General features: G+C 65.2%; 46 protein-coding genes and 1 pseudogene. 33 read left to right on the top strand and 14 right to left on the bottom strand.

Annotated elements, in window-relative coordinates:
• Window positions 1–496: 496 nt before the first annotated feature.
• Together LPW26_RS17250 and LPW26_RS17245 are read right to left on the bottom strand one after the other, a co-directional pair.
• Window positions 497–661 (bottom strand): hypothetical protein, encoded by a 165-nt coding sequence (locus LPW26_RS17250; RefSeq protein ID WP_238736714.1) that lies wholly within the window; start codon window positions 659–661, stop codon window positions 497–499.
• 73 nt (window positions 662–734) lie between these two features.
• Complete coding sequence (locus LPW26_RS17245) at window positions 735–1,376, bottom strand: DUF4142 domain-containing protein (protein WP_238736713.1); 642 nt, start codon at window positions 1,374–1,376, stop codon at window positions 735–737.
• Between the two features lie 166 nt (window positions 1,377–1,542).
• Here LPW26_RS17245 and LPW26_RS17240 point away from each other — a divergent pair.
• From LPW26_RS17240 to LPW26_RS17230, 3 genes and pseudogenes are all read left to right on the top strand, one after another.
• Window positions 1,543–1,740, top strand: a pseudogene (locus tag LPW26_RS17240) (glutathione-dependent formaldehyde dehydrogenase); the annotation flags it as partial.
• A 121-nt stretch (window positions 1,741–1,861) separates the two neighbouring features.
• Window positions 1,862–2,722, top strand: coding sequence for an SDR family oxidoreductase (locus tag LPW26_RS17235; protein WP_238736712.1), 861 nt, complete (start codon window positions 1,862–1,864; stop codon window positions 2,720–2,722).
• 324 nt (window positions 2,723–3,046) lie between these two features.
• Window positions 3,047–3,517, top strand: a complete 471-nt coding sequence (locus LPW26_RS17230) for a hypothetical protein (RefSeq protein ID WP_238736711.1) — start codon at window positions 3,047–3,049, stop codon at window positions 3,515–3,517.
• 12 nt (window positions 3,518–3,529) lie between these two features.
• On the opposite strand, the gene LPW26_RS17225 is transcribed toward LPW26_RS17230, so the two are convergent.
• Window positions 3,530–5,164 carry an MFS transporter gene (locus LPW26_RS17225; RefSeq protein ID WP_238736710.1) on the bottom strand — a complete coding sequence of 545 codons (1,635 nt, stop codon included), beginning with the start codon at window positions 5,162–5,164 and terminating at the stop codon, window positions 3,530–3,532.
• Between the two features lie 247 nt (window positions 5,165–5,411).
• On the opposite strand from LPW26_RS17225, the gene LPW26_RS17220 reads away from it, so the two are divergent.
• The 6 genes from LPW26_RS17220 to LPW26_RS17195 are packed head-to-tail and all read left to right on the top strand — an operon-like array spanning window position 5,412 to window position 11,074.
• Entirely contained in the window at window positions 5,412–6,062 is a 651-nt protein-coding gene (locus LPW26_RS17220) for a hydrolase (protein ID WP_238736709.1), read from the top strand.
• A gap of 25 nt (window positions 6,063–6,087) precedes the next feature.
• Window positions 6,088–6,369: a XapX domain-containing protein gene (locus tag LPW26_RS17215; protein ID WP_238736708.1), complete on the top strand. Its 282-nt coding sequence runs from the start codon at window positions 6,088–6,090 to the stop codon at window positions 6,367–6,369.
• Complete coding sequence (locus LPW26_RS17210) at window positions 6,366–8,246, top strand: amidohydrolase (RefSeq protein WP_238736707.1); 1,881 nt, start codon at window positions 6,366–6,368, stop codon at window positions 8,244–8,246. The genes LPW26_RS17215 and LPW26_RS17210 overlap by 4 nt, the downstream gene beginning before the upstream one ends.
• Before the next feature lie 10 nt (window positions 8,247–8,256).
• Window positions 8,257–8,673 carry a DoxX family protein gene (locus tag LPW26_RS17205; RefSeq protein ID WP_238736706.1) on the top strand — a complete coding sequence of 139 codons (417 nt, stop codon included), beginning with the start codon at window positions 8,257–8,259 and terminating at the stop codon, window positions 8,671–8,673.
• 19 nt (window positions 8,674–8,692) lie between these two features.
• Window positions 8,693–9,601 (top strand): VOC family protein, encoded by a 909-nt coding sequence (locus LPW26_RS17200; protein ID WP_238736705.1) that lies wholly within the window; start codon window positions 8,693–8,695, stop codon window positions 9,599–9,601.
• 30 nt (window positions 9,602–9,631) lie between these two features.
• Window positions 9,632–11,074, top strand: coding sequence for an alginate export family protein (locus LPW26_RS17195; protein ID WP_406677780.1), 1,443 nt, complete (start codon window positions 9,632–9,634; stop codon window positions 11,072–11,074).
• A gap of 72 nt (window positions 11,075–11,146) precedes the next feature.
• Here the strand turns inward: LPW26_RS17195 and LPW26_RS17190 are convergent, their stop codons facing one another.
• The 7 genes from LPW26_RS17190 to LPW26_RS17160 form a co-directional block, all read right to left on the bottom strand.
• Window positions 11,147–11,989, bottom strand: coding sequence for an alpha/beta fold hydrolase (locus tag LPW26_RS17190; protein ID WP_238736704.1), 843 nt, complete (start codon window positions 11,987–11,989; stop codon window positions 11,147–11,149).
• A gap of 58 nt (window positions 11,990–12,047) precedes the next feature.
• Entirely contained in the window at window positions 12,048–12,755 is a 708-nt protein-coding gene (locus LPW26_RS17185; protein WP_238736703.1) for an alpha/beta fold hydrolase, read from the bottom strand.
• Window positions 12,756–12,865: 110 nt separating this feature from the next.
• Complete coding sequence (locus LPW26_RS17180; protein ID WP_238736702.1) at window positions 12,866–18,001, bottom strand: trifunctional serine/threonine-protein kinase/ATP-binding protein/sensor histidine kinase; 5,136 nt, start codon at window positions 17,999–18,001, stop codon at window positions 12,866–12,868.
• On the bottom strand, window positions 18,001–18,177 hold the full coding sequence (locus LPW26_RS17175) for a hypothetical protein (protein WP_238736701.1): 177 nt from the start codon (window positions 18,175–18,177) through the stop codon (window positions 18,001–18,003). The genes LPW26_RS17180 and LPW26_RS17175 overlap by 1 nt, the downstream gene beginning before the upstream one ends.
• 79 nt (window positions 18,178–18,256) lie before the next feature.
• Window positions 18,257–18,904, bottom strand: a complete 648-nt coding sequence (locus tag LPW26_RS17170) for a response regulator transcription factor (RefSeq protein ID WP_238736700.1) — start codon at window positions 18,902–18,904, stop codon at window positions 18,257–18,259.
• 237 nt (window positions 18,905–19,141) lie between these two features.
• On the bottom strand, window positions 19,142–21,484 hold the full coding sequence (locus tag LPW26_RS17165; RefSeq protein ID WP_238736699.1) for a Tex family protein: 2,343 nt from the start codon (window positions 21,482–21,484) through the stop codon (window positions 19,142–19,144).
• 159 nt (window positions 21,485–21,643) lie between these two features.
• Window positions 21,644–22,777 (bottom strand): acyltransferase family protein, encoded by a 1,134-nt coding sequence (locus LPW26_RS17160; protein WP_238736698.1) that lies wholly within the window; start codon window positions 22,775–22,777, stop codon window positions 21,644–21,646.
• An 873-nt stretch (window positions 22,778–23,650) separates the two neighbouring features.
• Between LPW26_RS17160 and LPW26_RS17155 the strand changes: the two genes are divergently transcribed.
• The 4 genes from LPW26_RS17155 to LPW26_RS17140 all read left to right on the top strand — a co-directional run bounded on the left by LPW26_RS17155 (window position 23,651) and on the right by LPW26_RS17140 (window position 27,556).
• On the top strand, window positions 23,651–24,622 hold the full coding sequence (locus LPW26_RS17155; RefSeq protein WP_238736697.1) for a hypothetical protein: 972 nt from the start codon (window positions 23,651–23,653) through the stop codon (window positions 24,620–24,622).
• A 126-nt stretch (window positions 24,623–24,748) separates the two neighbouring features.
• Complete coding sequence (locus LPW26_RS17150; protein ID WP_406677776.1) at window positions 24,749–26,122, top strand: hypothetical protein; 1,374 nt, start codon at window positions 24,749–24,751, stop codon at window positions 26,120–26,122.
• Window positions 26,123–26,131: 9 nt separating this feature from the next.
• On the top strand, window positions 26,132–26,950 hold the full coding sequence (locus tag LPW26_RS17145) for a COG3904 family protein (protein ID WP_238736695.1): 819 nt from the start codon (window positions 26,132–26,134) through the stop codon (window positions 26,948–26,950).
• 165 nt (window positions 26,951–27,115) lie between these two features.
• Window positions 27,116–27,556 (top strand): hypothetical protein, encoded by a 441-nt coding sequence (locus LPW26_RS17140; protein WP_238736694.1) that lies wholly within the window; start codon window positions 27,116–27,118, stop codon window positions 27,554–27,556.
• A gap of 88 nt (window positions 27,557–27,644) precedes the next feature.
• Here the strand turns inward: LPW26_RS17140 and LPW26_RS17135 are convergent, their stop codons facing one another.
• Complete coding sequence (locus LPW26_RS17135; protein ID WP_238736693.1) at window positions 27,645–29,762, bottom strand: hybrid sensor histidine kinase/response regulator; 2,118 nt, start codon at window positions 29,760–29,762, stop codon at window positions 27,645–27,647.
• A gap of 197 nt (window positions 29,763–29,959) precedes the next feature.
• Between LPW26_RS17135 and LPW26_RS17130 the strand changes: the two genes are divergently transcribed.
• The 11 genes from LPW26_RS17130 (at window position 29,960) to LPW26_RS17080 (ending at window position 43,799) form a co-directional block, all read left to right on the top strand.
• A complete protein-coding gene (locus LPW26_RS17130) occupies window positions 29,960–30,268 on the top strand; it encodes a c-type cytochrome (protein ID WP_238736692.1) in 309 nt (102 codons plus the stop codon).
• Between the two features lie 98 nt (window positions 30,269–30,366).
• Window positions 30,367–31,506: an acyl-CoA dehydrogenase family protein gene (locus LPW26_RS17125; protein ID WP_238736691.1), complete on the top strand. Its 1,140-nt coding sequence runs from the start codon at window positions 30,367–30,369 to the stop codon at window positions 31,504–31,506.
• Between the two features lie 136 nt (window positions 31,507–31,642).
• The gene (locus tag LPW26_RS17120) at window positions 31,643–32,797 is read left to right on the top strand and encodes an acyl-CoA dehydrogenase family protein (RefSeq protein ID WP_238736690.1); all 1,155 of its coding nucleotides are present in this window, start codon (window positions 31,643–31,645) and stop codon (window positions 32,795–32,797) included.
• Between the two features lie 217 nt (window positions 32,798–33,014).
• On the top strand, window positions 33,015–33,665 hold the full coding sequence (locus tag LPW26_RS17115) for a glutathione S-transferase family protein (RefSeq protein ID WP_238736689.1): 651 nt from the start codon (window positions 33,015–33,017) through the stop codon (window positions 33,663–33,665).
• A gap of 136 nt (window positions 33,666–33,801) precedes the next feature.
• Entirely contained in the window at window positions 33,802–34,626 is an 825-nt protein-coding gene (locus tag LPW26_RS17110; RefSeq protein WP_238736688.1) for a helix-turn-helix transcriptional regulator, read from the top strand.
• A 129-nt stretch (window positions 34,627–34,755) separates the two neighbouring features.
• Window positions 34,756–35,622 (top strand): BKACE family enzyme, encoded by an 867-nt coding sequence (locus LPW26_RS17105; protein ID WP_238736687.1) that lies wholly within the window; start codon window positions 34,756–34,758, stop codon window positions 35,620–35,622.
• Between the two features lie 166 nt (window positions 35,623–35,788).
• Window positions 35,789–37,393 carry an AMP-binding protein gene (locus tag LPW26_RS17100; RefSeq protein WP_238736686.1) on the top strand — a complete coding sequence of 535 codons (1,605 nt, stop codon included), beginning with the start codon at window positions 35,789–35,791 and terminating at the stop codon, window positions 37,391–37,393.
• Between the two features lie 167 nt (window positions 37,394–37,560).
• Window positions 37,561–39,183, top strand: a complete 1,623-nt coding sequence (locus LPW26_RS17095) for an acyl-CoA carboxylase subunit beta (RefSeq protein WP_238736685.1) — start codon at window positions 37,561–37,563, stop codon at window positions 39,181–39,183.
• Window positions 39,184–39,194: 11 nt separating this feature from the next.
• The gene (locus tag LPW26_RS17090; protein ID WP_238736684.1) at window positions 39,195–41,162 is read left to right on the top strand and encodes an acetyl-CoA carboxylase biotin carboxylase subunit; all 1,968 of its coding nucleotides are present in this window, start codon (window positions 39,195–39,197) and stop codon (window positions 41,160–41,162) included.
• Window positions 41,163–41,283: 121 nt separating this feature from the next.
• Window positions 41,284–42,063, top strand: a complete 780-nt coding sequence (locus LPW26_RS17085) for an enoyl-CoA hydratase/isomerase family protein (protein WP_238736683.1) — start codon at window positions 41,284–41,286, stop codon at window positions 42,061–42,063.
• A gap of 194 nt (window positions 42,064–42,257) precedes the next feature.
• Window positions 42,258–43,799, top strand: coding sequence for a class I adenylate-forming enzyme family protein (locus tag LPW26_RS17080; RefSeq protein ID WP_238736682.1), 1,542 nt, complete (start codon window positions 42,258–42,260; stop codon window positions 43,797–43,799).
• Between the two features lie 173 nt (window positions 43,800–43,972).
• On the opposite strand, the gene LPW26_RS17075 is transcribed toward LPW26_RS17080, so the two are convergent.
• Window positions 43,973–45,238 (bottom strand): serine hydrolase domain-containing protein, encoded by a 1,266-nt coding sequence (locus LPW26_RS17075; protein WP_238736681.1) that lies wholly within the window; start codon window positions 45,236–45,238, stop codon window positions 43,973–43,975.
• A gap of 259 nt (window positions 45,239–45,497) precedes the next feature.
• Between LPW26_RS17075 and LPW26_RS17070 the strand changes: the two genes are divergently transcribed.
• The 6 genes from LPW26_RS17070 to LPW26_RS17045 all read left to right on the top strand — a co-directional run bounded on the left by LPW26_RS17070 (window position 45,498) and on the right by LPW26_RS17045 (window position 54,271).
• Complete coding sequence (locus LPW26_RS17070; protein WP_238736680.1) at window positions 45,498–46,406, top strand: intradiol ring-cleavage dioxygenase; 909 nt, start codon at window positions 45,498–45,500, stop codon at window positions 46,404–46,406.
• A gap of 14 nt (window positions 46,407–46,420) precedes the next feature.
• On the top strand, window positions 46,421–47,266 hold the full coding sequence (locus LPW26_RS17065; RefSeq protein WP_238736679.1) for an aldo/keto reductase: 846 nt from the start codon (window positions 46,421–46,423) through the stop codon (window positions 47,264–47,266).
• Window positions 47,267–47,419: 153 nt separating this feature from the next.
• The gene (locus LPW26_RS17060) at window positions 47,420–48,370 is read left to right on the top strand and encodes a DMT family transporter (RefSeq protein WP_238736678.1); all 951 of its coding nucleotides are present in this window, start codon (window positions 47,420–47,422) and stop codon (window positions 48,368–48,370) included.
• 583 nt (window positions 48,371–48,953) lie between these two features.
• Window positions 48,954–50,744, top strand: a complete 1,791-nt coding sequence (locus tag LPW26_RS17055; protein WP_238736677.1) for a putative bifunctional diguanylate cyclase/phosphodiesterase — start codon at window positions 48,954–48,956, stop codon at window positions 50,742–50,744.
• Between the two features lie 246 nt (window positions 50,745–50,990).
• Window positions 50,991–52,421 carry an aldehyde dehydrogenase family protein gene (locus LPW26_RS17050; RefSeq protein WP_238736676.1) on the top strand — a complete coding sequence of 477 codons (1,431 nt, stop codon included), beginning with the start codon at window positions 50,991–50,993 and terminating at the stop codon, window positions 52,419–52,421.
• A gap of 140 nt (window positions 52,422–52,561) precedes the next feature.
• The gene (locus LPW26_RS17045) at window positions 52,562–54,271 is read left to right on the top strand and encodes an IlvD/Edd family dehydratase (RefSeq protein WP_238736675.1); all 1,710 of its coding nucleotides are present in this window, start codon (window positions 52,562–52,564) and stop codon (window positions 54,269–54,271) included.
• Window positions 54,272–54,280: 9 nt separating this feature from the next.
• Here LPW26_RS17045 and cowN read toward each other — a convergent pair whose 3' ends face one another.
• The gene (gene cowN, locus LPW26_RS17040) at window positions 54,281–54,559 is read right to left on the bottom strand and encodes a N(2)-fixation sustaining protein CowN (RefSeq protein WP_238736674.1); all 279 of its coding nucleotides are present in this window, start codon (window positions 54,557–54,559) and stop codon (window positions 54,281–54,283) included.
• 185 nt (window positions 54,560–54,744) lie between these two features.
• Between cowN and LPW26_RS17035 the strand changes: the two genes are divergently transcribed.
• From LPW26_RS17035 to LPW26_RS17025, 3 genes are all read left to right on the top strand, one after another.
• Window positions 54,745–54,966 (top strand): hypothetical protein, encoded by a 222-nt coding sequence (locus tag LPW26_RS17035; protein ID WP_238736673.1) that lies wholly within the window; start codon window positions 54,745–54,747, stop codon window positions 54,964–54,966.
• A gap of 205 nt (window positions 54,967–55,171) precedes the next feature.
• Entirely contained in the window at window positions 55,172–56,398 is a 1,227-nt protein-coding gene (locus LPW26_RS17030; protein WP_238736672.1) for a DUF2778 domain-containing protein, read from the top strand.
• 141 nt (window positions 56,399–56,539) lie between these two features.
• Window positions 56,540–56,881, top strand: a complete 342-nt coding sequence (locus tag LPW26_RS17025) for a hypothetical protein (protein ID WP_238736671.1) — start codon at window positions 56,540–56,542, stop codon at window positions 56,879–56,881.
• A gap of 96 nt (window positions 56,882–56,977) precedes the next feature.
• On the opposite strand, the gene LPW26_RS17020 is transcribed toward LPW26_RS17025, so the two are convergent.
• On the bottom strand, window positions 56,978–57,229 hold the full coding sequence (locus LPW26_RS17020) for a hypothetical protein (RefSeq protein WP_238736670.1): 252 nt from the start codon (window positions 57,227–57,229) through the stop codon (window positions 56,978–56,980).
• Window positions 57,230–57,671: the final 442 nt, after the last annotated feature.

Raw genomic sequence — 57,671 nt, 5'->3', positions numbered from 1 at the left:
AGCAGAGGCAAACAAGAGGCGGCGTCGACACGATTTTGCCATAGGTTAGAGACCGGAAGTCGGCACCAATCTATTGTCTGCTGGGCCTTCTTGTTTTGAAGAAAGCGATTTCGTCGGAGGAACCCAGATGACGGATGATTTCGATCCGCGAACGCGGGCCAGCATGGATGCTGCCCTGGAGCGGGTTTGCGGAACTCTACAGAACGGGGAGCAACATTCGGTTCGCGCGCGCATAGCTGCGCAGATTTCCGAGTGTGCTCGCGCGGGCGGTCGCACTGTGCAAGAACTCGAAGCCGCGGGGCAGGCTGCGGCGACGCGCAATGGATTGCGTAGCGAGACGCGTCTTCGCCAGTGACAGCGCGAACGAGCACCGAGCGCCCGTTCGTCTCGTTCCATGTATTCGATCGCTATTCGGCCTTGGCGTCCGACCAGAACATCGACAACGTAACCCCGACGCTGCAAGTTGCAGATGATCGTCCTGGCGTTGCGGCCGATCTCAGGCGCTGGCGTCGCTGACCGTTTCTCCCAGTCTGTCTCGGCTCTCGAGCACGGCCATCGCCAGCAGATATTCGAGATGGGCGAATTTGAGTTCATGGGCGAGCTGCAGCGCCTCGCGCAGGTGGTGGACGAGATCGACCGATTTTGTGGTGTTATATGACATGGCGTATTCCTCGAGCATCGGATGCCCGGCCGTGCGCCGGCCACCCGATGCTGGTAGACGGGTGGCCGGGTCGTTATTTAGCAGTTCGCGCTCCGATTGTCGGGCCAGTCAGCTTCTGCGCCATTTCCAGGTGGTGGTTGAGCGCTGGGAGGGTCTTCGCGGCCCAGTCTTTCAACTCCGGAAGGTCGCCGTCCTGCGCATAGCGCTGGAACAGCGCGATCGCGTCTTTGTGCGCCGCGACCTGCTGACTGGCGTAGAGCGCATGGAAATCCTCGCCGCGCGCATTGTTCAGCTGGTCGTATTTGCCTTGATGCGCGCTGTCGAGTTGGCTCGGAATATCGATCTTGAGCCCGCGGACGACGATCAATTGCCGCAGCTCGGACGAGGTCTTGCCATGGTCTTCGATCATTTGATTGGCGTAGCCCTTCTGGGCGTCGGTGCCGCGCGCCAAGGCCAGGCGCGACGATGCGATCTCGAACAGGTCGGAAATGCCCACCTGTGTGATGAATTGCTGTGTCGCGGTGCTGATCGCCGGCGCCTGTGCGCTGCTCGATTGGGCGGCGGCGGTTTGCACCATCGGCGGGGCTGCGACCAGAAGGCAGCTGAGAACGAGGGCTGTGGTTGTTTTCATTGATGATCCTTGCGTGAATGTCGACCACGAGGTGCTGGTTGCTCGAAGCTGAATCAGCTTGCTCGGCGCGGCTTTGTTGCTCAACCGGGATCAAATGGCCGGGTTCCAAAGCTCGTGCATTTCTGCATCGGGCCAAACGCCGCGATCGCAAAAAGATGTCTACGCAGCTTGACGATGAACCGTCATCGCGAGCTTTCGCGTCGAGCAGCGGCGGAACAGCCACGCCGCCGCAGCTTAGGAACAACTAACCAACCGCGGTCTCACCTTCGGCATGGCGCAGACGCCCGTGCAGCGCTATCTGCCGCAGCTGCCGGCACGGATCGAGAGAGGCGAGATCGATCCGAGCTTCGTGATCACGCATCGCGCGACGCTGGAAGAGGGCCCGGAGCTCTACAAGACGTTCCGCGACAAGAAGGACGGCTGCATCAAAGTCGTCATGACGCCCTGACGCAGCTCGTCAATGGCGGGCGTCCGGATCGCAACGTCGGTATGGCGCTATCCGTCCCGGCGTTTCGATAACGGAACGACGGCCCGATTGGTCGATTGATGGCCAATCATCGGAGAACGACATGCCGCCCTCATATCCCAAGCCGCCCTTTCCGAAACAGCAACAGCCCATGCCGGGCGCGACCGCCGCGATGCAGCCGCGGCCCGACCACGGCGAAGCCAGCTACAAGGGGTCCGGCCGCTTGCAGGGCCTCAAGGCGCTGATCACCGGTGGCGACAGCGGCATCGGCCGCGCCGTCGCGATCGCGTATGCGCGCGAGGGAGCTGACGTACTGATCTCCTATCTGGACGAGCACGATGATGCGGCCGAGGTCAAAGCGCTGATCGAGCAGGAGGGCCGTAAGGCTGTGCTGGTATCCGGCGATCTGCAAAGCGCCGACCATTGCCGGGCGGTGGTGCAGAAGGCCGTGGACGAATTCGGCGGCATCGACATCCTGGTTAATAACGCCGCCCACCAGGCGACCTTCGACGATATCGGTGATATCAGCGACGAGGAATGGGAGCTGACCTTCCGCGTCAATATTCACGCGATGTTCTACCTGACCAAGGCAGCGGTGCCGCACATGAAGCCGGGCGGCGCCATCGTCAACACCGCATCGGTGAATTCGGACATGCCCAACCCGTCGCTGCTGGCCTATGCGACCACCAAGGGGGCGATTCAGAACTTCACGGCCGGCCTTGCGCAGATGCTGGCCGAGAAGGGCATCCGTGCCAACGCCGTTGCGCCGGGCCCGATCTGGACGCCGCTCATTCCCTCCACGATGAAAGAGGACACGGTGGCGAATTTCGGCAAGAACACGCCGTTGAAGCGAGCCGGCCAGCCTGCCGAGTTGGCGACAGCCTATGTGATGCTGGCAGATCCGCTGTCGAGCTACACCTCTGGGACGACGGTGGCGGTGACCGGAGGCCGGCCGTTCATCTAGAGCGGTTGTGCTTCTGATACGGCCGTCATCCTGAGAGCCTGACCGAACGCGCCGTTTGACATCAGGCAGGTTCGTTTTCACCAAGCCCGGCCGTGACGGAATTGGTGAGTGGGGCAGCACGGCCGTCAAGGTTCGTCGTGTCGCGAGTTTGCGCCCGCGCAAACTCGGCGTTGCTCGCGCGCGTAATGTCTGAACGTGGACATACGCACGGCGCGGTGTTCGAAAGTGATCTCAGCCGCAGCAACGCAGCGCCAGCTCGCCTCTGAAAAAGGATAAGCAACAACCGACGTGCAGACTAAGCACGGGGCTGTTGCGGATAGCCGAATGATCGATTGGCCCGCCATCGCCCGCGCCGTTCACGTGCTGTCCATCGTGCATTGGATTGGCGGGCTCGCATTCGTGACCTTCGTGATCCTGCCGAGCCTGCGCGAGTTCGAGGCCGAGCGGCGGCTTGCTGTGTTCGATGCGCTGGAGCGGCGCTTCGCCTGGCAGGCGCGGATTTCCGTGCTGCTGGCCGGGATTTCCGGCTTCTATCTCTTCGATGCGTTCGGCCATTGGGACCGCATCGCCGATCCGAGCTTCTGGTGGCTGCACGCAATGATCGCGCTGTGGGCGCTGTTCATGGTGATGCTGTTCGTCGCCGAGCCGCTGTTTTTGCACGCCTGGTTCGAGGCCCGCGCGCGGCGTGATCCCGACGGCGCATTTCGGGGCGCGCTGCGCGGCCACCGCGTGCTGAGCACGCTGGCGCTGATTACTGTCGCCGGCGCCGTGGGCGGGGCCCACGGGTTGTTCTGACAGCGCCGCCGGTCAGGGATGCGTCTTCGGGGCCGTTGGAAACGACGCCGCGAGCAGATGCGTGACCTTCGGCTCGGCGGCGGCGTGGTAGCGCCGAACGGAATCCTGCACGATGCGATCCGCATTGGTGACGCGCTGATGCTGGCGCAGATGTTCGAGCCAGGACGCGACCTGAAACACTTCGAGAAAGCGGCCCTTGTCGGCGGCGTCTTCGAAGACATCCCACGCGTAGGCGCCGTCGCGGCGGCGCTGGTGGCTGAGCTTCTGCAGCGCGCGCAGGAAGTCGTCGCGCTCCTCCGCCGCGATCCGATACTCGACGGTGATCAGCACCGGGCCCTGATCGGGCTCGGCCTCGATTGCCAGCACCGGGGCCGGCCAGTGCATCGACGGCGCAAGATCTCGGGTGGCGCCGCCGCGTAACTTCCAGCGCCACGTCAGCGCGACGCCGATGATCGCGCCGGCAGCCGCCACGAAATGCGCGATCGGCAGGCCGTACGATGAAGCGATCTGACCCCACAGCGCGCTGCCGGCGGTCATCGCGCCGAAGAACACGGTGACGAACATCGCCAGGCCGCGGCCGCGGACCCAATCCGGCAGCGATACCTGGACCGAGACGTTGAGATTGGCCAGCACCGCGATCCACGAGACGCCGGCCAGCATGCAGGCGACAAAGCCGAGCTCGACGCGGGTGACGCTGCCGAGCATCGCCAGGCTGATCGCGGTGCCGATCGTGCCGGCGGCGACGAGACCATCCGGGCCGAGACGCTTCTTCAGCCAGGGCAGCAGGAAGGCGCCGACGATGGCGCCGAGGCCGATCGCGCCAAGCAGGATGCCGTAGAGCTCGGGGCCACCGGCGATCTGCGTGCGCGCCACCAGCGGCAGCAGCGCCCAATAGGCACTGGCGAAGAAGAAGAACGCCACCGCGCGCACCAGCGTCGCGCGCAGGTCCGGATTGTAGCGCGCGTGGCGGAAGCCGATCACGATCGCGCTCATCAGCCGCTCGGCCGGCAGCGTCGTGCTGCGGGTCGACACCGGGCGCCACCACATCAGCGCGCCGATCACCGCGAAGTTGCTGAGCGCATTGATCCAGAACGGCGCCGCCATGCCCATCACGCCGATCACTACGCCGCCAAGCGCCGGGCCGATTGCACGGCTGATATTGATGCCGACGCCATTGCTGGCGACTGCCGAGGCGAGATGCTGCTTCGGCACCAGATCTGGCACGATCGCTTGCCAGGCCGGCGCGGCGAATGCGGCGCCGGCGCCGAGCAGGAAGGTGAACAACAGCAGCAGAGTCGGGTTCATCAGGCCGAACCACACCAGCAGCGCGCTGGCGACGGCGAACACGGTGAGGACGATTTCGATCAGGATGAGAAAGCGCCGCTTGTCGATAATGTCCGACAGCGCGCCGGCCGGGATGGCGAACAGAAACATCGGCAGGCTGGAGGAGACCTGCACGAGCGAGACGGTGAGGGGATCGGCTTCCAGACTGGTCATCAGCCAGCCGGAGGCGGCGTTGTACATCCAGGTGCCGACATTCGCGACCACGGTCGCGGTCCACACCACCGTGAACGCGGTGTGGCGGAATGCCACCCACGCGGAGCTGTTGGCTTCGACGTGCGCGGGGCGGTCGCCGGCTGGCTGCATGAGGTCCTCGATGCGCCCAAGCCGCGTTTTGCGGCGGAACTGATTGCGCTGTTCGGCAGAGTAGCTCCGGCGCGGCCGGCGGACTTGCAGGCTTCTGCGGTGGTTTGAACGATTCGGTGATCTACGCCCGACCACGCGTTCGTGCAATCGGCGACGGGTTCGTCCAAGCCCTGCGCGGCGATCTTGCGCAAGGTGGTGCACGAAGCTGACGCAGCTCCGCGTCGCCCACCTCCCTTGGAGATATGCAATGTCGAAACTGGATATGCTGACCCCCGAGAACAGCGCGATCGCGCTGATCGACTATCAGCCGGCGATGTATCAGGGCGTGCAGTCCCATGACCGGCTCGTCGTGTTCAACAACATTCAGATTCTCGCCAAGGCGGCGAAGCTGTTCAAGATTCCGACCGTGATCAGCACGGTGGCGAAGGATTCGTTCTCGGGTCCGTTCATGCCGGAAGTCACCGACCTGTTTCCGAACCACGACATCATCGACCGCACCTCGATGAACTCGTGGCTCGACCCGAACTTCCGCAAGGCCGTCGCTGCGACCGGGCGCAAGAAGTTCGTCGTTGCCGGCTTGTGGACCGAGGCCTGCGTGATGTTCCCGACGCTCGATATGCTCAAGGAAGGCTACGAGGTCTACATCCCGGCCGATGCCTGCGGCGATCTCTCGTTGGAAGCGCACAACCGCTCGATGGAGCGGGCGATCCAGGCCGGTGCGGTGCCGATCACCTCTTGCCAGTACGCGTTCGAGCTGCAGCAGGATTGGGCGCGCTCCGAAACCTACGACGGCATGATGGACATCCTGCGCGCGCACTCGCCCTACGGGATCCAAATCCGCTTCTCCAAGTGGGCTCTGGGCGAGCACGCCTCCGAGGGCGGCACCAAAGCCGCGTAACTCCGGCTTCCCGCGGGAGAGCGCGATGAAAGTCTATCTGCTGTCCCTCGGCGCCGGCCTGCTGGTCGGCGTCATCTACAGCCTGATCAACGTCCGCTCGCCGGCGCCGCCTCTGGTGGCGCTGGTCGGGCTGCTCGGGATTTTGGCCGGCGAGCAGATCGTGCCGCTGGCGCGGCAGATGAGCGCCGGCCATGGCCTCGCGGCCGCGTGGCGACAGGCGAAATGCACGCCGCACCTGTTCGGAATGTTGCCTGGTCAGCGCGACCAGACGCCCGAGCAACCCCATCCACCGGAGAAGACCTCATGACCGACGCCCCGGACATCATTCTGCATCGCGGCCTGTTCACGACGCTCGACCGCTCGAACCCGACCGCCAGTGCGGTCGCCATCAGCGGCGGTCGCTTCACAGCGGTGGGGCATGACCGCGAAATCCTGGCGCTGGCTGGGGCGTCGACCAAAGTGATCGACCTGAAGGGCAAGCGCGTGCTGCCTGGGCTGATCGACAATCATCTCCATATCATCCGTGGCGGCCTGAACTTCAACATGGAGCTGCGCTGGGACGGCGTGCGCTCGCTGGCCGACGCGATGAACATGCTGAAGCGCCAGGTGGCGATCACGCCGCCGCCGCAATGGGTGCGCGTGGTCGGCGGCTTCACCGAGCATCAGTTCGCCGAGAAGCGATTGCCGACGATCGACGAACTCAACGCCGTGGCGCCCAACACGCCGGTGTTTCTGCTCCATCTCTATGACCGCGCACTGCTCAACGGCGCCGCGCTGCGCGCCGTCGGCTACACCAGGGACACGCCGGAGCCGCCCGGCGGCGAGATCACCCGCGACGCCAACGGCAATCCGACCGGGCTTCTCCTCGCCAAGCCGAACGCCAACATCCTGTATGCGACGCTCGCCAAGGGCCCGAAGCTGCCATTCGACTATCAGGTGAACTCGACCCGGCACTTCATGCGCGAGCTGAACCGGCTCGGCGTCACCGGTGCGATCGACGCCGGCGGCGGGTTCCAAAACTATCCCGATGATTACGCGGTGATCCAGAAGCTCGACGACGAGGGCCTGCTGACGATCCGGCTCGCCTACAACCTGTTCACGCAGAAGCCGAAGGGCGAAAAGGAAGACTTCCTCAACTGGACCAAGACTTCTAAATACAAGCAGGGCAACGACTACTTCCGCCACAACGGCGCCGGCGAGATGCTGGTGTTCTCGGCGGCGGACTTCGAAGACTTCCGGGTGCCGCGGCCCGACATGCCGCCGGAGATGGAAGGCGAGCTCGAAGAAGTGGTTCGCATCCTGGTGCAGAACAAATGGCCGTGGCGCCTGCACGCGACCTACGACGAGACGATCTCGCGCGCGCTCGACGTGTTCGAGACCGTCAACCAGGACACACCGCTGGACGGGCTGCACTGGTTCTTCGATCACGCCGAGACGATCTCCGACCAGTCGATCGACCGTATCGCCGCGCTCGGCGGCGGCATCGCCGTGCAGCATCGGATGGCCTATCAGGGCGAGTACTTCGTCGAGCGCTACGGCATCGGCGCCGCCGAAGCGACGCCGCCGGTGAAGAAGATCATCGACAAGGGCGTCAAGGTCTCGGCCGGCACCGACGCGACGCGGGTGGCGTCGTACAACCCGTGGGTGTCGCTGTCGTGGCTGGTGACTGGTCGCACCGTCGGCGGGATGCGGATCACGCCACAGCGCAATTGCCTCGATCGCGAGACAGCGCTGCGGATGTGGACCGAAAACGTCACCTGGTTCTCCAACGAGGAAGGCAATAAGGGCCTTATCGCGACCGGCCAGCTCGCCGATGTCGTGGTGCCGGACCGCGATTACTTCGCCTGCAGCGAGGCAGAGATCGCCGACACGACGTCGTTGCTGACGATGGTCGGTGGCAAGGTGGTGTACGCCGCCGGCGACTTCGCCAAGCTCGATGACAGCGCGCCGCCGCCGGCGATGCCGGACTGGTCGCCGGTGCGACGGTTCGGCGGCTACGCCGCCTGGGCCGACGAGCCGCAGGCGAAGGCCGCGGTGTCGGCTCATGCGATGGCGTCGTGCGGCTGCGCCAATTCCTGCAACGTTCACGGCCACGACCACGCCACCGCATGGTCGAGCAAGCTGCCGATTGCCGACCTCAAGAGCTTCTGGGGCGCGCTCGGCTGCGCGTGCTGGGCGGTGTGAGGTGAGGCGGATGGGCGAGCCGCGCTGGGTGGCGACGATGCTGTCGTCGCCGCTGCTGTGGCACGCCGCGCGGCTGGCGCTGGTGTCGGCCTATCTGCTCGGCGGGGTCGCCAAGCTGATCGACTTCCCGGGCGCCATCGCCGAGCAGGAGAGGTTCGGTCTGCATCCCGGCGCGCTGTGGGCGGCGCTCGCGATCGTCGTCGAACTCGGCGGCTCGGTGCTGGTGCTCGCGGATCGGCTGGTCTGGCTCGGCGCCGGTGCCCTCGGTGTCCTCACCTTGGTGGCGATGCTGACCGCGAATGCCTTCTGGGCCGCACCTGTCGCCGAGCGCTGGATGCTGACCAACGCGTTCTTCGAACATCTCGGGCTGATCGCGGGCTTGGTGCTGGTGGCGATCCTGTCCGGCCGTAAGCGATCGACTTCCTGACACCCGCAAGGACACCTCCATGAAACAATTCTCGAAACCCATTCTGCTGCTGGTAGTCGCCGCGCTGCTGAGTTCGCCCGTGGCGGCAAAGCAGGTGAAGCAGCCGGTGGCCGTCGCGCCGCAATACGATACGACGCACGTCTATGTGGCGCCCGAGGATGTCGACAAATTCGCCGCGAGCTTTCTGGCGACGTTTGGGGGCCACAGCACCAAGCAGGTGGTGGCGACGGTGACGCCGACGCCGAGCAGTACGACGTCGCAACTGCTGCAGACGCCGTTCGGCACCGTCTCGCTGTTCGGCTTCAAGACGCCGATTCCGTATCCGTTCGGTGCCGAGCGCAATGGTTATCTGGTCAGCGACATCGACGTCGCGATCAAGCAGGCTCGCGCCGCCGGCGCCTCGGTGATCGTATCGACGTTCCCGGATCCGATCGGACGTGATGCCGTCGTGCAGTGGCCGGGCGGTGTCAACATGCAGCTGTATTGGCACACGACCAAGCCAAACTACACGGCGTTCGAGACGATCCCGGAAAACCGCGTCTATGCGCCGGCCGACCGCGCCGATGCGTTTGTGCGCAGCTTCGTCGCGTTCTCGCACGGCAAGATCGTCTCCGAGACCGCGAAGGCATCCGGCGCCGAGATCGGCAGGCCCGACGCCACGATCAGGCGGGTGCGGATCGAATCCGCTTTCGGCAAGATGGTGGTGCTCGTGACCGATGGCCATCTGCCGTATCCGTACGGTCACGAGACCACCGGCTACGAAGTCACCGATCTCGCGGCGACGCTGAGCAAAGCGAAAGCAGCGGGCGTGACGGTGCTGACCGAACCCGCTACGTTCGAGGATCGGACGGCTGCGATGCTGCGGTTTCCCGGCGGCTATGTGGCCGAGATCCACGCCGTGGTGGCCAAGCACGCCGTGACGAAGTGACGGCGCGCCGGAGTTGAGCGAGGGGGCGCGGTGAGAGGAAGGATCGAGGCTGGTGCTGCGAGGACCGTGCTGCCGTTCGGGGCGGCGCTGGCCTTTGCGCTGGCCTTGTCGCTGCCGGCACAGGCCGCTGACGAAGCGACATCGGGCACGGCGGCGGCCCCGACGCGGCCCGCGATCCAGTCGAACCGCTGGGCCGAGGACTGGTCGGTGCTAGCCGATCCGCGGCTGCGCACCGAGCCGTTCGACTCGCTGAAATACATTCCGCTGTGGGCGAGCGATCCGAAGAGCTACGTGTCGCTCGGCGCGACGTTCCGACAGCGCTTCGAATCCAACGATGCGGCCGGCTTCGGCACCGCAGGGGCGCGGTCCGACAGCTATTTCATCCAGCGTCTGGAGGTCCACGCCGACGTGCATTTCGATGAGAACTGGCGCGCCTTCGTCCAGCTCGAGGACGATCGGGCGTTCGACAAGATCGTCGTCACCTCGGCCGATCAGGACCGCGCCGATCTGCGGCTAGCATTTCTGGAATACACGCGGACGTTTGCGGACGGGACCCTGAAGGCGCGGGTGGGGCGCCAGGACTTTCTGTTCGATCTGCAGCGCTTCGTCTCGTCGCGCGATGGCCCCAACGTGCGGCAGTCGTTCGATGCGATCTGGGCCGACTGGGAGACGGGCGCGTGGCGCTTCATCGGATTCGTCAGCAGGCCGGTGCAGTATTTCGACGTTCGGCCGTTCGACGATCGCTCCGACGATCGGTTTCGTTTCAGTACGGTCCGTATCGAGCGCAAGGTGCTCGGCGACAACGAGCTATCGGGTTATTATTCGCTGTATGAGCGGGCGGATGCAAAATATCTCTCCGCGTTTGGTGACGAGCGGCGCCACGTGTTCGACATCCGCTTCGCCGGCAAGGCCGAGCAGATCGACTGGGACCTAGAGGCAATGGGACAACTCGGGCAGGTCGGCGCCAGCACGGCGCGGGCATGGGCGGTCGGCGCCCGCGCGGGCTACACGCTGAACGCGGCGTGGCAGCCGCGGCTCGGGCTGCAATTCGATGCGGCGTCCGGCGACAACCGGCCCGGAGATGGCGTGCTCGGCACGTTCAATCCGCTGTTCCCGAACGGCTATTACTTCACGCTCGCCGGCTACACCGGCTACGCCAACCTCGTTCACCTCAAGCCGTCGCTGACGATCAGCCCCGCGCCGCGGCTGAAAGTGATGGCGGCAGCCGGTTTCCAGTGGCGGGCGACCACGGCGGACGCGATTTATGTTCAACCGAGCAATCCGATCGCCGGAACGGCCGGCACCGGCACTCCGTGGACCGGCGCTTACGGTCAGCTCCGCATCGACTACGCCTTCGACGCGCATCTCACCGGCGCGATCGAGGCGGTGCATTTCGAAGTCGGCGACACCATCCGCAACGCCGGCGGCCGCAGCAGCGATTATCTCGGGGCGCAGTTGCTATACGGATGGTAGGCCGACGTTGACAGCAAACGGCCCGGCGCGACGTGATGTCGGGCCGGGCCGCTTGTTTCGGTGTTGTGGCGCTTACGATTTCACGAAAGCGAGCAGATCCGCGTTCAGCACGTCGGCGTGGGTGGTCAGCATGCCGTGCGGGTAGCCCGGATAGGTCTTCAGCTTGCCGTTCTTCAGCAGCTTGACCGAGAGCTTCGCCGAATCGTCGATCGGCACGATCTGGTCGTCCTCGCCGTGCAGCACCAGCGTCGGCACGCTGATCGCTTTCAGGTCGTCGGTCTGGTCGGTCTCGGAGAATGCCTTGATGCCGTCGTAGTGGGCGTTGGCGGCGCCCATCATGCCCTGGCGCCACCAATTGTTGACGACGCCCGGCATCGTGGTCGCGTCCGGCCGGTTGAAGCCGTAGAACGGGCCGGCGGGCACGTCGAGGAAGAACTGGGCTCGGTTGTCGGCCAGCGCCTTGCGGAAGCCATCGAACACTTCGATCGGCAGGCCGCCGGGGTTGGTCTCGGTCTTGAGCATCAGCGGCGGCACCGCCGAGACCAGCACGGCCTTGGCGACGCGGCCCTGCGGCTCGCCGAACTTGGCGACATAGCGCGCGACTTCGCCGCCGCCGGTCGAGTGGCCGATATGTACGGCGTTCTTCAGGTCGAGGTGCTCGGCGACGGCTGAAGCGTCGGCCGCGTAGTGATCCATATCGTGGCCGGTGTCGACCTGCGAGGAGCGGCCGTGGCCGCGGCGGTCATGAGCGACGACGCGATAGCCGTGCGCGCGGAAGAACAGCATCTGCGCATCCCAATCGTCGGACGACAGCGGCCAGCCGTGATGAAACATGATCGGCTGCGCCGACTTCGGACCCCAATCCTTGTAGTAGATGTCGACGCCGTCCTTGGTCTTCACATATCCGCTGGTCATCGGGTGGTCTCCTTGTTGAATACGGGTAGGGGTGGTCGGCCGTGCGAGCGAGGCCGGGTCACGAGGTTGATACTGCGGTGACGGCCGAGATGATAACCTCGGCGACTGCTCGGGGCTGTGACAGGATTGAAAGATGGCTGGCTTCCAGTTCGCTGGTGGTCGCCTTCAGGCGCGCCGCCAGCTCGCGTTGCAGCTCGATGCTGACGACGCGATCGTTTGCGGAGACGATGTACCAGTTCGGCCGCGTCTCCCAGGCCGCCTCGGTGATCTTGTCGCCGAACGTCGATTCCGGCAGCGGCGGCTGGACCACAGCGAGCACGCGCGCGTCGGCTTCGGGAAGGTCCTGCGCCACGTCGTTGACCCAGCCTTCGGGGCTGAGCTTCAGCAGGCCGGGGCCCGCCTTGACGATCTGGCTCAGGCCGGGCGGCGACGGATGTGAGCCGACCAGATCGCCGACCGACTCGCCGGCCTTGGGCGGCAGCGCCGCCACGAATACCAAAGCTTTGACCTTGGCATCGTTGCCGGCCTGGGTAATCACCGCGCCGCCCCAGCTGTGGCCGACCAGCACCACCGGACCAACGATCGCGTCGAGCACGAGTTTCGTCGCTTCGACGTCTGCGGCAAGCGATGTCGTCGGGTTCTGCACGGCGACCACCGCGATGCCGCTCTGGAGCAGATAAGGAATGACGAGCCGCCAGCTCGAGCCATCGGCCCAGGCGCCGTGAACGAGCACGACCGTGGGTAACGACGGTGTGGGTGTGGCCATGCGGGATGCCTCCTGTTCGGGTTTCGTATCTCCCGCAAGATTTAGGCCGAACAGGTCGCTGCCTCTTGTCAGTTCGCATGGTGCCTTGAAGATTTCGCGCGTTCGGGCCGTCAGGACGTCAGACGCGGCAGTGAGAAATGAAATGCCGCGCCCCGTGGCTTGACCGAGGTCGCCCACAGTCGTCCGCCATGCGCCTCGACGATCGACTTGCTGATCGACAGGCCCATGCCCATGCCGTGCGGCTTGGTCGTTACCAGGGCATCGAACAGCTGGTCGATGCGGTTCTCGTCGAAGCCGAGGCCGTTGTCGGTGACACTGACCACAAAGGTGCCGTTGTCGACGCGGGTCGCGACGTGCAACGTTCGGCGTCCTTCGATCGCAGCCGTCGACTCGATCGCGTTCATGGTGAGATTGAGCAGCACCTGCTGCAACTGCACCTTGTTGCCCTGAACGACGCTGGCTTCCTCGGTGAAATCGGTGTCGAGGTGCACGGCGTGTTGGCGAAGCTCGCTCTGAATGATCGACAGCATCTCCACCGCGACGTCGCTGACGTCGACCGGCGACATCTTGGGCGGTGATTTGATTGCAAGACCGCGGATGGTCTGGACCACGTCGGCGGCGCGCCGGCCGTTCTCGATCACCCGGCGGGCCGCGCTCTTGGCCTCCTCGGTGGAAGGCTTCTCATTGTTCAGCCAGCGCACGCAAACTTCGGCGTTGGTGATGATCGCGGTAAGTGGCTGATTGATTTCATGCGCGATCGACACCACCAGCTCGCCGATCGCGGTCAGCCGCGACATTCGCATCAGTTCGGATTGCGACTTCTGCAGTGCCTCCACCAACTCGTCCTTCTCCTCGAGCAGCGCGTTGCGCAACGACATCGCCGCCTGGGAGGCGAGCAGCTTGAGGATGGAGAGCTTCGCCGGGGTGAACACTCCGGCGGCCAGATCGTTCTCGAGGAAGATGATGCCGACCAGCTTGGTGCGCTTTACCAGCGGCAGGCACAGGATCGATCGGCACTGCGTGGCAGAGATATAGGGATCGTCGACGAACGGACCGTCGGTTCGCGCGTCATTCAGCGTGATGGGGTCTCCCGTACGCGCGACGAGGTTGACGATGGCGATCGGCAGCTCCAGCGGCGAGACCAAGTCGTCCCGCAGCACAACGTGGATGCCGTCCTGGCCGGTGCGCGCTTCCGCCCGCACCGTCAGTTCGTCACCACGCGGGATGATCATCAAGCCACGCTGAGCGCCGGCGTGCTCGATCACCAGCGACATCAGCGTTTCCATCAGCCGGGACACGCCGGGTTCGTTGACGACCGCTTCGTAGGTCCTGACCACGGTCGAGAGGTCGAAACTGTCGGCGAGCTCCGGCGGCATGTGCGGGGCCGTGAGCATGTCGAGTCCGAGACCCGGGTGCAGCCGTTCGATCTGGTTCACCTTTCCGGCTGCTCCCCAGCGGTGATAGCAATCCCGGGCTCGCGCCAGATGTGTTTCGTATCCGGTCTGCAGGCCCTGCTGCCGATAGAGGCGGGCGGCGGTTTCGTGCGCGATCGCTTCGATATGGACGAAACGATGCCGGCGTGACGATTTGATCGCCTGTTCGTGCAGACGCAGCGCCTCGAACGGCCGGTTCTGAATCCGCGCGATCTCGGCGGCGAGCAGCGCCGTTCGGCTCTGGTAGTTCTCGTGGCAGTACGACTCCCAGGTCGACATCTGGCGATGCGAGGCGATCAGGCCGGTCAACAGAGTTTCGCGCAAATCCGCCGGCGCGGAGTCGTAATAGGCGGCCTGAACGAGACCGCCGTAAAAATGAAAGACGACCAGCTCGAAATGGCCGAATGTCGTCCACAACATCGGCGTCGCGACCTGCAGCGCCTGATAGGCCTCGGCGTAACTTCCGGCGAAATAGCGGGCCTGCATCTTCCTGATCTGAAACCAGCACGACGCGATGTCGAGGCTGCGATTGGCCGCGAGCTGTTGCTCGAAAGCGGTTTCATCGAAGCCGCCGTCGTTCAGCGAGCCGATCCCCTCGGTCCGGCCCTGGAGCATGCGCGCGAGCTGACGCTGGGTGGTCATGATGTGAACGATCAGACCGAACTGCGCGCGTTGCATCAGTTGCAGACGTGCATCCGCTTCCGGCTCGATCTCCTCGAGCAGGTCGCCCGCGTCGAGCCGGTTGGTGATCAGCGTGCAAGACGAGAAGCCCTGGTAGGTGACGTCGCCGGTCTCGTTGGCTTCGTCGAACGCCCGGCGGAGATAGGTTTGCGCGTCGGCCAGCGGCCTCGCCCAGGGCAGGACGTGCGCGCCATAGGTCAGGTGCACGCGGGCCTTGTACTTGTCGAGACCATGCGCTTCGACCAGGCGAAGTCCCAGATCGCCGAAGCTGAGAGAGGCGCGATAATCTCCGAACGTCGGTCCCGCCACCATCCCGAGATATGCGTAGGCCAGCGCGGAGGCGTCGCTATTGCCGTGTTGCAGGCTGAGATTGGCCATCCGACACAGGATCAGACAGACCAGATTGAGATCGGTGAAGAAAGTCGGCGCCAGCGATGCCGTCATCACGCCGAGCATGGCGCAGTGTTTGGGATCGTCGGCGCGCGGAAGATTCAGGATGGCTCCGAGCGAAATGCCGTCGAGCCGCCGCGCCAATCGTTGATACTCGGTGCGCGCGTCGTCGGCCGTCGGTTTGATCCGCCAGGCGATGCCGACCTCTGCCAGATAGGCGAGACAGCTCTGCACCGCATCGCAGCTCCGGTCCATCGCGGTGTAGAGCGTGATCTGCAGCGCCACCACTGCGGCCTTGTCGGTCTCGTTCGGGATGTCGGCTCGCAGGTTCAGTAGCCGCGCCTCGGCAGCGGGCAGGCGGCCGGTCAGGAACTCGCATTCCGCGAGTTGGTATTCGATCTGGAACGCGAGGTCGCGTTGGCCGTGCCATTCCTGCGTAGTCAGCCGCGATCGTGCCGCCTTCAGATAGATCAAGGCGGACTGGTGAGCGATGGCCTTCCGCGCGGCGCAGCCGGCTTCGAAATTATAGGTCGCCATTGTCAATCGCTCGGCCAGCGAGGAGACCAACGACGCTCCGGAGTTGTAGTGATTGACGATTTGAAACAGCAGATCGGACGGCGGGGCGGGGCCGGCGGTCGCTGCCAGGTGGCGGGCGATAAACAGATGCTGTGACGCCAGTTCGGCGGCCGGGATCAGCCGGTACGCGGCCTCGCGGACACGGTCGTGCACGAACCGATAGTCGGAGCCGGTGCGCAGCACCAGTTCAAATGCCACCAGATCCCGCAGGCCGCTGTGGACCTCCGTCTCCGACAATTCGCAGAGCTCACTGAGCGTCTCCGCGCTGGCGTACATGCCGAGGCACGAGAACATCTTCGCGATCTTCAGCGAGATCGGCGGCAGCTTGTCCAGGCGCCGCGCCATCAGGTCGACAACGTTATCGGTGTAGCCCTTGGCCTCGATCAGTTCGACGTCCCAAGTCCATTCGTGCCGGACCTCGTCGAAGGTGAGCAACTGCTCGTGCACCAGAGATGAAAAGAAATGAATGGCAAAGAACGGATTCCCGCCGGTCTTGTGATGGATCATGGCGGCCAGCGGTGCAACGCGTTCCGCGAGGCTGCGCAGCACGTCGGCGATCAGACTCGTGATATTTTCCAGAGAGAGCGGCTGAAGCCGGATCTCGTCGAGATGCGGGGCTGTCCGACGGATGTCGGCGAGCGCCTCGGCTAGCGGATGCGAGTTGTCGACTTCGTTGCTGCGATAGGCGCAGATCGTCAGCAGGTAGGTGATCTCGGCTTCGCGCGCGAGTCGGATCAGGAATTCGGATGTGGCGGTGTCGAACCATTGCAGGTCGTCGAGAAACAGAACGAGCGGGTGATCCGGTTGCGCGAGGGCGCCAAGGAAGCGGCCGAGCACAGCCTGAAACCGGCCGCGGCTTTCTTGCGGCGGCAGATCTGGAACGGGCGGCTGAGATCCGATCAGCAACTCGAGCTCGGGAACGAGGTTGACGACCAGTTCGCCGTGGGGGCCGAGCGCGTCGCACAGCCTCTTCCGCCAGCGCGCCAGATCGGCTTCGCTCTGCCCGAGGATCTGTCGCACCAGGGACTGGAACGCCTGCGCCAGCGTGGCGAACGGGATGTCGCGATTGTACTGATCGAACTTGCCGGAGATGAACCAGCCATTAGTCGGCGTCAGCGTCTTGCGTAGTTCGTTAACGACCGAGGATTTGCCTGCTCCGGAATAGCCAGAGATCAAAATCCATTCAGTCGCGCCGGTGGACGCCACACGGTGATACGCGGACAGGATCTGGTTGATCTCGGCATCACGGCCGTAGAGCTTTTCGCTCATGCGGATGACGCCGCAGGCGTCCTGCGCGGTGAGGCGCACGCCGGCTGTGGTGCCGTGCGTTTCAAAGGCCTCCAGACAGGAGCGCAGATCGCGCTCGACGCTGGCCGCCGTGAAATAACGGTCGTCCGCTGATTTCGACAGCAGCCGGAAGATCAGTTGCTCGATCACCGCCGTCTCGGGCCGCGCCCAGGGCAGCGGATTGGGCGTACGGGCGATGTGGTAATGGATCCATTGCGTCGGACTGGTCGCAAGGAACGGCAGAGCTCCCGAGGCGATCATCTGATACAGGATGATGCCGAGAACATAGAGATCGCTGCGCGCGTCGATCGAGCGGTTCACGCGGCCGGTTTGCTCCGGCGACATGTAGGTCGGCGATCCCACCAGGGACTCGTGAATCGCCAGATCCGGGCGCTCGCGATGAAATCGCGAGGCTCCTGCAAGCCCGGTCAGCCAGACATGGTCGGCGTCGTTGATCCAGATTGTATCCGGCCGCAGATTGCGATGGATCAGGCCGTGGACATGAACGTAGCTGAGCGCGTGCGCAAGCCCGATCGCGCGGCGCAGAAAGCGGGCGATGTCGTGCGGCGCGTCGAGCAATTCGGACAGCGGGCGCGCCTCGATATCGTCGATCAGGAGAGCGACGCGGCCTTGCGCCAGTACGAGTTCACGCGGTCGGATGACCAGCCCGGGATCGAGGTCGCGGGTCGCAGCGAATTCATGTGCGGTCTTTTGCGCGACGGACGGATCACCGGAGTCCGCAATCAGCAGCAGCGCGGCTGGGCTCGTGCCGTCCTGCGTCCGATAGACCGAATAGTCGCCGCTGTGGAAGACGAAGTGGAGTGGCGCGTCGATCTCGCGGAGCAGCGGCAATCCGTCGTGGCGGCGGGGGAGGTCCATCAGCCTGCGCCACCGCGGGACGTCGTCATCAGCCGATCAATTCGGCCGATCGGCGTTTGCGCATGGAACGGCTTGGCTGGGGATCGCAGTGCACCACAATCTTCGCCGCGTGCCCCGATTGCGATCGGGACGTTCGCGTCGTCATCGATCACCGCTATGATCTTGCCGATGGTCAAGTCTGCCATCCTCAAGGAGCGATCCGACAGCCCTTAACCCTGGGATAGTACGGACGCGCTTATAAGTCATACGATGGTTTTACGTTCGGTCCATTACGTCCGGTCCATCCGACCTCGGGCCGATCAGCTCAGCCATGCGGACCAGATCGGCGAGCGAACGCGCTCCCATCTTCTTCATCACGCGGCCGCGGTGAATCTTGACCGTGATCTCACTCAGGCCGAGATCCGCGGCGACGTTCTTGTTCATCGAGCCCGCCGCGACCATCTCGAAGATCTGCTTTTCACGCGGCGTCAAGGCGCGGTGGCGCTGAAGGATCTCGTCGCGCCGGCCATCGGCTTCCCGGCGTTTGTGATCGAGTTCGATCGCCGCTGCGACGGCGTCGAGCATCTCCTGATCGCGGAACGGTTTGGTGAGGAAATCGACGGCTCCGGCCTTCATGCCGCGGACCGTCATCGGCACATCCCCATAGCCGGTCATGAAGATGATCGGGATGCGGACGTTGAGTCGGACCAGAATGTCCTGGAGGTCGAGCCCGCTGGTGCCGGGCAGGCGCACGTCGAGCACCATGCAGTTAGCATCGGCCGGCACGCCGGTGGTCAAAAGCTGCTGTGCGGACGAAAACAACGCAACCCTGATCCCCAGCGACAGGAATAAGCCGGCCAGAGCTTCTCGGATGTCGGCATCGTCATCGACAATGACGACGAGGGGGCCGGGCGCTGATGACATGAATCCCGCTGCTAATCGAATTCCGCCGCGACCTTAGCGAAACTCGCGGCGCGACGCCAGTTGGCGTCGTGGGCCGCCTGCAGCGCCGTCCATCCAGCGTGTGCATCACTCAACACACCGCAGCGCAAGATTGTCCCAGCGCTCACACGCGGCGACGAAACATCCTGTCGCCGCATGACGCTGCGGCGCCTGCAGTCGGTCTCGGGTGTCCGAGACCGGCTCCTTTGCAGTTTTCGACTATTTGGACTTCTGGCGGTTCTTGCTGCTCTCGGCCGCCTTCGCCAGCGCCGCGGCGAAGGCGCCGCCGCCGCTGCTGGGTTCGGCTTGCGGCCGGTGGCGGTCGATCAGCTTGGCGCTGGCTCCGCCGCCGCCGCCCGACTGCCTCCGCTCGCCCGGCTTCGGGATCGGGTCGGACATCCGCAAGGTGAGGCCGATCCGTTTGCGGGGCACGTCGACTTCCAGCACCTTGACCTTGACGACCTGGCCCGGCTTGACGACCTCCCGCGGATCATTGATCCGCCGCTCCGACATTGCCGAGATGTGGATCAGGCCGTCCTGATGCACGCCGATATCGGCGAAGGCGCCGAACGCGGCGACGTTGGTGATGGTCGCTTCCAGGATCATGCCGGGCTTGAGATCGGTGATCTTTTCGACGCCCTCCTGGAAGGTCGCGGTTTTGAACTCGGGACGCGGATCGCGGCCGGGCTTGTCGAGCTCTTTGATAATGTCGGTGACGGTCGGGATGCCGAATTTGTCGTCGGCGAAGGCGGCCGGCTGCAGCGTTTGCAGCGCCTTGGTCTGGCCGATCAGCGCCTTGATGTCGCTCTTGGTGGCGGCGAGGATCTTCTTGACGATCGGGTAGGCTTCCGGATGCACGCCGGAGGCGTCGAGCGGGTTCTCGCCGTCGCGGATGCGCAGGAAGCCGGCGCATTGTTCGAACGCCTTCGGGCCGAGCCGCGGCACCTCCTTGAGCTTGGCGCGGCTCGGGAAGGGGCCGTTGGCGTCGCGATGCGCAACGATGTTCTGCGCCAGCGTCTCGCCGATGCCGGACACCCGCGCCAGCAGCGGCGCCGAGGCGGTGTTGAGATCGACGCCGACGGCGTTCACGCAGTCTTCCACGGTGGCATCGAGCGCACGCGACAGCGTGTACTGATTGAGATCGTGCTGATACTGCCCGACGCCGATCGACTGCGGCGGCACCTTCACGAGTTCGCCAAGCGGATCCTGCAGCCGGCGCGCGATCGACACCGCGCCGCGGATCGACACATCGAGATCGGGAAATTCCTTCGAGGCGAACTCGGACGCCGAGTACACCGACGCGCCGGCTTCGGAGACGATCGCCTTGGTGAGCTTGAGATCGGGCTTGGCCTTCATCAGGTCGGTGACCAGCTTCTCGGTCTCGCGCGACGCGGTGCCGTTGCCGATCGCCACCAGCTCGATGCGATGCTTGACGCAGAGCTGCGCCAATTCGAGCATGCTCTCGTTCCACTTCCGCGCCGGCTCGTGCGGATAGATCGTGGTGTGGTCGACGAATTTGCCGGTCTGGTCGATCACCGCGACCTTGACGCCGGTGCGGAAGCCGGGATCGAGCCCGAGCGTGGCGCGGCCGCCGGCCGGGGCGGCGAGCAACAGGTCGCGCAGATTGGCCGCGAACACCCGCACCGCTTCCTTTTCGGCCTGCTGCCACAGCCGCATCCGGACGTCGAGCGCCAGCCCGGTCTTGATCCGGGTGCGCCACGCCCAGCGGACGCAGTCCGACAAATAGCCGTCTGCCGGCCGGCCCTTGCGCGAAATGCCGAAGGTCGCGGCGATGCGATTCTCGTACTGGGTCGGCTCCTTCGACTCCGGATCTTCGCCGTCGCCGAAATCGAGCGACAGTATCTCTTCCTTCTCACCGCGCAGCAGCGCCAGAATGCGATGCGACGGCAGCTTCTCGTACGGCTCCGAGAAGTCGAAATAGTCGGCGAATTTCGCGCCCTCGGTTTTCTTGCCGTCGCGCACGCTCGCCTTGATCTGGCCGCGGCTCCACATCGCCTCGCGCAGGCTGCCGGTGAGGTCGGCGTGTTCGGAGAACCGCTCGACCAGGATGGCGCGCGCGCCTTCCAATGCCGCCTTGACGTCGGCGACCGGATGCTCGCCGTCGGTCTTCACATAGGCCGCAGCCTCGGCCTGCGGGTCCTTGTCGGGGTTCTGCAACAACAGATCGGCGAGGGGCTCCAGGCCCGACTCGCGCGCGATCTGCGCCTTGGTGCGACGCTTTTCCTTGAACGGCAGATAGATGTCTTCGAGCCGCGCCTTGGTGTCGGCGGCGAGCAGCGCCTTCTCGATCTCGGGCGTGAGCTTGCCCTGTTCCTTGATGCTGTCGATGATGGCGATGCGGCGCGCGTCCATTTCGCGCAGATAGGTCAGCCGCTCCTCCAGCGTGCGGAGCTGCGTGTCGTCGAGCATGCCCGTCGCTTCCTTGCGGTAGCGCGCGATGAACGGGACAGTCGACCCACCGTCGAGCAGATCGATGGCAGCCTGGACCTGTTCCTCACGGACGGCGAGTTCGGTGGCAATGACGGACGCGATTTTCGGCACTGGGGTCTCTCGTAGCGATGGCAAGGGCGTCGATGCTTCGCCCAAGGGCGAGGCGAATCGAGGGCAACCTACGACATCTCGCCGGGCAGGTGGACGCCTCGTGAGCGGCGGCCCACAGCCTGTTCGGACTTTCGCACCGCCGCTTGACGGCCCGTTGCCTCAGCCCGTCTGTGCGTTGCGGATTCGTGGCGTGAAGATGGCGCGGACCTGCCGACCGAGCCGGATCCCGGGGATTTCGACCAGGGTGTAGGCTATATAGGCGAGCAACAGCGCCGCGGCCGTGCTGGCGAGAAAGATCAGCCCGGCGATCAGCAGCCGCGGCATGCCGACCGTGTCGACGAGCCAGACCACAGTTTCCGGGTGACTCCACACTGGAAGGATCGTCAGGAAGTGAAACAGGTAGTAGCTGAACGACAGCCTGCCGAGCCAATGCGCGGCCGGATGATCGAGGACGTTGAGCAGCGTGGCGCGCGGCCCGTAGGTGACGAGATAGATCAACATCCACGCGCTCAATCCGTTGACCACGAAGCGCCAGGCTGATGCCGGGCCGAGCAGCGGACGCGCGGTGAAGAACAGGACGATCGCGATCGCGGTCGCGATGTTGGCCTGGGTCGGAGTGAGCCGGGCCGCCCAGCGGCCCGAGGCGGCGGCGCAGAAACAGCCGAAGGTGAACGCGTAGTAGAGCTGCAGCGGTGGGTGGCCGAGAATTTTGTGAATGGCCGGATCGAACGACATCCCCACCAGCGCCAGGCAGATCGCGATCGCCGCCGCGGTGGTCGCCGTGGTTCGGCGAAGCAGCAGCAGATACATGCCGTAGATAAGCGGGATCGCCAGCAGCTCGAGCTGCAACGACCACATCACGCCGTTGAGCGAGGTGTCGATCAGCGCCATGTTTTCGAGCACGGTCCAGGGCGCCGGCGGTGCGCCGAAAACCGTCCTCGCGAGCGCGTACACGGCGACCGCAAAGATGACGGCCGGGTACAGCCGAAATAGCCGGGCGATGACGAAGTCGGTCGCCTGGGACGCCGACGGGCGCGGTTCGGCGAGCAGCGAGCGGAGCAGCACGAAGCCGCTGAGCACGAAGAAGAAGATCACCGCCTGCAGGCCGTCGACGGCGTGCACGATCGCGGCGGAGAACAGCCGGATGACCTCACCGGCGTTGGCGCCCGGATGCGTCAGTAGTCCGGTGTCGGGCCCGGTCGGTGATTGCACCACATGGGACGCGGCCACGAGCAAGGCCGCAATCCCGCGCATGGATTCGAGCCGCGGGATGAAAGAGGTGGTTCGGCTCATGTCGGACGCCTGGTGGGAGAGGGCGGTGCGGACGTCGCCGGGTGAATCAGCGCGTGCCCGGCAGATGCCATAGCCGAAATCCGGCGATTGGACGTGCCAAAGAGCGGTCGGCTTCGGCCAGGGCAGTTGTTGATTTCAGAATAATGCGCGGCCGCCGATTGTCCCAGGCGGATTAGGGACCGACCAACCACCCTTGGAACTTCAGCTTTTCGGCGACCTGAACCCAAGGCATCAATGGACCCACAAGACAGGTTCCCTTCCAGACCAAGTCGGCGGCGGAGGGCTGGCAGCTCGGCACGCGACGTCCTGCAATCGCTTAGGCCGATGAGGCCATTCGTCACCTGATTGGGCCTGCGCCGAAACCTCCCCCGGTGGCGCGGACCCAGCCCCGGGGCCCGCCGCCAGCCCCGGGGCTTCTTCTTGCTTGGAGCGCTTCTGCTTCTGGTCGAAACACTGCCGTCATTCTTTGAGGCCCGCTACGCGCGCACCTCAGGGCCTGGCCGGAAATGCGCCCTTTGAAATCGGGCCGCTTCGCTTCCACCCGTCATGCCCGGCCTTGTGCCGGGCATCCACGTCTTGCTGGGCGAAACGCATCAAAGACGTGATGGCCGGGACAAGCCCGGCCATGACGGAATTTGCGAGCGCGCTCAACGACCTAGCACGTCGCTTCGATCGATCGATGAAGAGCGCCAGCTTAGCTCGCACCGGACCCTCGCAGAGCGCGATTGCGTTCCGAACTCCTTTAATGCTAATAATTCGCATGTGCATCTAGTAGGGATCTGGTTCGTTGCTCAGGTGAGACGAGGTGGGGAGACGAGCGTGCGGGAAGCTTCAGCTTTGACTGCTGATTGTGTTGGGGCGCCTGCCGAGGCCGTGGCGGCCAACGGTCGTGACAGGGGGCTCGCGCCAGTGCTGTCGGCGGCGCTGCTGTCGTTCGGCCTGCTCGGCGAACCGGCACCGGCTTTCGCCGACGATGAGCGGCGCGCGGGTGCGAAACCGTCCCAAAGCTCCTCCGCCGAGAGCGGACGTGGGACGGGCGCGACTCATCATGCCGAGAGCGCCGACACCGAGCACATCTTCGGCTTCACCATGGGGTCGGACATCGGGCAGCCCGGCGAGATCGAGCTCGAGATGGAAAATGTCGCTGCGTTTGGCAAACGCGACGGCCGATACGGCACCTTGGCGACCCTGAACCAGGTCAAATACACGCTGTCCGATCGCTTCAGGATTGCGCCCGGCGTCGCGCTTGGCGCGCAGCGGATCGACGGCGTCGCCGGGTTCGACGATCGTCATCACGCCAGCTTCAACGGCGCGACACTGGAGTTCCGCGCTAAGCTGATCGACCGCGCGACGGCGCCGTTCGGACTGACGCTGCACGCACAGCCGGGATGGAACCGTGTCGACGACGGCAGCGGCTTACGCGTCGAGCAATACGGCGCCGAGTTCGCGGCGCTGTTCGATCGTGAGCTGGTCCGGGACCGATGGTTCGCCGCCTTCAACATCTGGTATGGCACCGGAATGACGCGCGCGCATGCGACCGGGCTGACCGCGCACGATTCGGAATTGGCGCTGCACGGCGCGCTCACCTATCAGGTGAAGTCGGGACTGTTGATCGGCGTCGGGACACGCTATCTGCGGAGCTACGATGGCGGCGGCCTCGATCGCCTGGTCGGCGAGGCGGTGTATGTCGGGCCGACGTTCTCCTACAGTCTCACCAGTACGCTCGGCATCTCCGGCACCTGGCAGTTCCAGGTCGCGGGCCACGCTGTCGGTGACGGAAGGCGGCTCGATCTCGACAATCACGAGCGCCAGCAGGCGATGCTGCGGATCAACGCGCACTTCTAGCGGCGGGCCACTGCCGCTGATGTGGCGCCGACACATTCTGGTCCGAATTCTCAACTAATCGTTGCGAAGTACGAGCCTGTGGGGGGCGTTGGTCGTGCGCTAGTGTCGCATCATCCGGATATGCCCATGCCCCTTGCCGCCGAACCGGCCGCTGCTGCTTCTCGCTCTGCCCACACCACGGCCTCGGCCCCAACCTCTGCGGTTCCAGCCGCATTGCTGCTGTCGCGCGGGGTCGACAAGCTCGAGACGATGCTCAAGCTCACCACCGCGATCCTCGCGCTGGGCGCCGGCGTCTACACCTATCTCGGTGTGCGCGAACTGCTCAACGGCAGCCCGACTACGGTGTTTTTCGCGGCGCTGATTTACTCCGTCGCCGTGTCGGTCGGCATCTACGCGTTCTGGGTCTTCCTGATGCAGTTCATGCCGCATGTGGTCGACCGCAAGGGCCGCGCGCTGATGTTCGGCTGCATGATTTTCGGTTCGCTGATGATCGTCGCGATGTCGTCCTGGCTGAACGCTTCGGCGCTCGCCGGCGCCGCCGCGATCCGGCAACATCTCGCCATCACGGTGCAGGACTATACGCGCGATCTCGATGCGGCGAACAGCAATGCGATCGCCGCGCAGGGTTTGCTGCCGGACATCCAGATCGCCGCGTCGCGCTTCGCTAAACTTGCCGACGCAGAGCGCGCGGGATCGCTGACCGGCACGTCGGGCTCCGGCACGGTGGTGCAGTTGCTCACGCAAATGTCGGGTCAGCTCGACAGCCTCGGCAAGGAAGTCGAAGCCTCCGGTAAGCGCGTCGCCACGTTGTTCGAGGAGGGCGGCAAGCACCTCGCCAAGATGCGTGAATTGGTGTCCGATCGCGGCCCGATCAGCGAGCGCAGCGACGGCTTCGCCACAGAGTCGCTGGCCCTGATGGGCGTGATCGCCAATCTGCAGCAGACTTCCGTCGCCCCTGCGGTGAAGCGGGCCGCGACCTCGCTGTCCTCGACCTTCATCGCGCCATCGGCCGGCGGCCGCAGCGTCGATCTCGCCGAGCGCCAGACCGCGGTGGTCGGCAAGGTCGAAAGTGCGATCGCCGCGCAGGCTGCCTCGCTCGCCGGCGCCGCCGACAAGATCCTGGATATGCCGAGGATCGAGCCGGCACGCTTCCAGGCGATGTCGCCGGCCGAGGCCGTGCTGCGTTATGCCGGTGACTTCATCCCGAGCTGGGCCGGCGCGATCTCGATCGACCTGATGCCGGCTGTGCTGGTGCTGATCCTGTGCGTGGTGCACGCCGCGATCCGCCGCGAAGGTCTGCCGGTGGCGAGCGCCTCGTCGATGACGGCGGCCGAGATGATGGCGGCGCTGAAGATGGCGCGCGAAGTCGAGCAGGCCAGCCGCGCCGTGCATGAGCCCGCCGAGCCGGTGCAGCGTGAGGCGGTCGAACCTGCCGCCGAACCCACGGCGGCGACCGACGAGAACGTCACCGCGCTGTCGTCGGCGCGGCACGTCAAGTAAGCGCCGAGCATGAGCAGCCTGACGCAGCGCTTCCATCGCTGGATGGCGGGCAACCCCGACGATGCCGTGCTGCGTCTGGTGTTCCGCGGGCTGGTCGCGGCGTCGATCGGCGCGCTCGGCTTCGATCTCGCCAGCGCCAATGGATGGATCCAGGCGGACGACAGCGCCGCTCCGCCCGCTGTGCAGCGCGAGGCGGCTCCGGGAGGCTTACCGTCTCTGCCGGATATCCTGTCGCCGTGGTTGCCCGGCCGCGATCGTCTCTCGCCCGTGCCGCAACCGGACGGCGCGCTCGGCAAGCCGATGACTTTTGAACTGGTGAGCGGTAACCGGCTGATGGCGGTCGGGACCATCACGCCCGGCAGCGCACAGGCCTTTGCCGCCGCGATCGAGCGCCACGGCGAGTACATCAAGACCGTAGTGCTGAATTCGCCGGGTGGATCGGTCAGCGATGCGCTGACGATGGGGCGGCTGATCCGCGACCGTAAACTCGACACCCTGGTGGAAGCCGGCAAGTACTGCGCGTCCTCATGCCCGCTGGTGTTTTTCGGGGGCACTACACGCCGCGCCGGCGACAAGGCGGCGATCGGCGTTCATCAGGTCTTCGCGGCCAAGTCGGCGGAGACGGCTCCCGTGCCGCGCGACCAGATGAGCGATGCGCAGCGCATTTCGGCGCGCTGCCAGCGTTATCTGGCCGACATGGGCATCAACCTGCAGGTCTGGATCCATGCGATGGAGACGCCGAAGGACCGGCTGTTCATCTTCAAGCCGGACGAGTTGACCAAATTCAACATCGTGACGGGTCAGCCGTCGGCCACTCCGAAAACCTGACGACAACTCGAGCTCGCTTTCTGTTGATCGCTACCCTTGGCCCGTGCTGCGCGCGGCGCCGTACGGGAAATCTTGAGGCTTTCTCGGTCAGGAAGTGCGGGTTCCGGCAACTTTTTAAATTATCCGTTGTTATGGACAAACTGCAACGTTGCGAAGGATTTCGATATGAAGAAGACAGCTTTGGTTTTCGGGGCAGCCGCGACCCTTGCGGTGGTCACCGCCGCAGCTCCGGCGCAGGCCCAGCGCGGCTTCGCTCCTGCTTTGATCGGCGGCATCGCAGCAGGCGCGTTGATCGCAGGCGCAGCTTCCGGCGGCTACGGTTGGGGCCCGGGTTACGGTTACGGCGGCTACTACGGCGGAGGCCCGTACTACGGCTACGGTCCGAGCTACGCCGGTTACTATGGTGGCCCCGGTTATTACGGCGGCGGTTGGGGCTATGGTGGCCCGCGATACTACGCTCGCCCGCGTGCCGTGTATTACGGCGGCGGTTACAGGCCGTACGGCGGGTATCGGTCCGCTTACGGGTACTACGGCCGCGGGCCGGTCATTCGCGCCGGCTACATCGGTGGCCCGCGCTATGGCTATCGACACCATCGCCACTGGTAAGACGTAGACTATCCGGTCAGTCCAATGGCCGGAGCAGGGGGCGGCAGCGCGCGGCGTTGCCGCCCTTTGCTTTTTTGCCGACCAGTGTTTATTCCGCCGCTGACGGCCGCGCAGTGTGAAGTGCCTGAATCAGAGCCTTGCGGAGTATTTTCAGGGTGTACGGCTTCTGCAGCAGGGTGAAGCCTTCGGCGAGTGCCGAGGCGCTGCGGTCGCTGTAGCCTGATGCGAGCACAACCGGCGTTTCCGGATGATGATCGCGGATCAGCCGTGCCAGTTCGATGCCGCTCATACCCGGCATCACGATGTCGCTGAACACCAAATCTATGTCCTTGCGCCGATTGAGCAGGTCTACCGCCTCTTCGGCGGATGTGGCCTTCACCACTGTGAAACCGCATTGCTCGGCGTAGTCGGTCGCGACCGCGGCGACGTTGGGGTGGTCTTCCACCAACAGCAGCGTATGCTTGCCGACCATCGCCGGCAGCGGGTCGTCGTCTTCGGGCTCTTCTGCCGCGCGCTCGTTCGAACGGGGCAGGAACAGATCGAACCGGGTGCCGCGACCGATCTCGCTTTCGACGGTGATCGCGCCATTGGATTGCTGGGCAAAGCCGTAGATCTGGCTGAGCCCCAGCCCGGTGCCCCGGTCGACCGGCTTCGTCGTAAAGAAGGGCTCGAAGATCCGATCGCGGATTTCCATCGGAATGCCGACGCCAGTGTCGGCAAAGCCGAGGATCGCGTAGTCGCCGGTTAGCCGCTTCGGGCCAAAGTTCTTTAACGCCTCCGTGCGGATCGACACGGTAATGCGGCCACCATCCGGCATGGCGTCGCGTGCATTGAGCGCGAGATTGAGCAGCGCGATCTCGAATTCGTTCGGGTCGATCTGGACGACGATCGATTCGGTCGGCGCCTCGATATCGATACTGATATGGCTACGCACCGACTGGCGCAGCACGTCCGCAAACCTGGTCACGGCGTCGCCGAGATCGACGAGCTTGGCCGCGACGTTGTGGCGACGCGAAAATGACAGCAATTGCCGGGTGAGCCCGGCGCCTTTGGCCACCGCAGAATCAATCATGTCGAGCGTGCGGCGATCCTGCAGATCGGTGTGGCGCCGGCGCAGCTTCTGCACCGAGCCGCCGACCACCATCAGCAGATTGTTGAAGTCGTGCGCGACGCCACCTGTCAGGCGGCCGAGCGACTCCAGCCGCTGCGATTGCTTCAACGCGTTTTCAGCAACCGCGCGGCGCTCGGCTTCCTCGTAGAGCCGGCGGGTCCGTGCGAGCGCCAGCATCACGATCGCGATCAGCGCAGCGGTGGCCGGCAGGCCGACCAGCATATAAGCGCCGAGCTGCGACAACCACATGTTGCGGATTGCGCGTGTCTCCAGGCCGGCATAGACGTAAACTGGAAGCTTCGGCAGCTTACGGTAGGCGACGCGCCGTTCGATGCCATCCAGCGCGGAGACGACGGTGACGGCGCCTTCGATGCTCCCCGCGCTCATCGCCCGGCCGATCAGGCCGTCGGTCTTTACGGTGAGGGCAATGGTATCGGTCGCCGGGTAGCGGGCCAGGATGGCGCCGTCCTCGCGAACCAGCGCCGCATAGCTGCCGCTGTCGCGGCCGACCTTGGCATAAAAGCCCTCGAAGTACTCCGGCAGCACCGACGTCTGAATCACGCCCGTGAAATGGCCATCGGGAGACGGGCGCCGCATGCTGACGCTGAAGAACGGCGCGCCGCCGAACGGCGGACGCGGCTGAAGCGTGCGTCCGACGAACACGCCGGTGCGCTCCAACGGCCCCTTGAAGTAGTCCCGATCGGAGAAGTCACCGGGCGGTGCCGGGTAGAGCATGCTGTTGACCAGCACCCGTCCATTCTTGTCGAAGATCCACATCGACTTGATCTGTTCCGACCCATCGGCCAAGCGCTTCAACCGCTCGTGCAGCCCGGCTTCGTTCGCGCGGATCTCGTCGTCCGACATGTCGCGGACGATTTCGGCGGTCTCCGCGATCGATCGCTCGACCGATTCAAAAATCTTCAGCGCGTGTTCGGTGACGATGTCGCGGGTCTTGTCGATCTGCCGCTCGGCGCTGTCCTCGTTGGATCGGTAGGCGAGCCAGCCCGCATAGCTGAACAAGGCAGCCGGTAAAATCACCGAGGCAACCAGAATTGCGCGCAACAATCTGAGCGAATCGCGCTGTGCAGTCAGCATCTGAGTGAAAGGTCGGAGGTCGTCACCATCACCTGGCAATTAAGCATTTTTTCTTTGTGCAGGAAACACTTTGCGAGTCGCTGGCGGAGTGGCGGTATTCCCGGACAAGCGTCTAGCTATCGTTGATGGAACCGCTGCGATAAACAGCATTGCGCTGGTTTCCACCAAGGGCCAGCTCACGGCAGAAGAGGATTGCGATGCGCGCACTGTTTCTGAGCCTGACGCTGCTGGTCGGCGTTCATCATCCATCTTTGGCGGCTGATGCGGTCAACGGGGAGACGCTCGCGAAGCGATGGTGCGCGAGCTGCCATCTGGTGTCGGAGGACCAGCGCAAGGGCTCCGACCTTGTGCCGTCGTTCGCCTCGATCGCGGCGCGCCCCGACTTCGACGAGGATAGGGTCGCGACATTCCTGCTCAATCCGCATCCCAAGATGGAAACCATGTCGCTCAGCCGAATTGAAGCCCGCAACATCGCGGCTTACATCGCCGAGCAGAAGCGGCGGTAATTTATCGCGGCTTAGCCGCGACGCCGTCAGCGTCTCGACGCAAGTGAGGCCGACGCTTTCCCGGCATCCTCGCCAAACGCGAGCTGCCGGGTGCCGTTTTGACCAATTCTCTGTTCTACACCGCCGACCACATGGCCTTTCGCGACGTGGTGCGTCGCTTCGTCCAGAAGGAAATCGAACCGTTCGCCACCGAATGGGACGAGGCGGGCGGCTTTCCCCGCGAACTTTACGAGAAGGCGGCGGCGATCGGCCTGCTGGGCCTCGGCTTCCCGGAAGAGTATGGCGGCACGCCGACCGATCAGTTCATGTGGATCGTGGCGACGCAGGAACTGGCGCGGGCCGGTGCCGGCGGCGTCAGCGCCAGCCTCAACAGCCATTCGATCGGCGCGCCGCCGATCGCGCGCGCCGGCTCGCCTGAGCTGAAGGCCCGGGTCCTGCCGGAGATTCTGTCCGGCAAAAAGATCTCGGCGCTGGCGATCACCGAGCCATCCGGCGGCTCGGACGTCGCCAATCTGCGCACCCGCGCGGTCCGCGACGGTGATCACTACGTGGTGAATGGCGAGAAGACCTTCATCACGTCCGGCATGCGGGCCGACTACATCACCACCGCGGTGCGCACCGGCGGGGACGGGCCGGGCGGCGTCAGCCTGCTGCTGATCCCGGGCGACACGCCGGGCCTGACGCGGACGCCGCTGAAGAAGATGGGGTGGTGGGCGTCCGACACCGCGACGCTGCATTTCGACAATTGCCGCGTGCCGGCCGGCAACCTGCTCGGGCAGGAAGGTGCCGGCTTCAAGATCATCATGCAGAACTTCAACAGCGAGCGGCTGACGATGGCGGCCGGCTGCATCGCCGCGTCGCGGGTCTGCCTGGACGACGCGATTGCCTACGCCAAGGAGCGTGTCACCTTCGGCAAGCCGCTGACGAAGCATCAGGTGATCCGTCACAAGCTGGTCGACATGGCGCAGAAGATCACCGCGTCACAGGCGATGCTGGAGCTGCTGGCCTGGCGGGTTGAGCAGGGCGAAAGCCCGATCGCCGAGATCTGCATGCTGAAGAACCAGGCGACGCAGACGATGGCGTTCTGCGCCTCGGAAGCGGTGCAGATCTTCGGCGGAGCCGGCTACATGCGCGGCGTCAAGGTCGAGCGCATCTATCGCGACGTCAAGGTCAACGCGATCGGCGGCGGCACCGAGGAAATCATGAAGGACCTCGCCAGCCGTCAGATGGGGCTTTAGCGATACGCACCGTCATTCCGGGGCGCGCGCAGCGCGAACCCGGAATCTCGAGGTGGTGAGACAAGAACAACAACAAGGGAGATTCCGGGTTCGCACGCCTGCGGCGCGTGCCCCGGAATGACGAGGGAAGAGACCGATGCTATTCAGCCAAGAACACGACGAACCGCGCCGGGTGCTGCAGAAATTCATCGCCAGCGACATCAATCCGCATGTCGAGGAATGGGAGCGGGACGGCATCTTCCCGGCGCACGAGCTGTTCAAGAAGCTCGGCGATCTCGGCTTTCTCGGGCTCAACAAGCCGGTCGAATATGGCGGGCAGGGGCTGGATTATTCCTACGCGCTGATGATGGCCGAGGAACTCGGCGCCATCAATTGCGGCGGCGTGCCGATGGCGATCGGCGTGCAGACCGACATGGCGACGCCGGCGCTGGCCAAGTTCGGCTCGGACGAGCTGCGCAAGGAATTCCTGGCCCCGTCGATCGCCGGTGACTACGTCGCCTGCATCGGCGTCTCCGAGCCGAGCGCCGGCTCCGACGTCTCCGCGATCAAGACCACGGCGAAATCCGACGGCGACGACTACGTCATCTCCGGCGGCAAGATGTGGATCACCAACGGCACCCAGGCCGATTGGATCTGCCTCTTGTGCAACACTGGCGAAGGCCCGGTGCACCGCAACAAGTCGCTGATCTGTGTGCCGATGAAGACCCAGGGGGTGACCATCGCCCGCAAGCTCGACAAGATGGGCATGCGCTCGTCCGACACCGCGCAGATCCATTTCGACGAGGTTCGGGTGCCCAAGCGCAACCGGATTGGCGAGGAGGGCAAGGGCTTCGTCTATCAGATGGTGCAGTTCCAGGAGGAGCGTCTGTGGGGCGCCGCCGCCTGCATCAAGTCGCACGAGAAGACGATCCAGGACACCATCGACTACACCCGCAGCCGCAAGGCGTTCGGCAAACCGCTGCTCGACAACCAGGTGATCCACTTCCGGTTGGCCGAATTGCAGACCGAGGTCGAGCTGCTGCGCTCGCTGATCTATCGCGCCGCCGAACAGCTCGTCGCCGGCGAGGACGTCACCCAGCTCGCCACCATGGCCAAGCTGAAGGCCGGTCGGCTCGGCCGCGAGCTGCCCGACGCCTGCCTGCAATTCTGGGGCGGCATGGGCTTCATGAACGAAACGCTGGTGACGCGCTCCTATCGCGACAGCCGCCTGACCTCGATCGGCGGCGGCGCCGACGAGGTGATGCTCGGCATCCTCTGCAAGGCCATGGGCACGCTGCCGGGGAAGGCGTAACGTCACCGTTCGGCGCCGTTCACCTCTTCCCGCGAGCGGGGAGAGGTCGGATTGCGAAGCAATCCGGGTGAGGGGGCGTCTCCGCGAGGCTGAGAGTCAGTGCCTGCGTCGCCCCTCACCCCAACCCTCTCCCCGCAAGAGCGGGGCGAGGGAGCGCACCGCGTTCTTGGCGAGCGGCGGCGGCCATAAACAACGACGCTGAGAGGGAGCGAAATCGATGATCACCTTGTATCACTGCCATGGCGCGCGGTCGTTTCGGCCGTTGTGGATGCTGGAGGAGATGGGGCTCGACTACGAGCTCAAGATGCTGCCTTTTCCGCCGCGGGCGCTCGCCAAGGAATATCTCGCGATCAATCCGCTCGGCACCATTCCGTTCATGATCGATGGCGACACCAAGATGACCGAGTCTTCGGGCATCTGCCATTATCTCGGCACGCGGCACGGCCCGACTCCGCTGGTGGTCGATGTCGGCGAGGCCGACTATGGGACCTATCTCAACTGGATGTTCTTCAGCGACGCGACGCTGACGTTCCCGCAGACGCTCGTGCTGCGCTACGGCACGCTGGAGCCCGCCGAACGGCGGCAGCCGCAAGTGGTCGAGGATTACGCCAAGTGGTTTCTCGGCCGGCTCCGCGCCGTCGAGGCGGCGACGGGGCAGACCGAATGGTTGGCCCAGGGCCGGTTCACCGCCGCCGATGTGACGATCGGCTATGCGCTGCGGCTGGCCGACAATCTCGGCCTCTCCAATCAATTCGGGCCGAACGTCGCGGCCTATTGGCAGCGCGTGCAGCAGCGCGAGGGGTATCGGCGGGCCGTCGAGGCAGAGACCCGCGCCGGCGACGAGCAGAAGGTGGCGCGCCGCGCCTGATCGCTCGGGGGCCGGGCGATCCGTTTCCGCGGCAATCACGCCCGGTGACAACGCCCGGCGATGCTGTATTCTCCGCCCGCTCCGAAGAGGGCGCCGCATCTCGGTGCGGGAACGGGCGAAGACCCCGGGAGGACCCATGAGTGACGAGACGTGTCCGGCGTCCGGACATCTGATGCTGATCAGCCCTGAGCGCGTGTTCTATGCCGGTCTGCTGGGCCGACCGCGCCGCCGCACCAGCGGCGCGTATTCGATCTATGTCTCCCTCCACGGGCAGCTGAGGGTGACGATCGAGGATGGCCAGGCCCAGACCGGGGCCACCGCGTTCGTCCCGCCTTATGTGCCGCACAACGTCGAATCCGACAGCCGCAGCGTCGTCTGCTTGGTGATCGAGCCGGAGACGGTGCTGCCCGCGCCGATGGCCGCGCTCGGCGCCCGGATCGTTGGCGCCGGTGACGGCGCGCTCGCCGACCGGGTCCGCCAGGCGCATGGCTCGCTGGTGGCGACCGGACGCCGCGAGGGCTTCACCACCTCGGAATTCGACAATCTGTTCTTCGGCGAGGTTCTGCCTGCGCGGCGGATCGATCGCCGCATTGCGGGAGCGCTCGCGCGGCTCAACGATATTTCCGGCGCGGCGGTGACCGCGGAGGATTGCGCGGTGGGGGCCAACCTGTCGCAGTCGCGCTTCCTGCATCTGTTCAAGGACGAGACCGGCGTCTCGTTCCGCGCGCTGCGTGCCTGGAAGCGGGCGCGGCATCTGCTGCACTTCGTCAACGCGGATATCAATCTCGCGCATCTGGCACAGGACATCGGCTATCCGGACTCGACTCACTTCAGCCATTCGATCCGGCGTTTCTACGGCTTGCAGCCGCGCGCGATCTTCTCTGGCTCGCGCGATCTGGCGATCTGGCGCAGCGATCCGCATGCCGCCAGCGTTGCGGAGTTTCGCCAGGGACGCCCCTAACGCGTGCGTCCGGCGTGTAGCAGCGCGTGCACGCAAGATGCATATGCACGGCTTCCGCATCATCCCGTTCGACTGGTTTGCGCCGCGTGTTGTTCGCGCGCGCAACATCACCGAAAGGGTCGATGAGGAATGAGCGACAAGGCCGTAATCACCTGCTCGCTGAACGGCGTGCTGACGGATCCCAAGCAGCACCACGTTCCGGTGACGCCGGAAGAGATGGCGCGCGAGGCCAAGGCGGCATTCAATGCCGGCGCCTCGATCATGCACATCCATCTGCGTGACCAGCGGCCGGACAAAGGCCATCTGCCGAGCTGGGACGTCGCGGTGTCGCGCGAGATCCAGCAGGCGATCCGCGAAGCGTGTCCCGGTGTCATCATCAATCACACCTCCGGCACCTCGGGGCCGCACTACGAAGGGCCGCTCGCCTGCATCCGCGAGACCAAGCCGGAGATCGCCGCCTGTAACGCCGGCTCGCTGAACTATCTCAAGGTCAAGTCCGACAACAGCTGGGCCTGGCCGCCGATGATGTTCGACAACTCCGTCGAGAAGATTCAGGACTTCCTCGGCGCCATGAAGGACGCCGGGACCATTCCGGAGTTCGAGTGCTTCGACGTCGGCATCGTCCGCTGCGTCGGCATGTATGTGCAGAACGGCATGTATTCCGGCCCGCTCGAGTACAACCTCGTGATGGGTGTCGCTTCCGGCATGCCGGCCGATCCAGACCTGCTGCCGATCATCTTGAAGCTGAAGCGCCCCGAGGCGCATTGGCAGGTGACCGCGATCGGCCGCGCCGAGATCTGGCCGCTGCATCAGGCCTGCGCCGATCTCGGCGGCCATCTGCGCACCGGGCTCGAGGACACGTTCTATCTCGCCAATGGCGAGAAGGTGACCTCGAACGGCCAGCTGATCGAGGAGATCGCCGGCTGCGCGCGGCGTGCCGGACGTGAGATCGCGAGCCCGGACGAGGCGCGGGCGATTTACGGCATCCTGCACTGAGGCCGCGTCATTCCGGGGCGCGCCGCGGAGCGGCGTGAACCCGGAATCCCGAGATGTTCTGCTCGTCTGAGGTTCCGGGTTCGCGCTACGCGCGCCCCGGAACGACAAAACGAAAGCATCACCAACCAAGCAGCCGCAAGAGCTGCCTCACATCCGAGGGAGTGTCATGACCAATCTCGAAGCGACCGGCGGCGTGCCGGGACCGGGCCGGATCGGCCGGGTGGCGATCGGCGACATCCTGCGCAAATCGGCGATCCGTTTTGCCGACCGCGTCGCATTGACCGACGGGGCGCGTCAGGTCAGCTACAAGGAGCTCGAACGCGACGCCAACCGCTTCGCCAACTATCTGGTCGCCCGCGGCCTGAAGCCCGGCGACAAGATCTCGACGATCTGCAACAACTCGGTCGAGTTCGTCAAAGCGCTGTTCGGCATTCACCGCGCCGGCCTTGTCTGGGTGCCGATCAACACCATGCTCGGCCCGGCCGACATGAGCTACATCCTCGATCATGCCGAGGTGAAGTTCGCGCTGATCGACGACAATCTGCACGGCCAGCCCGAGCGCCGCGCCGCGCTCGAGCAGCGCGGCATCGCGCTGATCGCGGTCGATCTCACCGGCAAGGCGGCGGAAGCGGGGCTGCAGAGCTTCGGCCAGCTGGTCGAGGGACAGTCCGAGATCGAGCCGGAAATCGCATTCGACGATCGCGACCTCGCGATGATCATCTACACCTCCGGCACCACGTCGCGGCCGAAGGGCGCGATGCACTGTCATCTCGCGGTGGTGATGGCGGTGATGAGCAACGCGATCGAGATGCAGCTCACGCGAAATGACGGCATCAGCGGGCAGTTTCCGCTGTTCCATTGCGCCGCCCATGTGGTGCTGCTGTCCTATCTCGCGGTCGGCGGCAAGATGGCGCTGATGCGCGGCTTCGACCCCGTGGCTTGCATGGAGGCGATCCAGCGCGACCGGCTCACCGTGTTCATCGGCCTGCCGCTGATGTATCAGGTGATCCTCGACCATCCGCGGCGCGGCGAGTTCGACCTGTCGACGCTGCGCTGCTGCATCACCACCATGGCGCCGATGCCGCGGCCGCTGCTGGAGCGCGCGATCGCCGAACTATGCCCGACCTTCGTGCAGCCGTCGGGCCAGACCGAGATGTATCCGGCGACGACGATGTCACAGCCGGACCGCCAACTGGCGCGCTTCGGCAATTATTGGGGCGAGTCCACCATGGTCAACGAGACCGCGATCATGGACGACGCCGGCAATCTGCTGCCGGTCGGCGAGGTGGGCGAGATCGTGCACCGCGGCCCCAACGTGATGCTCGGCTACTACAAGGATCCGGACGCCACCGAGGCCGCGCGAAAATTCGGCTGGCATCACACCGGCGATCTGGCGCTGATCGACGAACACGGCGAGGTGCTGTTTCTCGACCGCAAGAAGGACGTGATCAAGTCCGGCGGCGAGAACGTCGCCTCCGTGAAGATCGAGGAGACGCTGCTGGCGCATCCTGCGGTGATGAACGCCGCGGTGGTCGGCCTGCCGCATCCGCAATGGGGCGAGGCGGTGTCCGGCTTCGTCAAGCTCAAGCCGGGCGCGGCCGCGACCGAGGCGGAGATCATCGAGCATTGTCGTAAGACGCTCGGCGGATTCCAGGTGCCGAAGCTGGTGCAGATCGTCGATGAGATGCCGATGACCGCCACCGGCAAACTGCGCAAGGTCGAACTACGCAACCAGCATGCGGACTATTTCACGATGGCGCAGACGGGGTGAGGCACTGTCATTCCGGGTCACGCCGCACCGCGGCGTGAACCCGGAATCCCGACGTTCAGAGCACTTCGAGATTCCGGGTTCGCGACCTGCGGTCGCGCCCCGGAATGACGAACCAGAGGCGAGATTTCGGGCGCTCTAATGTGTCCCGGAACCACAAGGAACACCGAATGGCAGTGATCGAATCCACCGTCGCGCCGGGGAGCGAAGGCTTCAGGGCCAATCGCGACGGCATGCTGGCGCTGATCGAGCGGATGCGGATGCTGGAGGCGCGGGCGCGCACGGCGTCGGCGGCGTCCGCCGAGCGCTTCCACAAGCGCGGGCAGTTACTGCCGCGCGAGCGGGTGGCGCTGGTGCTCGATCCGGGAGCGCCGTTCCTCGAACTGTCGACGCTGGCCGGCTACATGTTCGACACGACCAATGCCGACAAGAGCACGCCGGGCGGCGGCGTGATCGGCGGCATCGGCTACGTCGCCGGCATCCGCTGCATGATCAGCGCCAACGATTCCGGCATCGACGCCGGCGCGCTGCAGCCCTATGGTCTCGACAAGACGCTGCGCATTCAGGAACTGGCGCTGGAGAACAAGCTGCCGTTCGTGCAACTGGTCGAGAGCGCCGGCGCCAATCTGCTGCGCTACCGCGTCGAGGATTTCGTCCGCGGCGGAAACATCTTTCGCAATCTCGCGCTGCTGTCCGCGGCCGGGCTGCCGGTCGTCACAGTTACGCACGGTTCATCGACGGCGGGCGGCGCGTATCAGACCGGTTTGTCGGATTACATCGTGATGGTGCGCGGCCGGACGCGCGCGTTCCTGGCCGGCCCGCCGCTGCTGAAGGCCGCGACCGGCGAGATCGCCACCGAGGAAGAACTCGGCGGCGCCGAGATGCACACCTCGGTTTCGGGGCTCGGCGATTATCTTGCCGAGGACGACCGTGACGCGCTGCGGATCGCGCGCGACATCATGGCCGATCTGCCCTGGGACCGTTCCGGGCCAGGGCCTGACCCCGCGGACTATCATCCGCCGCTCTACGCCGCCGAAGAACTGCTCGGCATCATGCCGACCGACCACAAGCGCCCGGTCGACATGCGGCAGGTGATCGCGCGGATCGTCGACGATTCCGATTTCACCGAGATGTCGCCGAATTATGGGCCGGCCACGGTGGTCGGCCACGCCAAGATCGTCGGACAGCCGATCGGCATCATCACCAACAACGGTCCGCTCGATCCGGCGGGCGCCAACAAGGCGACCCACTTCATTCAGGCGTGCTGCCAGTCGCGCACGCCGATCCTGTATCTCAACAACACCACCGGCTACATCGTCGGCAAGGCCTACGAGGAAGCCGGCATGATCAAGCACGGCTCGAAGATGATCCAGGCGGTGACGTCGGCGTCGGTGCCGCAGATTACGATCTACTGCGGCGCATCGTTCGGCGCCGGCAACTACGGCATGTGCGGCCGCGGTTTCCATCCGCGATTCTGCTTCTCCTGGCCGAACGCCAAGACCGCGGTGATGGGCGGCGAGCAGGCGGCGGAGACCATGGCGATCGTCGCCGAGGCGGGTGCGGCTCGAAAGGGCGTGCCGGTCGATCGCGAGAAGCTCGACCAGATGAAGGCGGGTATCACCGCGGTGTTCAATGGGCAGATGGACGTGTTCGCGACCTCGGCGCGGATGCTCGACGACGGCGTGATCGATCCGCGCGACACCCGCGCGGTGCTCGCCGAAGTGCTGGCGGTCTGCCGTGAGAGCGAGGCGCGCACCCCGCAGCAGATGCAGTTCGCGGTGTCGCGGGCATGATGATGACGCAGATGTCGAAAGCAACGCCGTTCACCAAGATCCTGATCGCCAACCGTGGCGAGATCGCGCTGCGCGTGATGCGCACCGCGCGCCGCATGGGCTACGGCGTCGTCGCCGTGTATTCGACCGCAGACGCGGATTCGGCGCATGTGCGCGAAGCCGACGAGGCGGTGGCGATCGGCGGCGCGCAGCCGTCCGAGTCCTATCTCAACATTCCGGCGCTGATCGAAGCCGCGAAGATTGCCGGCGCCGATGCGGTGCATCCCGGCTACGGCTTCCTGGCCGAGAATGAGGATTTCGCTGCGGCGTGCCGAGATGCCAGGCTGGTCTTCATCGGGCCGTCGGCGGAGTCGATTGCCTCGATGGGCAACAAGGCCGGGGCCAAGGAGATCATGCTGAAGGCCGGCGTGCCTTGCGTGCCCGGTTATCAGGGCGCGGATCAAACCGATCCCGCGATGATCGCGGAAGCCGGCAAGATCGGCTTCCCGGTGATGATCAAGGCGGTCGCCGGCGGCGGCGGTCGCGGCATGCGGCTGGTGAAGGACGCTGCCGCACTTCCGGATGCGCTGCGCAGCGCGCGGTCCGAAGCGCAGAGCGCGTTCGGCGATCCGACCGTGATCCTCGAGCGCGCGATCGTCGATCCGCGCCACATCGAGATCCAGGTGTTCGGCGATCGCTATGGTCACGCGATCCATCTCGGCGAGCGCGACTGCTCGGTGCAGCGCCGGCACCAGAAGCTGATCGAGGAGGCGCCGTCGCCGGCTGTTTCCGAAGCGCTGCGCGAGCAGATGGGCGTGGTCGCGGTCAACGCCGTCAAGGCGATCGGCTACGAGGGCGCCGGGACGCTGGAGTTCCTGCTCGACGCGCAGGGCCAGTTCTACTTCATGGAAATGAACACCCGGCTGCAGGTCGAGCATCCGGTGACAGAAGCGATCACCGGGCTCGATCTGGTCGAACTGCAGCTGCGCATCGCCGCCGGCGAGCCGCTGCCGCTGCGCCAGGACGACGTGACCTTCAAGGGCCACGCCATCGAAGTGCGGCTGTGCTCGGAAGACGCCGACAAGGACTTCATGCCGCAATCCGGCCGGATGGCGGTGTGGCGGATGCCGGGCGAACTACGCGTCGAGCACGCGCTGCAATCCGGGTCTGAGATCTCGCCCTACTACGATTCGATGATCGCTAAGATTATCGCGGTCGGCGCCAGCCGTGAGGAGGCGCGGCGCAAGCTGGTGCACGGCCTCGACAATACGGTGGCGTTCGGCGTCGCTACCAACCGCGGCTTCCTGGCAGCGTGTCTGCGCCACGACGTGTTCGCACGCGGTGAGGCGACCACGGCGTTCATCGCGCAGAACCGCGAGGCGCTGACGCGTGCGTTGCCGGAGGACGCGGTGCCCGCCGCCGCTGTCGCCGCGCTGCTGCTCTACGTCACGGATCCGCACGCCTATCAGCACCGCGCGGGTCGCTCGCTGGCCGCTGCGTTTCCGACCTTGCTGCGGCTCGAACTCGATGGCGCAGCGCAGAGCTGCGAGGTGATGCGCGAGCGGGACGGGCGCTACCTTACGGTCCACGACGGCCGTCGCGTCAGCTTCACGATCGAGGCGCTGAGCAAAGAGAGCATCCGCTTCCAGGCTGAGGATTTCAGCGAGTCGGCGGTCTATCACCGCTCCAGCGACCGGTTGTTCGTGCAACGACTCGGCGTTGCCAACACCATTGTCGATCTGACCCGGGCGGCGCCGCAGCGCGCCGCGGCGGGGGGCGGCGACGGCAAGCTGCGCGCGGCGCTCAACGGCCGCGTCGTCGCTCTGCTGGCGAAAGCCGGGGACCGCGTCGAGGCCGGCCAGCCGGTTCTGACGCTGGAGGCGATGAAGATGGAACACGTGCATCTCGCACCGACCTCGGGCATCGTGACGATCGACGTCGCCGAAGGCGAACAAGTCACCACCGGCCGCATCGTCGCGCAGATCGAAGCGGTGGCGTAGAGGTGAGAAGCACTGACTATCCCGTCATTGCGAGGAGCGAAGCGACGAAGCAATCCAGCTGAGTGCGCGGAACTGGATTGCTTCGCTGCGCTCGCAATAACGGAGAGGGAGGACGATTGAAATGACCAACGACGCCGTGATCATCGAACAGCGCGATCAGGCGCTGTGGATCACCATCAACCGCCCCGACAAGCGCAATGCCATCAACGCCGGCGTGGTCGAGGGCATCACAAGCGGCTGGAAGCAGGCGCACGACGATCCATCTGTGCGCGTGATCGTGCTGACCGGGGCCGGCGACAAGGCGTTCTGCGCCGGCGCCGACCTGCAATCGACCGGCGCGGCATTCGCGTTCGATTTCTCCAAGCCGAACGTCGACTACGCCGACCTGCTGCGGCTCGCGCAGAATGCCACCAAGCCGTCGATCGCGCGCGTCAACGGCACCTGCATGGCCGGCGGCATGGGCCTGTTGTGCATGACCGACATGGCGGTCGCGGCCGACAGTGTGCAGTTCGGCCTGCCGGAAGTGAAGGTCGGCGTATTCCCGATGCAGGTGATGAGCCTGCTGCAGGACATCGCGCCGCGCCGGCTGATTGCCGAATGGGCGCTGACCGGCGAGCCGTTCGATGCGGCGGCGGCACGTGACGCCGGCTTGCTCAACTACGTGGTGCCGGGCGCCGAACTCGACGCCAAGGTCGAATGGCTGGTGAAGCGTCTCACCGACAAGTCGCCGACCGCGATCCGCCGCGGCAAATACGCAATGCGTGCTATCGCGTCGATGTCGTTCGACGAGAGCATCGCCTACACCGAAAGTCAGATCGCGCTGCTGGCGATGACCGAAGACGCCAAAGAAGGCCTCAAGGCCTTCGCCGAAAAACGCAAGCCGGTGTGGCCGGGGAAGTGACTTAGGGGCACACGCTCTCCATGAGTCATTCCGGGGCGTCCGCCGCAGGCGGACGAACCCGGAATCTCGGCCGTGCCCTGAACATCGGGATTCCGGGTTCGCGCTGCGCGCGCCCCGGAATGGCTCGTGGAGAGATTGTCGCATAACGGCCACGTCGTTCAAGTGGCGGTCGGAAGACGAAAGGGAGAACGGCGATGTTGGCATCCGAGATGATCCGGCGTGGGGCGATCTATCACGGGCCGAAGACGGCGGTGATGTTCGGCGACCAGACGATGACCTTCACCGAGGTCGACCTTCTGTCCAATCGCATCGCCAACGTGCTGATCGACACGCTGAAGCTCGACGTCGGGCGGCGGGTCGGTCTGCTGCTGAACAATTCGATCTATACGCTGCCGCTCGATTTCGGCTTCGTGAAATCGCGACTATCCCGCGTGCCGCTGAATTCGCGGCTGTCACTCGTCGAGCAGCAGCAGATGCTGGAGGGCGCGGGCGTCGATACGCTGATCCACGGTACGGATCTGACGGATCGGGCCCACGAACTCGCCAAGACGATGCAGGGCCTGAAGCTGATCAGCATCGGCAACGTTGCCGATCCGAATGATCTGCTGCAACTCGCGCAGGCAGGGTCCGACGCATTGCCGTCGCGCAAGCCGGAGCCCGATGACGTCGTCATCACCATCTTCACCTCCGGTACCACCGGCAAGCTCAAGGCGGTCGAGCACACCCAGGCGAGCTGGGGCGCGGTGGCCACCAACGTGCTGATCAACATGGAGGTCGGCGAGGGCGACGTGATGCTGCACGCCGCCTCGATGATCCACGCCTCCGGCTGCTTCATCGTGCCGTATTGGCTTCGCGGCGGCGTTGCCGCGGTGCTGCCCGGCTTCACGCCGGCGAGCTATCTCGACGCGGTCGAGCGCTGGAAGCCGGCCGCGCTCAATCTGGTGCCGACGATGATCGGGATGCTGCTCGATCATCCTGGAATCGAGCAGGCGGATTTCTCGTCGGTGAAGAGCATCATCTACGGCGCTTCGCCGATGCCGCGGCCGGTGATGCTGCGCGCGTTGAAGCTGTGGGGGCCGCGCTTCGCGCAATATTACGGCCAGTCCGAAGCGCCGATCTTCATCACTAATTTGACGCAGCAGGATCACGTCGGGCCCAAGGCCGAGCAGCGGCTCGCGTCCTGCGGCCGGCCATCGATCGACTGCGAGATCAAGCTCGTCAACGAGGAAGGCGACGAAGTTGCGCCGGGCGAAGCGGGCGAGATCGCGCTGCGCACGCCGTTCGCCATGAAGGGCTACTACAACGCGCCCGAGCTCAACGCCCAGATGTTTCTGCCGGGCGGCTGGCTCCGGACCCGCGACGTCGGGCGGTTTGATGAGGACGGCTATCTGTACCTGGTCGACCGCACCTCGGACATGATCGTCACAGGCGGCTACAATGTCTATCCGCGCGAGGTCGAGGACGCGCTCGCCGCGCATCCGGCTGTGCGCGAGGTTGTGGTGGTCGGTCTGCCGGACGACAAATGGGGCGAGAGCGTTGCGGCCTTCGTGGCCCTGCGCAAGCACTCCAGCGCCGAGGAGGCCGAACTGATCGCCTTCGCGCGCGAGCGGGTGGCGAGCTACAAGGTGCCGAAACAGGTGCGTTTCATCGACGATGTGCCGAAGAGCCCGGTCGGCAAGCTGCTCCGCCGCGCGGTGCGCGATCCGTTCTGGCAGGGACGGGACCGGAAGATCTGAGAAGGTATCAGACCTTGCTGTGCCTTTCCTTTGTTATTCCGGGGCGCGCCTCTTGGCGCGAACCCGGAATCCCGATGTTGTGGAAATGACAGAGTCGCAGAGCTCTTCGGGATTCCGGGTTCGCTCGCTGCGCGAGCGCCCCGGAATGACGAACGAGAGGACTGAGCTTGCTGCTACACATTGCTCTCCGTGATCGCGCTGTACACCAGCGTGCGGAGTTCGCGTCGGATCGGGTAGGCGCTGGAGGGGAGCAGCTGGGTCATGAAGATGGTGATCAGGTCTTCGGCCGGGTCGATCCAGAATGCGGTCGAGGCCGCGCCGCCCCAGTAATATTCGCCGACGCTGCCCGGCAGCAGGGTCTGCGCCGGGTTCATGTTCACCGCGAAGCCGAGGCCGAAGCCGATGCCGGCGTTGGTGGCTTCGCTGAACATCGAGCGCGACATCTCGGTGAGATCGCGATTGCCGGGCAGGTGATTGGTGGTCATCAGCTTCAGCGTCTTCGGCCCGAGCAGACGGACGCCGTTGAGTTCGCCGCCGTTCAGCAGCGCGCGGCAGAAGGTGAGGTAGTCGTCGGTGGTCGAGACCAGGCCGCCGCCGCCGGAGATCAGATCGGGCGGAGCCAGGAAGCTCGAATTCGCCGGATCGTCCGACAGCTGCATGCCGCCCTTGCCGTCGGCCGAGTAGCAGGCGGCGAGGCGATGCGCTTTGGCCGGCGGGACGTGGAAGTCGGTGTCGACCATGCCGAGTGGATCGAGGATGCGCTGCTTGACGAATTGCTCGAACGGCATGCCGCTGATCTTCTGGACGATGTAGCCGACCACGTCGGTCGACACCGAGTAGTTCCAGGCGTCGCCGGGCGAGAACTCGAGCGGGATCCGCGCAAGGTCGGCGATCCAGGATTCGAGCGTGCCGGCCTTTTCGAAGGCGCCGATGCCCTTGTCGCGATAGGCGGCGTCGACATTGGTGCGATTCTGGAAGCCGTAGGTCAGGCCCGACGTATGCCGCAGCAGGTCGACGACCTGCATCAGGCGCGCCGGCGGCTTGGTCAGGAACAGCGGCGCGAGGCCGGCCTGAAACACCCCGAGCCCGGCCCACTCCGGAATGTACTTCGCCACCGGATCGTCGAGCTGGACGCGCCCTTCCTCGAACAGCATCATCAGCGCCACCGAGGTGATCGGCTTGGTCATCGAGTAGATGCGGAAGATGGTGTCGTCTTTGATCGGGACGCTGCGCTCGCGATCGGCATGGCCGAGCGAGGAGCGATACGCGATCTGGCCGCGGCGATAGATCAGCGTCTGCGTGCCGGCCAGTTTTCCGGGGTCGAGATAGACCCGCTGCAGATGATCGTCGATCCGGAGCAGCGCGGTTTCCGAGAAGCCGGCGGCGCTGGCCGCCGAACCCAAGGAGGCTGTGCGTGAGGGCGAGGCTTGGACCGGCATAAGAGGCACTCCGTGGACACAGGCGTGGGCTGGCGCGGATCGGCGGTTGGTGTCGTCCACCGGTTCCACAACTCTGGATAAAGGAAATCCCGCGAACGTTCTATCTTGGGCGATGGCCGCACCGGGAATCTGTGCGATTTTGAGCACACGAGCGGCATTGGCGGCAATGAGCCTCCGCGCAGGCCGATCTGCAAGTGACGCGCTTATCACACAGGAACGCTTGGTGTAGCGTCCGGCCGTTGCCAACCGGGAATGGAAGATGCCGCAATTCGATGAGACCGAGCTGACCGAGGCGGTCGTCGCAAGCTTCGACGAGACGCCTGATCCGCGCTTGAAGCACTTGATGCGTGAACTGGTCCGCTCGCTTCACGACTACGTTCGCCGCACCGGGCTGACCTTCGAGGAGTGGCAGAAGGCGATCGATTTCCTGACCCGAACCGGCCAGAAATGTTCGCCGAGCCGGCAGGAGTTCATCCTGCTGTCGGACGTGCTCGGCGTCTCGATGTTGGTCGATGCGGTGAATCACCGCGAACGGGACGGCGCCACCCAGACCACGGTGCTCGGACCGTTTTACGTCGGCGAGCACAAGCCGATGCCGAACGGCACGGATATCTCCGAAGGCGTCGAAGGCGAGCGGATGTACGTCCAGTGCCACGTGGTCGATCTCGGCGGCCAGCCGCTCGCCGGCGTGCCGGTGGATGTCTGGCACGCCGATGATGACGGTTTCTATGATTCGCAGAAGCCGTCCTATGCCGAAGCGGGCCCATCGTTGCGCGCGCAGTTCGTCACCGACGCCGAGGGCCGATTCGCGTTCCGAACCATCTTGCCGTGCAGCTATCCGATCCCGATCGACGGCCCGGTCGGCGAACTGGTTCTGGCCGCGCATCGCCATCCGATGCGACCGGCGCATGTGCATTTCCTGGTGAACGCGCCGGGCTTCGAGCCGCTTATCACCCACGTGTTCATCGAGGGCGACAAGTATCTCGAGAGCGACGTCGTGTTCGGCGTCAAGGACGATTTGATCTCGAGCGTCGAGCTGCGCAACGACGCGGTGATGCCCGACGGCCGCGATGCCCCAGGGCCGTGGCATCTGATGACTTACGAATTCCGGCTGAAGCCGGGCAGGGGTGCCGCGCCGCGGCCGATGATGGCTGCGGCGGCGGGATAATGACGGAGTTCAGCGTGAGCGGGGACATGCGGGCATTCGGCCCGGCTGGAGCGCAGATCGGGCCGATCGGCCAGGGCACCTGGTACATCGACCGCGGCGACCGCGCCGGCGCGATCGCAGCGCTGCGCCGTGGCCTCGATCTCGGCATGACCCATATCGACACCGCCGAGATGTACGGCGACGCCGAGCCGCTGGTCGGCGAGGCGATCGCCGGGCGGCGTGATGACGTGTACCTGGTGTCCAAAGTGCTGCCGAGCAATGCCTCGCGCAGCGGCACGATCGCGGCCTGCGACCGCTCGCTGCAGCGGCTCAAGACCGACCGGCTGGATTGCTACCTACTGCACTGGCGCGGGCAATATCGGCTGGCCGATACGGTAGCGGCGTTCGAGCAACTGGTTGCTGCCGGCAAGATCCTGTCGTGGGGCGTCAGCAATTTCGACGCGGGCGATCTGCGGGAACTGCTCAAGGTCGCGGGGCCCGGCAAGATCGTCTGCAATCAGGTGCTGTATCATCTGCGCGAACGCGCGATCGAGCATGCGGTGATCCCGTGGTGTGAGGCGCACGGCGTCGCCGTCACCGCTTACTCGCCCTTCGGTCACGACGAATTTCCCGCGCCGCGCAGCGCGGAGGGGCGGGTGCTGCAAGCCATCGCCGACCGCCACGACGCGACGCCGCGGCAGGTCGCGTTGGCGTTTCTGACGCGCCGGCCTTCGGTGTTCGCGATCCCAAAGGCGGCCGATCCCGCCCATGCGGCGGAAAATGCCGTGGCTGGCGCGCTCCGCCTCAGCGCCGATGATCTCGCGGCGATCGACCAGGCTTTCCCGCTCGGGCCGGAACCGGCCAGCCTGCCGATGCTGTGACGGCCGCACCGGCGGGGGAGCGGGCGCATAGCGCAATCCCGCTTTCCGGCCTTGTGCAGCGGCTGCGGACATCGTTTTGTCGGTTTGTGAGTTGAAAGCCAGCCCGCTTGCGGCTCACCCATTCCGATCTCGTTTCATTGCATTGCCGGATACGTGACCACCACCACCTCGCCCAACGCGCCCGATGGGGGCCGCCGCCTGACGCATCGCCATGCCGATCAGCCGCTCCGCGGCATCGCGCTGATCGTGCTCTCGACCGTGTTTCTTGCCTGCTCGGACACGCTGGCGAAGTATCTCGGCCGCACTCTGCCGCCGATCGAGATCGGCTGGATCCGGTTTCTGGTGTTCCTGATGATCATGACGCCGGTGGCGATGTTGTCGTCGGGCTCGCCGCTGCGCTCGGCGCGGCCGAAGCTGCAGGTGTTGCGCGCGCTAGCGCTGGTCGCCTCGTCGGTGCTGTTCATCAGCGGCCTGCAGTTCCTGCCGATCGCGGAAGCATCGGCGACCTCGTTCATCGCGCCGCTGTTCGTCACCGGGCTGTCGATCGTGCTGCTCGGCGAGAGCATCGGAATCCGCCGCTGGGCCGCCAGCGTGGTCGGTCTGATCGGCGTGCTGATCGTGATCCGCCCCGGATCGGCGACATTCAATCCGGCGGTGATCTTTCCAATCCTGTCGGCGCTGAGCTGGGCTGTGACGCTGACGCTGACGCGGATGATCAGTGGCGCCGACCGCGCCGTCGTCACCATGACGTTCTCGGCGCTGGTCGGCTTCATCGCGCTGAGCGCCATGGTGCCGTTCGTGTGGGTCACGCCGAGCTGGGACGGCATCATGGTCGGCGTCCTGGTCGGCTTGGCCTCGACCATGGGGCAGTGGATCGTGGTGCTGGCCTATCGCTATGCCGACGCCTCGGTGCTGGCGCCGTTCACCTACAGCCAGCTCATCTGGGTGACGTTCCTCGGCTTCGGCATGTTCGGCGAGATTCCGGATGTCTGGACCTTCGTCGGCGCCGCGGTGATCATCGCCAGCGGCCTCTACACCGCCCACCGCGAGCGGCTCCGACGCAAGCAGCCGCCGGTGCCGGCGGAGCCGTATCCGAGTCCCTGAGCGCACGTCATTGCAAGCGCAGCGAAGCATTCCAGGGGAGCCGTGCGCTACGCTGGATTGCTGCGTCGGCTTCGCCTCCTCGCAATGACGGAACTCACACCGGCTTCGATACCAACGCGATCATCGATGCGGCGGAGAGCCTGGCTGGCGGCGCTCCGGTGCGGCGTCGGAAAATGGCTATTTGATCTTCACCGCAACCGCATGGTGAATCGTTGGTTGATTGCATTATCGATGAACCTGCGAACCCGAGCCTGACTACTCGTAATAGTGCAGATGCGTTTCGATCTGAACTTTAAGCATTAGGCAAAACCGCGATGAAATAGTGCGGCGTCTCTCCCTGTCTGGGCCGTACATGTTTCAAGTCTTCTCTGAATGGGATAACCAGCACACAGGGTTCGTCACTCTGGGGCTCGCATTGTGCCTGCTCGGAGGCATGGCGGCGGTGGGCGCGTGGCGCTTCACTTACATCAGTTCGGGCCGGGTGCGGCGGGGTTGGATAATCGCCAGCTGTGTCGCGGCGGTCTGCGTCGTCGTCAACACGCTGGCGGTTGCGCTACTCTTGGCATCGCCTGCTGAAATTCTCATGCGCGACATTGCGCTGGCGATCATCACCGTGACGATCCTCGGCATGACCGTGTCGGTCGCGATGGCGGTCTGGTCCGGTGCGCAAGGAACGCAGAACTTCCGCAGCGCCTTGGCCGAACGCGTCATGGTGCTCGATGCCGTCGTCCAGGAGGATAAGGCCGGCTTCTGCTTGTTCAGCCCGGAGGGACGGCTGGACTCATGGAACGAGGCTTTTCTCAACATCTATGCGGTGGCGCCAAGCCAGCCGCTGGCGGGCAGGAGCCTGGCCGGACTGATCAAAGTTCTGCGGCGCGGCGGCAATCTGCTGGCCGACTTCGGGCAACTCTCCGAAATCAAAGCCGCGAGTGCGAGCGGGGAACCATCGGAGGTGACTCTCGAACTCCGCGACGGACGTCACATCCGGATCGAGTTTCGGCCACTGCCGAACGGCGGCTGGATCGCCAAGCATGCCGACGTCACCGACTACAAGATGGCCGAGCAGCGTTTCGCCTATCTCACGCTGCACGATATCGCCACCGGACTGCCGAACCGGGCCGCTTTCAATCAACGCATCGTTCACACTCTGGCCATCGCGCGCGATCAGCACGCGAGCTTCGCGGTGATTCGGCTGGGGATCGATCGGTTCAAGGAGATCAACGACGTATTCGGCCAATCGGTCGGCGACGCGGTCCTCGCCAGAATGGCGGAGCGGCTCAACGAGACGTGCCATTGGGGTTTTCTCGCGCGGCCGGGTGGTGACGAATTTTCGATCGTGACGACGCCGGTTCCGGTCGCCGATGTCGTCGAGGAGATCTGCGCAAAGGTCGCTCAGCTCTGCGATCTCGAGCTCGAGGTCGACGGGCACGCGATCCGCGTCGGCTCGACTGCCGGCGTCAGCATCTATCCGCACGACGGCGATAATGCCGATACGCTGATCGCCCATGCCGACGTCGCGCTGTATCGCGCCAAGACCGAGCGGCGCGGCACTGTCTGCCTGTTCGAGCCGGCGATGGATCTGCAGATCCGCGAGAGGCGAGCGTTGCAGCGTGAGCTTGCGGAGGCGCTGCCGAACGGCGAGTTCGAACTGCACTACCAGCCGCAGGCCACAGCAGACGGTGTGATCGTCGGTTTCGAAGCCTTGCTCCGCTGGCGGCATCCAGTTCGTGGGATGGTACCGCCTGCGACTTTTATTCCATTGGCGGAGGAGACCGGACTGATCGGCGCGATTGACGAGTGGGTGCTGCGCACCGCCTGCGTCGAGGCCGCGTCCTGGTCCAATCCCCTGGCGATCGCCGTCAATCTGTCGCCGCTCGATTTCCGGCGGCTCGATGTGCCGGCGCTGATCCTGCAGGTGCTGATGGAAACGGGGCTCGATGCAAAGCGGCTCGAGGTTGAGATCACCGAGGGCGTGCTGATCGACGACTTCGCCGGCGCGATCGCCATCCTGCGGCGGATCAAGAAGCTTGGCGTCCGCGTGGCGATGGATGATTTCGGCGCGGGCTATTCGTCATTGTCCTACTTGCAGTCGTTTCCGTTCGACAAGATCAAGATCGACCAGGTGTTCACCCGCAAGCTCGAGAACAATCCGGATTCCGCCGCAATTATCGAGGCGATCATCGATCTTGCGCATCGGCTGAACCTGCCGGTCATCGCCGAGGGCGTCGAGACGGAAAGCCAGCTCGCGTTTCTGGCTGGGGCAGGGTGCGAGGAAGTGCAGGGCTACCTGATTGGCAAGCCGTGCCCGATTGGGCTGTATCGGCAGATCACCGGGGCCTCGTGCGCTCCGCAACTGCTGGCTAAGGTCGGCTGAGGTTTTGCTGCACTGCAATGTTTCTCGAGGCCGCCTCTTGAATTTCGTCAGCTGCGAGATCGCACACGCGCAATTGTGCCGTGCGGCCTTGCTCGACCGGCGCCAGTGTTTTTATATGCCGGTCCCCGCACATGGCGGGCTCCGAACTCATCGCGTTGTCCCGGGGGAGGGTGCTCGCCGGCGGCATCGCCGTCCGCACCCACTCCTGCCCACCACCGCAATCAAAATCAGAAGAAGAGGTTCACGATGGTCAACCGCATGCAATTCTACATCGACGGCGCCTGGGTCGATCCCGTCGCCCCCAAATCGACGCCGGTGGTCAACCCGGCCACCGAAGAGGCGATGTACGAAGTTGCACTCGGCTCCAAGGCCGACGTCGACAAGGCCGTTGCCGCCGCCAAGCGGGCGTTCGAGACCTTCTCCCAGACCAGCCGCGAAGAGCGCATCGCGCTGCTCGAAAAGATCATCACGATCTACAAGGGCCGCATGAAGGACATCGGCGCCGCGGTCTCCGACGAGATGGGCGCGCCGCTGCCGATGGCGGAGAAGATGCAGGCCGGTGCCGGCCTCGGCCACATCATGTCGACGCTCGACGTGTTGAAGAACTATCACTTCGAGGAGCCGATGGGCTCGGCGGTGATCGTGCGCGAGCCGATCGGTGTCGTCGGCATGATCACGCCGTGGAACTGGCCGCTCAACCAGATCGCCTGCAAGGTCGCCCCCGCGCTCGCCGCCGGCTGCACCATGATCCTCAAGCCGTCGGAGTTCACCCCGACCTCGGCTTTGATTTTTGCCGAGATCCTGCATGAAGCCGGCGTTCCGAAGGGCGTGTTCAACCTCGTCAACGGCCTCGGCCCGGAGGTCGGCGCCGCGATGAGCGAGCATCCGGACATCGACATGATCTCGTTCACCGGCTCGACCCGCGCCGGCGTCGATGTCGCCAAGCGCGCGGCGCCGACGGTGAAGCGCGTCAGCCAGGAGCTCGGCGGCAAGTCGCCGAACGTCATCCTGGAAGACGCCGATATGACCAAGGCGGTGACCGGCGGCGTAATGCACATGTTCAACAACTCCGGCCAGTCGTGCAACGCGCCGAGCCGGATGATCGTGCCGCTGTCGAAGATGCAGGAGGTCGCGGCGATCGCCAAGGGCGTCGCCGAGAAGACCAAGGCCGGCGATCCGCGTGGCGATGGCACCACGATCGGTCCGGTGGTCAATCGCGGCCAGTGGGACAAGATCCAGGCGCTGATCAACAAGGGCATTGAGGAAGGCGCGACCCTGGTCGCCGGCGGCCCCGGCCTGCCGGAAGGCGTCAACAAGGGCTTCTATGTCCGTCCGACCGTGTTCGCCGACGTCACCGAGAACATGACCATCGCGCGTGAAGAAATCTTCGGGCCGGTGCTGGTGATCATGGGGGCCAAGGACGAGGACGAGGCGGTCAAGCTCGCCAACGACACGCCGTATGGTCTGGCCGGCTACGTCTCGGCCGGTTCGGTCGAGCGTGCCCGCAAGGTCGGCCGGCAGATCCGCGCCGGCAACGTCAATCTGCAGGGCGTGCCGAACGAACGCACCGCGCCGTTCGGCGGCTACAAGCAGTCCGGCAATGGCCGCGAGTGGGGCAAGTTCGGCCTCGAGGAGTATCTCGAGGTCAAGGCGATCGCCGGCTTCAACGCCGCCTGATCGCGACGCCAATCGCGATGTAATCCACGCCGGGATGGTTCGCCGTCCCGGCGTTTTGTTTGCCGAAGCTTGCGTTCGCAGGCGAAAGGTCCGCTAGAGTTGCGACGATACAATTGCTGCGAGCCGGGGAGGAACGAACAATGGCCGACGGCCTGCGCAAGGGACTGACGTCTTACGGTGACGCAGGCTTCTCGCTGTTCCTGCGCAAGGCCTTCATCAAGGCGATGGGCTATTCGGACGACGCGTTGGAGCGTCCGATCGTCGGCATCACCAACACCCACAGCGACTACAATCCGTGCCACGGCAACGTGCCGCAGATCATCGACGCGGTGAAGCGCGGCGTGATGCTGGCCGGCGCGATGCCGATGGTGTTTCCGACCATCTCGATCGCCGAGAGCTTTGCGCATCCGACCTCGATGTACTTGCGCAACCTGATGGCGATGGACACCGAGGAGATGATCCGGGCGCAGCCGATGGATGCGGTGGTGGTGATCGGCGGTTGCGACAAGACGCTGCCGGCGCAGATCATGGCGGCGGTGTCGGCCGATCTGCCGACCGTGGTGATCCCGGTCGGGCCGATGGTGGTCGGCCATCACAAGGGCGAAGTCTTAGGGGCCTGCACCGACTGTCGGCGGCTGTGGGCGAAGTATCGCGCCGGCGAGATCGACGATGCGGAGATCGAGGCGGTCAACGGCCGCCTCGCGCCGTCGGTGGGCACCTGCATGGTGATGGGCACCGCCTCGACGATGGCGTGTATCACCGAAGCGATGGGCCTGTCGCTGCCGATGAGCGCGACGATCCCGGCGCCGCACGCCGAACGGTTCCGCTCGGCCGAGGAGAGCGGCCGCGTCGCTGCCGCGATGGCCAAGGCTAAGGGGCCGAAGCCGAGCGAACTACTCACGCCCGCGGCGTTTCGCAACGCGCAGGTGGTGCTGCAGGCGATCGGCGGCTCCACCAACGGGCTGATCCATCTCACCGCGATCGCCGGCCGCGTCCCGCACGCCATCGATCCCGATGTGTTCGACAGTATCGGCCGCGAGGTGCCGGTGCTGGTCGATCTCAAGCCGTCCGGCGCGCACTACATGGAACACTTTCACCACGCCGGCGGTGTGCCGAAGCTGATGGCGCAGCTCGGCGAGCTGATCGATCTCGATGCAGCGACGATCACCGGCGCGACGCTGCGCGACGTGGTCGCGAAGGCCGAGCACGTGCCGGGGCAGGACGTGATCCGCTCGCGCGATAATCCGATCCGCCGCGAAGGCGGCATCGCGTATCTCACCGGCAATCTCGCGCCGCGCGGCGCGGTGATCAAACATTCCGCCGCGTCGCCGCAGTTGATGCAGCACACCGGCCGTGCCGTGGTGTTCGACTCGGTCGAGGATATGACGCTGCGGATCGACGCGCCCGATCTCGACGTTGCCGCCGACGACGTGCTGGTGTTGCGCAATGCCGGACCCAAGGGTGCGCCGGGGATGCCGGAGGCGGGCTATCTGCCGATCCCGCTGAAGCTGGCGCGCGCCGGCGTCAAGGACATGGTGCGGATCTCCGACGCGCGGATGAGCGGCACCGCGTTCGGCACCATCGTGCTGCATATCACCCCGGAGAGCGCCGATGGCGGGCCGCTGGCGCTGGTCGAAACCGGCGACCGCATCACGCTCGATGTCGCGGCGCGCCGGATCGATCTGCTGGTGGAGGAGGGCGAACTCGCCCGGCGCCGCGCGGCGTTGCCGGGCTCAACCGCACCGCGGCCGGCGCGCGGCTACGCGCAGCTCTTCCACGACACCATCCTGCAGGCGGACGAGGGCTGTGACTTCGACTTTCTCACCGCGGCCGGGCGCCGCGAGCGCTGAGCGCGCCAGCTACATCAGCGTGGCTTCGAGTTCTTCCAGCATCGCCAGCGTTTCGTGGTCGCCGTTGTCTTCGAGCAGCTCGCGCAGGGTCGGCAGATAGTTGTGCAGCACGCGCAGATCGTCGAGGCCCTGCTTGTCGCGCAGTTCGGTGCGCTTCTGCGCGAAGTAAGCCCAGAACGGATTTTCCGCGGCGTCGATATGGATCTGCAATCGCGCCATCACGCGTTCGGATCGAACCTCCCAATTGCAGTTCTTGAAGCTGACATAACGATCGAACGAATCCGACATTCCGAACTCCAAAAGGCGACAGTGCGACATCGAAGCAAGCGACATGCCATCGCCACGGTGGAGCGTTGCTGCGGATGGCTGTCGGATCGATCCGATCTCCGTCGTGATGGTGACGATGTTCACAAGCGCCGGAGGGGCGCGCTGATCGTAACGGCCGACCGCGGGCCGGATCGGCGGCGCGCCGGATGTCGCCATGGCCGATGCTCGAAGGCACGCCCGAGGGCCGCGGCATCGATTGGTATCGCAAGCTTGGCTACGGGTGGGGGAGGGTGGAACCGGCGGCGAAGCTGAAAATATTTTCATCTTCGGGTCGGCAGCCCGATTGCCGGCCGCACGAGCTCTCACAGGCGTTGGACGGTGTTCTGATGCTGTTCGACTGGTCTCAATTGGCCATCGGCACTGGTTAAGCGTTTGATTTTACGACAGGACTTGCAGCGTTCGAAGCTTTTACGAGCCGTTAACCACCGCGGCGCATGGTTCGCTCCATCAGCGCTTAAGCTGCATTTAACTAAAACACGCCTTAATCGCGTTCCTCTGTTCTGCCACATCTGCGTGCGGTAAGATCTTTCCGAAGCGCCGCAGAGTCTGTGGGGATGTCTGGGTGCTTGGCGTATGACTGTCGGTTCGAGGGCGCGTTCTCTGCCCAACCATCGTGGGGCCCGCTCTATGGGTTTTCGTAAATCGCTCGGCGCGATCGCCGTCGCGCTGCCGGTCATCGGTTGTGCCTGGGCCGTGTACACCAACACGGTGGGCGCGAGCATCTATCCCTCCGTGGGCGCATGGGGCGACGAACCCGTCGTCCGCGCCGCGCGGTCGGATTTCGCGTCACGGTTCGAGCCTCTGGCCGCCGCGGCGGCCGCCGCACCGAGCCTGATGGCCCATCTGGCGTACAAGAACGCGTTAGCCAAGCAGGGCGCCGGCGTTCAGGTCGCGTCTGCCGATCCGGGCGACATCTCGGTCACTTCCAGCGTGCAGGCCGCCAACGCTGCGCCGCCGCAGAGCAAATCGGGTCATCGCTATTATGCGCTGCTCGATGCCAATTATTCGTTCGGCTTCGAGCCGGACAGGTTCAAGCCGACGCAGAATAATTCCGCGGCCCCCGCGAATGCCGAAGCGGCGATTGCCGAAGCCATCAAGCCCGAAGCCGGCAAACGCGCTGTCGGGCTGGTCCCGGCGCCGCCGCCGGTCAAGCTGGCGATGGCGGCGGCGACGCCATCGGAGCGTGCCTCCGCGGGGCGCGCGTCCCCCGGACCGACCCGCAATCCGTTCAGCCAGGAAGCCCTGGTCGCCCGCGCCAAGGCGGTGTTGATGGCGCAGCGGTCGGAGAGCAAGTCGAGCTTCTTCGACAAGCTGTTCGGCAAGCCCGACGCCCCGGCGCTGGCCTACGCCTCCGCCGAAGCCGGCGTCACCTCCAGCGGTGAGCCGCGCGATCCCGCCTTCACGCCGTCCGATGATGATCGCTACACCGCGGTCTACGATATCACCGCCAAGACCGTGTACATGCCGGACGGCACCAAGCTCGAGGCGCATTCGGGGCTCGGCCCGAAGATGGACGATCCGCGTCACGTCAACGTCCGGATGCACGGTGCGACCCCGCCGCACATCTACGATATGAAGATGCGCGAGGCGCTGTTCCACGGTGTCGCTGCGATCCGTCTGACCCCGGTCGGCGGCGAGGATATGATCCACGGCCGCACCGGCCTGCTTGCCCATAGCTACATGCTTGGGCCGCGCGGCGACTCCAATGGCTGCGTGTCGTTCAAGGACTACAACGCGTTCCTGCAGGCGTTCAAACGCGGCGAGGTCAAGCGCCTCGTGGTCGTCGCCAGCATGACCTGACGCGGCCATCGGATGCGTCGCGAGTTGCGTGGACCGACGCTGCGGTGCGCGCGAGCTAACCCTCTTTACGACTTCAGACAGGCCGGTCCGGAACCATTTCCGGACCCCGGCGATTGGTGATTCTCATTTGGAGGATCGGCCATGGCCTCACGCACTCTCGTCGGCATCATCGCCTGCACCACGCTGCTCGGCAGCGGCGCTGCGTTGGCTCAGCAGCGCGGCACCGAAGCGCAGCGCGAAGCTTGTACGCCCGACGCGCTGCGGCTGTGCGGGCAGTTCATCCCGGATTCGGAGCGGATCGAAAGCTGTCTGCGCGATGCGGGACCGCGGCTGAGCCCGGCGTGCTACGTCGTCTTCAATCCGCCGCAGGAGCGGTCGCTGCGGACGGTGCGGCGCCAGGGGGCGCCACAGCAGCAGCAGCCGGCCGCGCGGGCCGGGGACGACGACGATGGCTGGGGCCGCCGCAGCTTCGAACGTTGGTGATCAGTTCGCTGCGGCCATCAGGAATGCGGAGCGGAGCCGCGATCAGAAAGGCGGAGCGGACCCGCGATGGACCCGCTCCGATGTCAGGTTAGATAGTTAGCGGCAGACGCGCGAGGTGCGGACAATCCGCTTGCCGTACGGACCGCGGGTCACGACCTTGCGCACGGTGCAGTGCGGACGGCGGTGCATCCCGTGATGGCGATGCATGCGCCGCTGCGCCGAAAAGTCGGTCATCGGCTGAGCCACGCTTGTTGTCGCCGATGCCGCGGGCGCCGCCGACGCCGCGCCGCTGAATGCGCCGAGACCGAGTACCACGGCGGCGGCCATTCCCAATGCAATCTTCTTCACAAGCGTTTCTCCTCGAACTGTCGCTGATCATGGTCGAAAGACCTTGTCGACCTTGGTCGCCGAGGAATGAATTGCTGGTGAAGGAACCATGGCGGGAAAGCGGCAATCCACTCGCGCATTGATTTAGTTGGTGCGCTTGCGGACGGGTGTGGTCGTGGTTGCTCGGCGCTGTCGATGACGTGCGAGAGTAGGGCGAGTCTGTGCCGCAACCGCCGCCGTCATTCCCGCGCATGCCGGCGATGACGGCGTGAGTGGCGCGATGACGTTTGCGCGTGAGGCGGAGCGTCTGCAGAACAACCCCCGTCATTGCCGGGCTTCGGCAATTTATCCTCTTCGCAAAGGCTTCGTTCAGCGCGCTCCGCGCGCGATGGATGCGCGGGCCGTCGCCGCGCCGAAGGGGCTCTGGCCCCGCAGGCGGGTCAAGCCCCGCGCATGACGGCGG

This window comes from Rhodopseudomonas infernalis (assembly GCF_022271405.1).
GTDB lineage: Bacteria > Pseudomonadota > Alphaproteobacteria > Rhizobiales > Xanthobacteraceae > Rhodopseudomonas > Rhodopseudomonas infernalis.
The sequence above is the reverse complement of the archived record's forward strand: the minus strand, read 5'-3'. Positions and strand labels throughout refer to the sequence as shown.

Coding starts and splice junctions, on each gene's coding strand:
- LPW26_RS17095 (WP_238736685.1), top strand. CDS start 37,561: ATGGCAGTGATCGAATCCACCGTCGCGCCGGGGAGCGAAGGCTTCAGG.
- LPW26_RS17115 (WP_238736689.1), top strand. CDS start 33,015: ATGATCACCTTGTATCACTGCCATGGCGCGCGGTCGTTTCGGCCGTTG.
- LPW26_RS17230 (WP_238736711.1), top strand. CDS start 3,047: ATGATCGATTGGCCCGCCATCGCCCGCGCCGTTCACGTGCTGTCCATC.
- LPW26_RS17120 (WP_238736690.1), top strand. CDS start 31,643: ATGCTATTCAGCCAAGAACACGACGAACCGCGCCGGGTGCTGCAGAAA.
- LPW26_RS17180 (WP_238736702.1), bottom strand. CDS start 18,001: ATGGACCTCCCCCGCCGCCACGACGGATTGCCGCTGCTCCGCGAGATC.
- LPW26_RS17110 (WP_238736688.1), top strand. CDS start 33,802: ATGAGTGACGAGACGTGTCCGGCGTCCGGACATCTGATGCTGATCAGC.
- LPW26_RS17185 (WP_238736703.1), bottom strand. CDS start 12,755: ATGGCCACACCCACACCGTCGTTACCCACGGTCGTGCTCGTTCACGGC.
- cowN (WP_238736674.1), bottom strand. CDS start 54,559: ATGTCGGATTCGTTCGATCGTTATGTCAGCTTCAAGAACTGCAATTGG.
- LPW26_RS17190 (WP_238736704.1), bottom strand. CDS start 11,989: ATGACCAGCGGATATGTGAAGACCAAGGACGGCGTCGACATCTACTAC.
- LPW26_RS17170 (WP_238736700.1), bottom strand. CDS start 18,904: ATGTCATCAGCGCCCGGCCCCCTCGTCGTCATTGTCGATGACGATGCC.
- LPW26_RS17100 (WP_238736686.1), top strand. CDS start 35,789: ATGACCAATCTCGAAGCGACCGGCGGCGTGCCGGGACCGGGCCGGATC.
- LPW26_RS17085 (WP_238736683.1), top strand. CDS start 41,284: ATGACCAACGACGCCGTGATCATCGAACAGCGCGATCAGGCGCTGTGG.
- LPW26_RS17055 (WP_238736677.1), top strand. CDS start 48,954: ATGCGCGACATTGCGCTGGCGATCATCACCGTGACGATCCTCGGCATG.
- LPW26_RS17090 (WP_238736684.1), top strand. CDS start 39,195: ATGTCGAAAGCAACGCCGTTCACCAAGATCCTGATCGCCAACCGTGGC.
- LPW26_RS17225 (WP_238736710.1), bottom strand. CDS start 5,164: ATGCAGCCAGCCGGCGACCGCCCCGCGCACGTCGAAGCCAACAGCTCC.
- LPW26_RS17250 (WP_238736714.1), bottom strand. CDS start 661: ATGTCATATAACACCACAAAATCGGTCGATCTCGTCCACCACCTGCGC.
- LPW26_RS17030 (WP_238736672.1), top strand. CDS start 55,172: ATGACTGTCGGTTCGAGGGCGCGTTCTCTGCCCAACCATCGTGGGGCC.
- LPW26_RS17205 (WP_238736706.1), top strand. CDS start 8,257: ATGGGCGAGCCGCGCTGGGTGGCGACGATGCTGTCGTCGCCGCTGCTG.
- LPW26_RS17035 (WP_238736673.1), top strand. CDS start 54,745: ATGTCGCCATGGCCGATGCTCGAAGGCACGCCCGAGGGCCGCGGCATC.
- LPW26_RS17050 (WP_238736676.1), top strand. CDS start 50,991: ATGGTCAACCGCATGCAATTCTACATCGACGGCGCCTGGGTCGATCCC.
- LPW26_RS17025 (WP_238736671.1), top strand. CDS start 56,540: ATGGCCTCACGCACTCTCGTCGGCATCATCGCCTGCACCACGCTGCTC.
- LPW26_RS17200 (WP_238736705.1), top strand. CDS start 8,693: ATGAAACAATTCTCGAAACCCATTCTGCTGCTGGTAGTCGCCGCGCTG.
- LPW26_RS17150 (WP_406677776.1), top strand. CDS start 24,749: ATGCCCCTTGCCGCCGAACCGGCCGCTGCTGCTTCTCGCTCTGCCCAC.
- LPW26_RS17105 (WP_238736687.1), top strand. CDS start 34,756: ATGAGCGACAAGGCCGTAATCACCTGCTCGCTGAACGGCGTGCTGACG.
- LPW26_RS17130 (WP_238736692.1), top strand. CDS start 29,960: ATGCGCGCACTGTTTCTGAGCCTGACGCTGCTGGTCGGCGTTCATCAT.
- LPW26_RS17045 (WP_238736675.1), top strand. CDS start 52,562: ATGGCCGACGGCCTGCGCAAGGGACTGACGTCTTACGGTGACGCAGGC.
- LPW26_RS17215 (WP_238736708.1), top strand. CDS start 6,088: ATGAAAGTCTATCTGCTGTCCCTCGGCGCCGGCCTGCTGGTCGGCGTC.
- LPW26_RS17080 (WP_238736682.1), top strand. CDS start 42,258: ATGTTGGCATCCGAGATGATCCGGCGTGGGGCGATCTATCACGGGCCG.
- LPW26_RS17140 (WP_238736694.1), top strand. CDS start 27,116: ATGAAGAAGACAGCTTTGGTTTTCGGGGCAGCCGCGACCCTTGCGGTG.
- LPW26_RS17075 (WP_238736681.1), bottom strand. CDS start 45,238: ATGCCGGTCCAAGCCTCGCCCTCACGCACAGCCTCCTTGGGTTCGGCG.
- LPW26_RS17145 (WP_238736695.1), top strand. CDS start 26,132: ATGAGCAGCCTGACGCAGCGCTTCCATCGCTGGATGGCGGGCAACCCC.
- LPW26_RS17160 (WP_238736698.1), bottom strand. CDS start 22,777: ATGAGCCGAACCACCTCTTTCATCCCGCGGCTCGAATCCATGCGCGGG.
- LPW26_RS17135 (WP_238736693.1), bottom strand. CDS start 29,762: ATGCTGACTGCACAGCGCGATTCGCTCAGATTGTTGCGCGCAATTCTG.
- LPW26_RS17220 (WP_238736709.1), top strand. CDS start 5,412: ATGTCGAAACTGGATATGCTGACCCCCGAGAACAGCGCGATCGCGCTG.
- LPW26_RS17235 (WP_238736712.1), top strand. CDS start 1,862: ATGCCGCCCTCATATCCCAAGCCGCCCTTTCCGAAACAGCAACAGCCC.
- LPW26_RS17070 (WP_238736680.1), top strand. CDS start 45,498: ATGCCGCAATTCGATGAGACCGAGCTGACCGAGGCGGTCGTCGCAAGC.
- LPW26_RS17210 (WP_238736707.1), top strand. CDS start 6,366: ATGACCGACGCCCCGGACATCATTCTGCATCGCGGCCTGTTCACGACG.